Below are 55,913 nucleotides of genomic sequence, written 5' to 3' on the forward strand. Positions count from 1 at the left end.
GGCACCCGCGAAACGCTAGAAGGCGGTCCGGCAGCGGAACTTTCCGGCAAGGGGACTGCGGGTGAACTCGATGTGTCGGAACGGTGCATCCCGTGTACTTCCCGGTCTTCGGCGGGCCAGTTCGGCTCTCGGTGGGCTGTTGTTAACTTTTCGTTGATTCGCGGTTGGGCCGGACCTAGAAATTGCTTCCTAGCGTCGTTGTCGTGCCGCCAAGTACAACGAAGTCCCTTCGAATCGCCGTCCTCGCGGACTCCGACACCCGCTGGAAATGGGGTGCGCTGACCGCCGACCGCATCGCTCCGGGTCCGTCCATGGAAGCCGGACCGCGAGGCGGGGCGCAAGTCGGCCTCGCGCTGGACGGATTCCTGCTGCGCGGCCGGGCCACGCCCACCGCGCGCCAGCTCGAAGAGGTCGGCGTGCGCGCGGACTCCCTGCGGGAGGTCACCGCGGTCGAGTTCCTGCGCGCCATGGCCGAGACGTCGTACGACATCGTCGTGCTGGCCCTGGTCGGCGGCGGCGTCCAGGCGATGCTGCACGGCCTGGCGCGAGTCTGGGACGGCCTGGAGAAGCGGCCCGTGGTCGTCACCGGCTACGTCGGCGTCGTCTACGAGAAGCTCGCCGACGGCCTGCTCCTGCGGCACGGAGCCGACCTGGTCCTCGCCAACTCCCGTCAGGACGCCGAGCGTTTCCGCGCGGTGTACGAAGGAGTGGGCGCGGACGCCTCGTCGGTCACCGAGGTGGCGCTGCCGTTCCTCGGCGGGGCGGCCTACGAGGGCGAACACGACCCGTACACCGTGGTGTTCGCGGTCCAGCCCTCGGTGCCGGACAACCGCAGGGACCGCGTGTACCTGCTGAACCGGCTCATCCAGCACGCCCGGCTGCACCCCGAACGCGAGGTGCTGCTCAAGCTGCGCTCCCGGCCCGGCGAACACACCACGCACATCGAGGAGTTGCCGTACCAGAAGCTGATCCAGCGGCTCGATCCGCCGGCCAACTTCCGCCTGGTGTACGGGAACATGGGTGAGGTCCTCGACCGCACCGACCTGCTGGTCACGATCAGTTCCACGGCGGCGCTGGAGTCGCTGCACCGCCGTATCCCGACGGTGGTCCTGACCGACCTGGGCATCCGCGAGGTCCTGGGCAACCACCACTTCGTGGGCTCCGGCTGCCTCGTCTCCTGGGACCAGCTGGACGCCGGTCACCGGCCGGTGCCCGACGAGGAGTGGGTGGCCCGGCAGGGCGTCGTCGCCGACGGCTCGTACGCGCACGCCTTCGACGCGGCCCGCGAGCGCATCACCAAGCTGCTGGCCTCGCCCGAGCGGCCCCCGCTCACCCCGTACTACACACCCGTCACCGCCCCCGGCTACCTCCCCGGCATCCTCGCCCGCCACCACCTCGGCCCCGACGGCACACCGTTGCCGGGCGCCCCCGCCCACGACAAGGAGCCGGGCCCGGTGCGGCAGATCGTCCGCCGCGCGGCGAGGGGCGCATACCGCCACGGAGTACAGCGGGTGGCCCCGGTGATCAGACGGATGGGCGAGCTGTGAACACGGTCGCAGGTGAGCCACCTAAGGGGCGCGGGGCTGTATCGATCAGCGGCTCCGCCGCGGGGCGCGACCAGCCCCCACCGGCGCGCAGCCGACGTACCACCTCCACCTCCCGAATCTCTCCGCCCGCAGTCCAAGGAGCGCACCCCATGCCCCACCCGCAAGCCGGCCAACACGTCTCCGTGCGCCGCGTGCTCGCGGTGATCCCCGCGCGCGGCGGCTCCAAGGGCGTGCCCGCGAAGAACCTCGCCCCGGTCGGCGGCGTCCCGCTGGTGGCGCGAGCCGTGCGCGAGTGCCGGGCCTCCCGCCTGGTGACCGACGTCGTGGTCTCCACCGACGACCAGGCCATCGCCGCGGCGGCCCGCTCGGCCGGCGCCGAGGTCGTGCTGCGGCCGGCCGCCATCGCGGGCGACACCGCCACCTCCGAGGCCGCCGTCCTGCACGCCATGGACGCCCACGAGGCACTGCACGGCGCCACCGTCGACGTGGTGCTGCTCGTGCAGTGCACCAGCCCCTTCATCATCCGCGAGGACGTGGACGGCGTGGTCGGCGCCGTCGTCGACAACGGCGCGGACTCCGCGATGACCGTCGCCCCGTTCCACGGCTTCGTGTGGCGCGACGCCGACGACGAGGCCCGCGCGGGCACCGTGGGCGAGGCCGACGCGGCCGTCGGCGGCGGCTACGGCGTCAACCACGACAAGTCCTTCCGCCCGCGCCGCCAGGACCGCCCCCAGGACTTCCTGGAGACCGGCGCCGTCTACGGCATGGACGCGCCCGGCTTCCGCAAGCACCAGCACCGCTTCTTCGGCCGCACCGAACTGGTGCGCACCGACCCCGCGCGCGTGCTGGAGATCGACGACCACCACGAGCTGGCGCGGGCGCGGGCGCTCGCGCCGTTGTTCGACGCGGACCGGCCCGGTTCGCTGCCGACCGCCGACGACATCGACGCGGTCGTACTCGACTTCGACGGCACCCAGACCGACGACCGGGTGCTGATCGACGCCGATGGAAAGGAGTTCGTCTCCGTGCACCGCGGCGACGGACTCGGCATCGCCGCCCTGCGCAACTCGGGCCTGAAGATGCTGATCCTCTCCACGGAGCAGAACCCGGTCGTCGCCGCCCGCGCACGGAAGCTGAAGATCCCCGTGCTGCACGGCATCGACCGGAAGGACCTCGCACTGAAGCAGTGGTGCGAGGAGCAGGGCATCGCGCCCGAGCGCGTGCTCTACGTCGGCAACGACGTCAACGACCTCCCGTGCTTCGCCCTCGTGGGCTGGCCCGTGGCGGTCGCGAGCGCCCACGACGTGGTACGCGGCGCCGCCCGTGCGGTCACCACCGTCCCCGGTGGCGACGGCGCGATCCGAGAGATCGCCAGCTGGATCCTCGGCCCCTCTCTCGACTCCCTCGACAAGTAAGGAACGTTCCCGCCATGTCTGTTAACTCCCGCCTGCGCACCTTCGGCACCGAGCGCATCGCCGGTCCCGGTCAGCCCGTCTACATCTGCGGCGAGATCGGCATCAACCACAACGGCGAGCTGGAGAACGCCTTCAAGCTCATCGACGTGGCCGCCGAGGCCGGCTGTGACGCCGTGAAGTTCCAGAAGCGCACCCCCGAGATCTGCACCCCGCGCGACCAGTGGGACATCGAGCGCGACACCCCCTGGGGCCGGATGACCTACATCGACTACCGCCACCGCGTGGAGTTCGGCGAGGACGAGTACCGCCAGATCGACGAGTACTGCAAGAGCAAGAACATCGCCTGGTTCGCCTCCCCGTGGGACACCGAGGCCGTCGCCTTCCTGGAGAAGTTCGACGTCCCGGCCCACAAGGTGGCCTCCGCCTCCCTCACCGACGACGAGCTGCTGCGTGCCCTGCGCGCCACCGGTCGTACGATCATCCTGTCCTCCGGCATGTCGACCCCGAAGCAGATCCGCCACGCGGTCGAGGTCCTGGGCAGCGACAACATCCTTCTCTGCCACGCCACTTCGACCTACCCGGCGAAGGCCGAGGAGCTCAACCTGCGCGTGATCAACACCCTGCAGGAGGAGTACCCGAACGTTCCGATCGGCTACTCCGGCCACGAGACGGGCCTGCAGACCACCCTCGCGGCGGTCGCCCTCGGCGCCACCTTCGTCGAGCGCCACATCACCCTCGACCGCGCGATGTGGGGTTCCGACCAGGCCGCGTCGGTGGAGCCGCAGGGCCTCACGCGCCTGGTCCGCGACATCCGCACCATCGAGGCCTCCCTCGGTGACGGCGTCAAGAAGGTCTACGACTCCGAGCTCGGCCCCATGAAGAAGCTGCGCCGCGTCACCGGCGTGATCGCCGAGGCGGAGATCGCCGCGGCCGCGGGCGAGCCGGTCTCGGTCTGAGCCACCCAGGTACCGGGTCCCCGGCGGCCGGCCGCTCTCGGCGGTTGTCGTTCCGGGGGCCCGGTGTTCATCACCCGCGCCTCATGAGCGCCTTACGACGGGACGGTCGTACGACGATGAGCCCCCGCGCCGGGAACACCGGCCCCCACACTCTCGCGTTCGTCGAGAGCCCGGTCCAGCTGCTGAACGTGCTGGAGTGGGCGCACGGCCACGCGCCCGGCGCGGAGCTCACCCTCGTCGTGCTGTCCCCGACCGACCCCATGACCCGCGGCCAGCTGCGCCGGATGGCGGAACTCGCCCGCGAGGAGGGCCACGAGGTCCGCTGGGAGGAGGCGAGGGGCGGCCCCGCGGCCCCCTTCCAGACCATCGGCGGCCTCGCCGGCATGCTCCGCAAGGCGGACCGCGTGGTCCTGGGCGATCCGTTCTCCCGCTACGTACAACTCCTTCTCACCATCACCCGCGCCACCGAGCTGGTCGTGGTCGACGACGGCACGGCGACGATGGAGTTCGTGTCCCAACTGGCCCGCGGCGAACGCCTCGTGCGCTGGCACCGCAAGGGCGGCCGACCGAGCCCCCGCGACCTCGCCTTCGCCCCGATCTCGGCGGCGGCCCGCAAACGACTGACTCCGGGGGAGGGCCGGGGAGTCGAGATCTTCTCCTCGATGCCGATGGAGGAGACCCCGGCGGGCGTCACGGTCTCGTCCAACACCTTCGCCTGGACCCGCACCCGCTTCGGCCCGCCGCGCATCACCAAGGGCGCCGACATGGTGGGCACTTCGCTCGTCGAGACGGGCGTGGTGGACGTCGACCGCTACGTGGAGGCCGTGACCCGCCTGGCCAAGACCCACGGCGCGACCCGCTACTTCGCCCACCGCCGCGAGTCGACGGAGAAGCTCCACCGGCTGGCCGTGGAGACGGGCCTGGAGATCGTCCGCCCGGATCTCCCGCTGGAGCTGATCGCCCGCCGCGGCCCGATCGGCCGTACGATCCTGAGCTTCCCCTCGACAGTCGTCCACACCCTGCCGCTCGCGCTTGCCGGCACCGAGGTCCGCGTGGCCGTGTGCGACATCGACCCGGACTGGCTGACGGAGACGGCGTCGCCGCGGGCGCAGGGGTTCCTGTCGGGGGTCACGGGGACGGCGCGGGATGTGCACCGGCTGTCGGCGGTGACGGTGGTACCGGCTGTCTGAAACACCGAGGGCGGCTCTCAGCTGAATCGTCTAGCATCGTCGTTCACTTGTGCGATGTTCGATGAGGTCTACGACGGGGGCGGCCGGCGTGAGTGCGGAGACGTTGCGGGAACGGCGAGCGCAGATCGGGGAGTTCCGGCGCGGGGAGGTCCTGGTGCCGGTGGTCGACGGCTCGCTGCTGTCGGCGGAGGCGGGCGGCATTCGCTGGCTGTTTGCGTTCACGGACGTCCCCGCGCTGGAACGGTTCGCCGAGGCACGGGGCGAGGACGTCCCCGGCTGGGTGCCGGTGCACGGGGCGCGGTTGCTGGACCAGGTGGTCCCGTCCATTGAGGGCCCGGTCGGCATCGCGGTGGACGCGGGCAGCCCGACGGGCCTGGTCCTGCCCCCGGTGACGGGGATCGTGCCGGACGCGGTGGCCGTCGACGCCTCTCCGGAAGGAGCCGGGGCGGCGTGAGCGACGGCTACCAGGTCGATCCGGAGGCGATGGCACGCATCACGCGCGGCATCAACCAGGCGATGGCCGAGCTGAAGCAGTTCGGCTTCGACATCGAGGCGAACCTGGGCCGCGGCTTCGACGACCTGTCGATGACGGGCCTGGAGGTCGGCGACGACGGCCTCCAGCAGGTCTTCGGGGACTTCTGCGACCGCTGGGGCTGGGGTGTGCGCTCGCTGATGCAGGACGCCAACGAGTTCGCGGGCCGGCTGGGTCTTTCGGCGGGCCTGTACCACGAGCAGGAACAGTACGTGTCGGACACCCTGAAGTCGGTGTGGACGGCGGGGACGGGCAACCCGTACCTGTCGCCGGACGAGGTGAAGGAACGTTCCTGGTCGGAGACGCTGAAGGACAACCCGGTCTCCCAGGTGGCGAACGCGGACTACAGCGCGGAGTCCTTCACGTCCGGTCAGGACGAGGTGAAGGCGGCCTGGTCGCAGGCGGCGGAAGACGTTTCGACATCGACGGTGACGCCGGACGCGTTCTTCGACCCGCGCACGGACTGGCAGTGGAGCGGCCCGGAGTCCTCGGGCGAGGGTGAGGACTGATGGGCTTCGGGGACCTGGTCGGCGACTTCGGCGACGGCCTGGAGAGCGCGGCCGACGGCCTGAACAAGGGTGTCGGCGAGGCGGTGGGCTGGGGCGCGGACAAGACGGCCGGCCTGCTGTCGGACGTGGGCGCGGACGGGGCGGCCGAGAAGGTCCGCGACTTCGGCGAGAGCGTGAACAACCGCCTGGGCGGCACGGTCGCCGAACGCGCCCTGGGCGAGAGCGAGGACCCGAAGGAACTCGTACACGGCAGTGAGCCGGCGCTGCGTGAACGGGCAGGGCGTCTACGGAAGTTCGCGGCCGCCTTCGAGAACGTCGGCCAGGGCATGCGGTCGCTGGACCCGGGCGAGTGGCGGGGGCAGGCGGCGGACGCGTTCCGCGCGAAGTTCGACGTCCAGCCGAAGCAGTGGCTGACGGCGGCGGACGCCTGTACGTCGGCGGCCGCCGCGCTGGAGTCGTACGCGGACACGGTGACCTGGGCGCAGGAGCAGGCGCGGGTGGCGATCGAGAGGTACCGGGCCGCGCAGGACGCCTCCCGGCGGGCGGCGGACGCGTACGCCGCGCAGGTGAGGACGTACAACCAGGCGGCCGAGCGCTACGACGCGACCGCCGAGGCGGGCGGCGACCCGGGCGTGAAGCCGACGAAGCCCGGCGATCTGGTCGACCCGGGCACGGCAGGCCGTCAGGAGGCGCAGGAGATCCTTTCCGCGGCCCGCCGGCAGCGCACCGACGTGGCCGAGGACGCCCGCCGCAAGATCGCTGCCGCGCTGGAATCGGCCCCGCCGAAGCCGGAGTTCACCGACCGCATGGGCGCCGACGCGGCGGACTTGTTCGTCGGCACCCAGCTCAACTCGGTCCACTTCGCGGGCGGCCTGCTGCGCGGCGGCACGGACGTCCTGAAACTGGCCCGCACGGTCAATCCGCTGGACCCGTACAACCTCACGCACCCCGGCGACTGGTCGAAGAACTCACAGCTGCTGCTGGCGGGCCTGGTGGGGACGGCGGCGCATCCGGAGCGGTTGCCGATGTCGATCCTGGGGACGGGGTGGTCTAGTGACCCGGGGGACGCGGGCGGGTACTTCGTCTCGAACCTGATCGGCGGGAAGGGCGCGGGGGGTGTGGGGCGGGCCGCGCTGAAGGACGCCCTGCGTGGAGCTGCCAAGGACGCGGCGACGGGAGCCGCGCGCAGCGGCACGCGCCGGGGGCTCATGGACGTCGCCCGGGATCTGAAGTGCAAGCTGTTCGGCAGCGATCCGATCGACATGGCCACCGGCCGCATGTCGCTGCCCCAGACGGACGTGTCGCTCCCGGCCCGGCTCCCGCTGGTGTTTTCCCGCCAGTTCGAGTCGTCGTACCGGGCGGGCCGCTGGTTCGGTCCGTGCTGGACGTCCACGGCCGACCAGCGGTTGGAAATCGACGCCGAGGGGGTCGTCTTCGTCCGCGAGGACGGTTCGTTGCTGGCGTATCCGCATCCGGCCCCCGGTGTGCCGGTACTGCCGCTGGCGGGCGAGGGCCATCCGCTGACCGTCGACGCGTACGGCGACTACACCGTCACCGACCCGGAGACCGGCCGGGTCTGGGATTTCGCGGGCCCGGGCGGCGACGGCAACGGCATGGCCCTGCTGTCCCAGCTCATCGACCGCTCGGGCAGCCAGTGGCTGACGTTCGAGTACGACGACGAGGGTGCCCCCACCGGGATCGTGCACTCGGCCGGCTACGACCTGCGGATCGAGCGGTCCGAGAACCGGATCACGGCCCTGTACCTGGCCGATCCTGAGGGTGGCATCGAACTGGTCCGCTTCGGCTATGACGCCGCGGGCCATTTGTCGGAGGTGACGAAGTCCTCCGGCCTGCCGACCCGCTTCACCAACGACTCCCTCGGCCGGATCACGGCATGGACGGACACCAACGACTCCTCCTACCACTACGTCTACGACGACGAGGACCGCTGCACCTCCCAGGGCGGCGAGGCAGGCCACCTGAGCTACACCTACACCTACGGCGCCCCGGACCCGGCGACCGGCAACCGGACCGTCACGGCGGTCGACTCCCAGGGCCACAGCACGCTGTACGAGATCAACAGCGACGTCCAAGTGACGGCCGTGACCACCCCGGACGGCGCCACGACCCACACCACCCACGACCGCGCCCACCGCCCCCTCACGATCACCGACCCACTGGGCCGCACGGTGGGCTACGCCTACGACGAGGCGGGTCGCACGGTCCTGGCGATCCGTCCGGACGGCCACTACACCAGCGTCGCGTACGACGCCCAGGGCCTGCCGGTCACGGTGACCGGACCCGACGGCACGTATGTGGAGCAGCGGTTCGACGAGTACGGCAACCGCACGGCGGTGACCGACGCCTCGGGCACGACGACCCGCTTCACGTACGACGACGGCGGCCACCTGGCGGCCGTCACGAACGCCCTGGGACACACGACAAGGGTCCGCTGCGACGCGGCGGGCCTTCCTCTGGAGATCACCGACCCCTTGGGCGCGGTGACCCGCTACTCACGGGACGCCTTCGGCCGTCCGGTGAGGATCACGGACCCCACCGGTTCGGTGACCTGCCTGGAATGGACGGTGGAGGGCCGCCTGTCCCGCCGTACGGTGGCGGACGGCACAACCGAAACCTGGGCGTACGACGGCGAGGGCAACTGTGTCGCCCACACGGACGGGTCGGGCGCGGTCTCCCGCTTCGAGTACACCCACTTCGACCTGCTGGCCGCCCGCACGGGCCCGGACGGAGTGCGCTACGAATTCGCCCACGACACGGAACTGCGCCTGACGAAGGTCACGAACCCGCAGGGCCTGACGTGGAGTTACGAGTACGACCCGGCCGGCCGCCTGATCGCGGAGACGGACTTCGACGACCGCACGCTGACCTATGCGCACGACCCGGCAGGCCAACTGAGCGCCAGCACCACGGCATCCGGCGACCCGATCATCTTCTCCCGTGACGTCCTGGGCCGGGTGATCCGCAAAGAGGCGGCCGGGGCGGTCACGACCTACGCCTACGACCCGTCGGGCGCCCTGGCGGAGGCGACGGGCCCGGACGCCGTCCTGAGGCTGCGCCGGGACGAGGCGGGCCGAGTGCTGTCGGAGACGGTGAACGACCGCACGCTCACCTACACCTACGACGAGTTGGGCCGCAGAACGGGCCGCACCACCCCCACCGGCGCGACGACGACCTGGTCGTACGACGCGTCGGGCAACCGCACCGGCATGGTGGTGTCGGGCCGCACCCTCACCTTCGCCCACGACGAGGCAGGCCGCGAACTGACCCGCCGCATAGGCGAGTCGGTAACCCTGACCCAGTCCTTCGACCCACTGGGCCGCCTGACGAAACAGGACCTGGTCGGCCCCACGGGCCACCGCCTCCAACACCGCGCGTACACCTACCGGGCCGACGGCAACCTCACAGCCATCGACGACCACCTGAACGGCACGCGCCACTTCGACCTGGACGCGACGGGCCGCGTGACGGCGGTGCACGCGGCGAACTGGACGGAGACGTACGCCTACGACGAGGCAGGCAACCAGACGCAGGCGACGTGGCCGACCGAGCACCCGGGCAGCGAATCGGTCGGCGCCCGGGAGTACGTGGGCACCCGTATCACCCGCGCGGGAAAGGTCCGCTACGAACACGACGAAGCGGGCCGCATCACCCTCCGCCAGAAAACCCGCCTGTCCCGCAAGCCGGACATGTGGCGCTACGAATGGGACGCGGAGGACCGCCTGACGTCGGTGACGACCCCCGACGGCACCCGCTGGCGCTACCGCTACGACCCCCTGGGCCGCAGAATCGCGAAGCAACGCCTGGCCCCGGACGGCGAATCGGTCCAGGAACAGGTGGACTTCACCTGGGACGGCACAACCCTCTGCGAACAGACGACGTGGTCCCCGTCCCACCCCGACCCGGTCACCCTGACCTGGGACCACCAGGGCCTGCACCCGCTGTCCCAAACGGAGCGCATCACAGCGGCCGACGCCCCCCAGCACGAAATCGACTCGCGCTTCTTCGCCATAGTCACGGATTTGGTCGGCACCCCGACCGAGCTCATCGACGAGGCCGGCGACATAGCCTGGCGCACCCGCAGCACCCTCTGGGGCACGACAGCCTGGGCGTCAGACAGCACGGCCTACACTCCGCTGCGCTTCCCGGGCCAGTACTTCGACCCTGAAACCGGCCTGCACTACAACTACTTCCGGCATTACGACCCCGAGACCGCGCGGTTCACCAGCCCGGACCCTCTCGGGCTCACTCCTGCACCGAACGCCAGCACCTACGTCCATAACCCCCACACATGGAGCGACCCGCTGGGGCTGTCCCCCTGCCAGGAATTCCATACAGTGCAAAGCCGAGCGGACGCTGAACGTCTTCGCAACGGTGGAGAACCGTGGCCTGCGGAAGACACCAGAGGTCAATATGGGGAAGGCGTATACTCGTGGGGATCCGAGGAAGAAGCCGTGCGGTATGCAGAACGCCTTCGCGGTCGCGGACTTGATGTGGAGATTCTTAAATTCAGAGTATCGGGAAGCGACTTCGATGCGCTCAGCAAGGCTGATATTGTGGGTATGTCACCGAGCGAGGCCGAAGCCTTTGTGGATCGGCACAGCCGATTGTACGGTGCCGGTGAGCCCCATAATTATGACTACATACGCGGGCATACCGGTATGGGGCACGAGCATTTCTTCCACAAGAGAGTGTTCGATCGGCTGAATTTCCTGAACTGACGAGGTATCTCAGAGTGAAGACGTTTCGTTTCCGAAAGCGTAGCCCGATCGGCGGACTGGCCGTTGATATCGACGCAGAGGTTGATGTCTCCGGAGTCGCCCCCTCGAACGCTGTGCAAATCTACAGAAAGGTTTGGCTGGAACTTCCGCACTCTGCCCTGCATTGGCGTGACGCGGCCTGGCTAATGTTTGGAATCTCGGTGCACTCGGACGTCCTGAACGCACTGCACCCGCAGGGACTTACCATCAAAGTGGGTAGCCTTTCGTTCCCGGCCAGCGACTATGTTCCAGAAGCGGCGGCCTTCGCCATCGAGGGATGGCTGCGAGAGGAGTTCAAACTGCCGCCTGTCGATATTGGTGTGGAATTTGATTCCGTTAACTCGCGCTATGTCTTTTCCTGGGGGAATAGGATGCCATTCTCTGAGGGGTCCTCTGGTGTTCCCGCTCTGCACACTTGGCGCTGAGCACCCCTCGTGCGGCGTGAAACTTTGCTCGAATTTACAGGCGTAGAGCTCAGATCTGCTGCCGCGGAGGATGCTGTGGCACTCGTTGAAGAGCGGCTTGGGCAGTCTCTCCCACAGTCCCTCCGGTCCCTTCTCGAGGTGTCTGACGGTATCAGCGCCGACTACGGAGTGGAGATTGTCTGGTCGGCAGCCCGGATACTCGCCGAAAACATCTCGTTGCGTCACAATGAGCAGTTGTGCAGTCTGTATATGCCGTTCGATCCGCTCCTCTTCTTTGGCGACAATGGTGGCGGAGATCAGTTCGCGTTGGTCCGGACGCCCGAACGGGATGACGTCTTCGTTTGGGATCACGAGACAGATAGCAGAAACTGGATCTCCCCTTCCCTTGACAGCTTCTTGCGGAGTTCCCTTGGGGGTGGGAGTGACGACTGGTATCGCCGATAGGCTTCCAGGCGCTCGGCTCTTGGTAGGACGTGTCCTACGCGGGTTTCCTCGCCACGAGGTAGGCGCGGGACAGCTTTTCGTCGTCCAGGGGCTCTCGGAGTACGCGGGCGATTACCTGGAGGCCGGCCTCGGTGAGAGGCTCTGCCACCGCCTCCGGGGTGCGCAGCCAGTAATCGAGGGAGATCTTGTGGCCGAAGCGTTCGTCGAGGTGCATGTGGGTGCCGCCGGGCTCGTACTGGAAGCCGATCAGGGCGTGGGCGCCCGGGACGAGGACGCGGTGGAACTCTGCGAAGGCCGTGGGGAGGTGGTCGTCCGGGACGTGGATGATCGAGTAGAGGGCCGTGATGCCGCCCAACGTCTCGGACGGTAGGTCCAACGACGTCATCGAGCCCACGTGGAAGCGGAGGCCCGGGTGGGACCTGCGGGCCAGTTCGACCATCTTCGGGGAGACGTCCACGCCGAAGACCGGGACGCCGAGTTCGTGGAGCGCCGCGGTCACGTGTCCCGGGCCGCTGCCGATGTCGGCCACAGGGCCCTTGCCCTGCTCCCTCACCAACTCCGCGAAGCCCGTGATCTGGGCTCTGTCCAGCGTGGGGATGCCGGCCCAGTCGGAGAACTGCTCGGTGTAGGGCTCGGCGATCGTGTCGTACGCGGTTCGGGTGGCCCGTATGAAGTCGGGGATCTCGGCGTTCACGCGCTGCACCCTAGCGGGGCGGCTCGGGGCGGCGGGTGGGGAGTTGCGGAGCGCCGTGTGGAGTTTGCCTGGCGGTCATCGAGGGCTGGAGTGCGGTGACTTCAAGGCTTCGAGGAAGCTCGTGAAGGCGGCGGGCGGGAAGGTGAGGGTGGCCCTGGTCGGGGTCTTCGAGTCGCGGATCGCTATGTGGGCGCTTCGGTTCGCGATCTCCACGCAGGCATTTCCTTCGCCGCCGCCGGAGTAGCTCGACTTCTGCCAGATGTCGTGGGTGGCCATGGGGTGCCTCACAGCTCCTTGGTCAACTTGTTGATGAAGTCCCGCGACCGTTCGGGGTCGAGTGACACGCTCTCCAGCCTACGGAAGAGTGCTCGGAAGCGGGCCAGTTGGGCCTCGGCGTCGATGAAGGCTGTGCCGTGGGGGCCATCACGAACGACAGTGTCCAGTTTGGGAACAGGACCGCCCGCGTACACCATGGCGCTTCCCGCGCCGGGGAAATCGTCCAGATCGAAGGGGATCACGCGGACGGTCACGTGCTCGGCCTCGGAGAGTGCCTGGATGCGGGCGAGTTGAGCTCGGGTCGCGGAACGGTCGCCGACCCTGATGCGTAGCGCCGCTTCGTGGATCACAGCCTCGTACGGGGTCGGGTCGGGACCTTCGATGATCACCCGCCGCTTCATCCGGTGCTCCACCCGGAGGTCCACCTCGCTCTGTGGGAACTCCGAATTCACGTAGGAGAAGAGCGCTCGAGCGTAGTCCTCGGTCTGCAACAACCCGGGAACGTGGAGGAAGTCCGCGTCCCATCGATGACTGGCGTGGTATTCCAGCTCGGCGAGATCCAAGTACGGCGTGGGCAACCTCTCTTGGTACTCCTCCCACCAGCCGTGCGTCCGATCGATCGCCATGGTCACGAGTGCGTCGATCAGCGCGTTGTCCGAGCACGCGTAGTTGGCTGCCATGGCCCGCAGCCGCTTCTCACTCACACCCGCGAGGGCCTTCTCGATCTGGCTGATCTGCGCGGAACTCACCCCGAGCGCTGTCGCCGCCTCGCGCCCCGTGATGCCAGCCGCGTCGCGAAGCCTGCGCAGCTCGGTCGCCAGCCGCGTCTGACGTGCCGTCGGCTCGCTTCTCAGTGCCATTGAGGCTCCTCTCAACGCGCCTGTGGGCACGACTCGTTCGGGGTCAGATTACGCGACCTGCTTGCGTAACTTAGAAATCTATACCTACTGTCAGTGATGCAACGCACACTCTGCGGAAGTGCACCGCCCCGTCCTGTCGTGACGGCGGCGGCACCGCCACCGCATCCAACCTCTCGCCACAGAACTGGAGCTGACGCATGCCCGAAAACCAGCCCTGGGAGTACACCCTCCACATCCCGAACGACGTCCGAGCCGTCACCGTCGCCCGCCGCACCCTCCGCCTGATCCTCACCCTGCACGGCCTGATCCGCCTGACCGACACCGCGGAGCTTCTCGCGGCGGAGTTGGTCTCGAACGCTGTACGCCATACGAAAGGGCCCGCCGCTCTGCGGGTGCGCTGGTCGGCGGGGGTGTTGCGGATCGGGGTGTGGGATGCGGACCCCGGGCCTCCCGAGCCGCCCGGTGAGTTGGATCTGCTGGGGGAGGTGGAGGAGGGGAGGGGGCTGGCGTTGGTGAAGGCGTGTGCCGACCTGTGGGGGTGGCAGCCGTTGGCCAGGCACGGCAACCGGGGGAAGTTCGTGTGGTGCGAGCTCGCCGCCGCCTGATAGGGGCCCGTGGGGGGCGCCCGCTTCTCTTGCGGGCTCGCGCTTCCGCGAGGCGGGTCAAGGGCGCTTCGTCTCCGGCCCACCCCTGACACGGCTCACTCCAGCGCGGCGAGCGGGCGGCCTGGGGAGAGCGGGGCCAAGTGGCGGGGCGAGATCGGCAGCGTCGCGGGCCGGGGTGGCGGGACACGGCGGGTCTCACATGCACACCGGGTGAAATGGTCGCTGAGTCGGCAGCGGGTAGCGCGCAGGGGCCCACGGGCGCCCTAAGGGTGCAGTTCGCGCCGGTATGCCCGATTCGCGATGAGGTCTGATTGAGGTGTCCTGCTCGGCGGGGTGGGCTGGCGCTCCGGGGTGGGGCGGGGCGGGGCTGGGCGAAGAAGCCGACTCGGGCTCGGTGGGCGGTAGGCCACAGGGTCAGCCCGTGGGCATGCCGGTCTGGTCGCGTTCGAGCGCGGCGCGCAGCTTCGAGATGGCCTGTGCGACGGCCGGCGCCGAGGAATCGTCGAGCGTACCCCTGAGCAGCTCGACCACTCCGTCGGCGAAGGTCCTCTCCGCCGCGTCGACGAGTCGGGAGCCGTCGTCGGTCAGGGACAGGAGCGAGGAGCGGCGATCGGACGGATTCGGCTGCCGGACGGTCCAACCCTGCCTTTCCAGCCGGTCGACGACCTTGCTGGTCGCCCCGATGCCGATGGCGAACTCGGTGGCGAGGTCCGCCACGCGGGCTCCCGGGTGGTCGCGCAGGTAGCGCAGGGCCTCGAACTGCGAGGTGATGATCCCGTGCCGGTCGCGGAGGCGGCCGGTGAGGGCGTTGTACAGGCGCGTCTCGCATCGGACCAAGTCGGCGAAGAAGCCCGGGAGGTCGACGGTCTCGTCGCTTGTTTTGGATGCCACGGCATGTATCTTACTGTATATGCCGAGGCATATAGTGCCGTGGAAGGTACTTGCGACAGAGGGAGAAGCATGAGCAGGGAACAGCGTGCGCAGGTCGACGCGATGCTGCGGCAGCCGCGACCTCAGGGCTCCCGGCCGGTCGCAGAGATCCGAGCCGGATTCGAAGCGCTGATGGCCCGGATGATCGTGCCCGACGGCATCCGCATCGCGCGCGCGGAGCTCGGCAACCGGCCCGCACTGCACGTCGAGCCGGACGGGGACCGCTCACACGCTGGGACGATCCTCTACTTCCACGGGGGCGGCTGGGTGTACGGCTCTCCCGAGAGCGTGCTGTCGCTGACGGGACACCTCGTCGTCAAGACCGGCTTCGAGGCGTACTCGGTGGACTACCGACTCGCCCCCGAGCACCCGTTCCCAGCTGCGACAGAGGACACATTGAGCGCCTACCGCGCGCTCCTCGACAGCGGTCACGACCCTTCGGCCGTCGTGTTCGCCGGGGACTCGGCCGGAGGCGGACTCGCGGTGACGACCTGCCTGGCCGCCCGCGACGCGGGCCTCCCGCTGCCCGCCGCCATCGTGACGTTCTCCCCGGGCCTCGACGCCACGCGCACGGGCGAGAGCATGGTCACCAAAGAAGGCATCGACCCGATCCTCACCCGCAAGTCCGTGGAACACACCGGAGCCATGTACCTCGCCGGTGCCGACCCGCACCAGCCCCTGCTCAGCCCGGCCGTCCTCGCCGACCTGACCGGCTTCCCCCCGATGCTCATCCAGGTGGGCACCAACGAGATCCTGCTGGACGACTCCACGCGCCTGGCCGCGCGCGCGAAGGCCGCCGGAGTGGACGTCATCCTGGACGTCACCGCCGACGTGCCGCACGTGTTCCAGTCGTTCGCCGGCGCCCTGGACGAGGCCGACGAGGCACTGGACCGCGCGGCCTTCTTCATCGGTCAGCGCATCCGTGCCCGGCCGATCGCATCCGGAGGAAGGGCCGCAGCGACCCGGCCTGCCCCGTCCACCACCCGCGATCACTCAGCGTGACGTCCCCGCGCCCCACCGTGCCCGTCCCCATCATGTCCCAATGCCGTTTCGACAGATGAACAAGGCCGCCGACCGCAAGCCCAGCATGGTATGTGTGGGAAAGGAGGTTCTTACCCACCTCAAATAACGTCCATGCGTCGAGCGGCCAGATTTTCTTCCCACGGCGGGTTGAAGTTTTGTTGATCGCGGGTCGGTTGGTCGCCCCGGCGTCCTACCCTTTAGAGGGTGAAGCAACTGATGTCACTGGAGTCCGAGGTCGATCTGCCCGGGGAAGCCGCGCTTCCCGGCGTGCTGAGCGAGGAACTGCACGCCGAACTCGTACTGTTCCGACGCGACTTGCACATGCACCCGGAACTCGGCAACCAGGAGTTCCGCACCACCGCGGCGATCAAGGAACGGCTCGAGAGGGCCGGGCTGAAGCCGCGGGTGCTGGCCGTCGGGACCGGGCTGGTGTGTGACATCGGGGAGTGGGACGGCGGGCGGCCCATGCTCGCCCTGCGCGCCGACATCGACGGCCTGCCCATCCCGGACATGAAGACCGAGTGCTCGTACCGGTCGACCGTGCCCGATCGGGCGCATGCCTGCGGGCACGATGTGCACACCGCCGTGGTGCTCGGCGCCGGGCTCGTCCTCGCCGAGCTCGACAAGAAGGGCCTGCTGCCGCGGCCCGTGCGACTGATCTTCCAGCCCGCCGAGGAAGTGCTGCCCGGCGGTGCCGCCGACGCCATCGACGGCGGGGTGCTGGAAGGGGTCGGCAAGATGCTCGCCGTGCACTGCGACCCGCGGGTCGACGCCGGCAAGATCGGGCTGCGGAACGGGGCCATCACCTCCGCCTGCGACCGGCTGGAGATCTCGCTCGACGGCCCCGGTGGCCACACCGCCCGGCCGCACCTCACCACCGACCTCGTCACCGCCGCCGCCCGCGTCATCACCGACGTGCCCGCGATCGTCGGCCGGCGCGTCGACACCCGGGCCGGGCTCGCCGTGACCTGGGGGCGGATCGAGTCGGGGCACGCCCCCAACGTCATCCCGCAGCACGCCGAGCTCTCCGGGACCGTGCGCTGCCTGGACATCGACGCCTGGCGGCAGGCGCCGGACATCGTCGTGGCCGCGATCGACGAGGTCGCCAACCTGCACGGGGCCAAGTCCGAGATCAACTACGTACGGGGCGTGCCGCCCGTCGTCAACGACGCGGACGTCACCGAGCTGATGCGCGAGGCCATGGCCGTCCGGCGCGGTGACGACTCCGTCGAGAGCACCGAGCAGAGCCTCGGCGGCGAGGACTTCTCCTGGTACCTGCAGCGCATTCCCGGCGCCATGGCCCGCCTCGGGGTGCGGACACCGGGGGAGCGGACCGTGCGCGACCTCCACCAGGGCGACTTCGACGCCGACGAGTCCGCCATCACCGTAGGCGTGGAGCTGTTCACGGCCGCGGCCCTGCTGGACGCCGTTTAGGCCCGGCTGGACGAGGATGCCCGGCGCTCAGCCGGCAGCCTCGTCCAGAGCCGCCGAGTGCACGGTCACATGGGGTGAGTGCCCGATACCACGGCGATTTTCCAGGTCGCCGCACCCTTGCTGACGTGTACGGACAAGGCCTGTTCGACCAGGTCTGTGTACACCTGCCCAATCGTGATGGGTCCGTCGCAGTTGACACGGTTGGGGGCTTGGGTCGGGTGCTTGCGGTCGACGATGGTCACTGTGCCCGCTCCCGAGCAGCTGGCGTGCACGGTGTACACGTCCGTCAACGGCTTGAACACGGGAAGGTCCGTGTCCGCGGTGCCATCGGTCACGGGGACGAGGAATTGTGCCTTGGCCGGAAGGTCGAGCCCCGAGCCCTTGGCGGACTGGCCGGACTGGCCGGACTGAATGGGCTGTGGGGTGTGGGAGCTCTTGGTGTCGCGGGTTGCGGTGTCGTCGGTTGCCGTGCAGGCGGCCGTGAGCGACAGGACGAGCAGTGCGGGGGCGGCGATGGTACGGCGACCCATGAAATCTCCTTGATGGAATGGCGCGGCCCCGGTGCCGAGACCGGGGCCGCGCCTGTGGTCAGCCGAGATCAGTTGATCTCCCAGCCCTCTCGATAGGGCGCCCACACCGTCATGTTCTTCTTGTTGGTCACCGAGCAGTCGCCGTTGAGCGTGGCTGTGTACCCCTTGATGTTCTCCTTCATGATTCCGTAGTCGCCGGTGACGGTCGAGTGCGCCTTGACCTTTCCACTGGTTCCGACGTTCAGCGACGACGTCCAGCTCTTCGAGGCGTTGGCGTTTACCTCGGCCTTGATCTTCCCGAGCCACATCACCTTGAATTCCCCGCTGAGGGTGAGGGAGGCGCCTACGGTGGTGGTTCCCGACTTCTGCGAGGTGAAGCTGTAATCGATCGCGTAGGACTTGTTGTTCGTGACGTATGTCGAGTACTTCACAGACATCGTGTTCTTCACGTTGCTCGTGATGTGAACAAAAGGTCCTCCCTCGCTGCAGTGGCTGCCCGAGGAGGAGGCGGGCTCGCTCAACTTCGGGCCGTCGACCTCGCCTTGGATCGGGAGGTCCTCCTGCAGCGGTTCGTTGCTTTCCACGCCGGTCAGGACTTCCCCGGAGTCGGCGGTCGGCGGCTGCGCATCGAGGTCATCGGCGAGTGCCGGTGTCGCACCGGCCATGAGCAGCAGACCGGTCATGACTGCTGCAGCATGCATCTTCACGCTTTTACCCCCTGAATTTTCGGCGACCCGGTCGAGGTCGCCGTTGCGGGCTGATCACACCACGGGATGACATGGCAATGACAGTAGGTTGAGTGAATCTTGAGGCTTCACGGAAATGTTCGACCTGCCGAACGGCATTCTCGTTCAAATTCAGGTCTTCAAGCGCAGGTCAGGCCCGATTCGCCCTCGCTCAGGGTCGGCTCTGTAGGGGCTTGCCGGGCCGGGGCGCCAGTGGGTGGGGGAGGGGGGAGGGTAAGCGGCAGTGTCCATCCGCTCTGTCTGCGCGGATCTCGAAGGTCGCGCGGCGACGAGCCTTGACCACGGGACCCGCGTCCTGGGTTCGGTGTCACCGCGTCCGGCCGGTGCCGCCCGAGGTGATCTCACGGCACCTGGAGGGCGCGTCCCTGGGGCGTCGAGGAGGGATCGGGACCGGTGATCAGAAGCGACGATCAGGGCAGGCGTCGAGCGGGGTCACCGGATGGTGTGGCTGGATGGGTGCGTGATGGCACGCACCCTCGTGCCCCACCCCCATGTCGACCCTCACGTGCACCCTCGAAGGACGTTCCGCCGCCCGGCGCAACACGGTTGTAAGCCAATCGTGCACACTTCGAAACAGGGGCGTGTGAGGCCTCCAGACCTCAAGTTCAGAGGGTGTTTGCCTCGAATCGATAACAGCTTCGGAGTAGGTCTGTTTCCGACATCTACGCGCGTTACGATGCCGCGAAGCCAACGCCGCAGGGGCGTACAGGCCCGAGCACTGGCATGGTGCTCACATGAAGCGCCGACAAGGCGCTCAGGTCAGGTGAAGGAGCCTCCCGTGCGCCGGGTAGCCAAGCTTTCCGCTGCGTGTATCGCCACCGCAGCTCTCGCACTGACTGCCACCGCGTGTGGCAGCACCTCCTCGGAGAACGACAGCTCGTCCTCCTCCGCGTCGTCCTCGGGCAGCAGCAAGGGCGGCATCAAGATCGGTCTCGCCTACGACGTCGGCGGCCGTGGTGACCGCTCCTTCAACGACTCCGCCGCGCGCGGTGCCGACAAGGCGGAGAAGGAGTTCGGCGGTTCCATCAAGGAGCTCACCGCCAAGAGCTCCGACACCGAGGCCGACCGCGAGCAGCGCCTCAGTGACCTGGCTCAGGCCGGCTACAACCCGATCGTCGCCGTCGGTTACTCCTATGCCACCTCGATCGACAAGGTCGCCAAGGAGTTCCCGAAGGTCAGCTTCGGCCTCATCGACTCGGTCGCCACCGCGCCGAACGTCGACAGCATCACCTTCACCGAGGAGCAGGGCTCCTACCTCGCCGGTGTCGCCGCGGCCCTCAAGACCAAGAAGGACCACGTCGGCTTCATCGGCGGCGTCGACGTCCCGCTGATCAAGAAGTTCGCGGCGGGCTACGTCCAGGGCGTCAAGGACACCAACGCCAAGGTCAAGGTGGACGTCCAGTACCTGAGCCACGGCTCCGACACCTCCGGCTTCTCCAGCCCCGACAAGGGCAAGGAAGCCGCGTCCGGCCAGCTCGACAACGGCGCCGACGTGATCTACAGCGCGGCCGGCTCCTCCGGCAACGGCGCGATCGAGGCTGTCTCCGGCGTCAAGGGCGCCTGGGCCATCGGCGTGGACTCGGACCAGTACAACATCCCGGGTCTGAGCAAGTACAAGAACTCCATCCTGACCTCGATGGTCAAGAACGTCGACGTCGGCGTCTACGACTTCATCAAGTCTGTGCACGACGGCAAGCCGCTGACCGGCAACCAGGTGTACTCCCTCGCCAAGGGCGGTGTCGGCCTGTCCACCAGCGGTGGCTTCATCGACGACATCCAGCCCAAGCTGGACGAGGCGAAGAAGAAGATCGTCGACGGCACCGTCAAGGTCAAGACCAGCTGACCTGACGGTTCCCGCCGGAACCCGGGCTCGGCGAGGGGGCCTCGACAACCCCCTCGTCGAGCCATAACAATGTGTCAACTCTACGCGTGTAGCGCGGAGTTGCCGCGCTAGCGTCGCCGACGCCTGCCCTCCCCTACGCAGCCCCTTTTCCCCGAGGAGAGTGCGCCATCAACGCGTCCAGCCCTCCCGCTGCCGTCGAACTGCGCGGCATCACCAAGCGATTCCCAGGCGTCGTCGCCAACAAGGACATCGACATCACCGTCCGCACGGGCACCGTGCACGCCCTGTGCGGCGAGAACGGTGCCGGCAAGTCCACCCTGATGAAGATCCTCTACGGCATGCAGCAGCCGGACGAGGGCACCATCACGGTGAACGGCGAGACGGTCACCTTCCACACCCCCGCCGACGCCATCGCCCGTGGCATCGGCATGGTGCACCAGCACTTCATGCTCGCCGACAACCTCACCGTCCTGGAGAACGTCGTCCTGGGCGCGGAGAAGCTGTACGGCATCGGCGCCAAGGCCCGCGCGAAGATCAGGGAGATCTCCGACGCGTACAGCCTCAACGTCCGCCCCGACGTCCTCCTGGAGGAACTCGGCGTCGCCGACCGCCAGCGCGTGGAGATCCTCAAGGTCCTCTACCGCGGTGCCAAGACCCTGATCCTCGACGAGCCCACCGCCGTCCTCGTGCCGCAGGAGGTCGACGCCCTCTTCGACAACCTGCGGGAGCTGAAGGCGGAAGGTCTCACGGTCATCTTCATCTCGCACAAGCTGGGTGAAGTCCTCTCCGTGGCCGACGAGATCACCGTCATCCGCCGCGGCACCACCGTCGGCACGGTGAAGCCGGCCGGCACCAGCACCAAGCAGCTCGCCGAGCTGATGGTCGGCAGCGAACTGCCCACCCCGGAGACAGAGGAGTCCACGGTCACGGACGTCCCGCTGCTGAAGCTGGACGGACTGCGCCTGGCCCAGACCGACCTCGACGGCGTCGAGCGGATCATCCTCGACGACATCTCCTTCACCATCCACAAGGGAGAAGTTCTCGGCATCGCGGGCGTGGAGGGCAACGGCCAGTCCGAACTGGTCGAGGCCATCATGGGCATCCGTGCCCTGAACGCCGGCACGATCGCCCTCGACGGCACCGACATCTCCCACGTCCCCACCCGCCAACGCCGCGAGGCCGGCGTCGGCTACATCCCCGAGGACCGCCACCGCCACGGCCTGCTCCTCGAGGCCCCGCTCTGGGAGAACCGCATCCTCGGCCACGTCACCGAGAAGCCCAACTCCCGCGGCCAGCTCCTCGACATCAAGGCGGCCCGCACCGACACCGAGCGGATCATCCAGGCGTACGACGTCCGCACCCCCGGCATCGACGTCACCGCCGCCTCGCTGTCCGGCGGCAACCAGCAGAAGCTGATCGTCGGCCGGGAGATGAGCCACGCGCCCAAGCTGCTCATCGCCGCCCACCCCACCCGCGGTGTGGACGTCGGCGCGCAGGCGGCGATCTGGGACCACATCCGCGAGGCCCGCCGCGAGGGCCTGGCGGTGCTGCTGATCTCCGCCGACCTGGACGAGCTCATCGGCCTGTCCGACACCCTGCGGGTGATGTACCGCGGCCGACTGGTCGCCGACGCCGACCCCGCCACCATCACCCCCGAAGAGCTGGGCTCCGCCATGACGGGTGCGGCCACCGGCCACCTGGAGCACGCAGAGGACGACGCCCGATGAACAAGCTGACCCAACGCATCGACAAGGAGCGGCTGCTCCTCGGCGTCGCGGCCCCGCTGCTCGCGGTCGTCGCCGCGCTCGTCGTCACCACCCTGGTCATCCTCGCCACCGGCAAGAACCCGGGCGCCGCGTTCAGCGACATGCTGACCTACGGCTCCGCCAGCGACAGCCAGGTCTACATCCTCAACAAGGCGACGACGTACTACCTGGCGGGCGTCTCGGTGGCCATCGGCTTCCGGATGAACCTGTTCAACATCGGCGTCGACGGCCAGTACCGCATCGCCGCGTTCTTCGCCGCGGTCCTCGGTGGCGCGCTGACCACGCCGGGCTGGATCTCCATCCCGCTGATCATCCTGTGCGCCATGGCCACCGGCGCGGTGTGGGCGGCCATCGCGGGCATCCTCAAGGTGACCCGCGGCGTCAGCGAGGTCATCTCGACGATCATGCTGAACTCGATCGCCACCGCGATCATCGCCTACCTGCTCCAGCCCGGAAAGCTCGCGGAGCTCCAGGCCGGCGGCACGGTCGTCTCCACGAAGCCGCTGCCCGAGTCCTCGTACTTCTTCCAGATCGACACCGGCGCCGCGGGCGAGCTGTGGGGCTTCATCTTCATCGCCGTACTCGTCGGCGTCGCGTACTGGTTCGTCCTCGGCCGCACCCGGTTCGGCTTCGACCTGCGCACCGTCGGCCAGTCCGAGAGTGCCGCCACCGCGAGCGGTGTCTCGGTGAAGAAGATGGTCGCCACCAGCATGCTCATCTCGGGTGCGGTGGCCGGTCTGATCGGCATGCCGACCCTGCTCAACGACAGCCACCAGTTCAGCAACGACTTCCCCGTGGGCATCGGCTTCACCGGCATCGCCATCGCTCTGCTCGGCCGTAACAACCCGGTCGGCATCGCGCTCGGCGCCCTGCTGTGGGGCTTCCTGGAGCGCACCACCAACCACCTGGAGTTCGAGGGCTACGACAAGGAGATCCTCGGCGTCATCCAGGGCGTCATCGTCCTGTGCGTCGTCATCGCCTACGAGCTCGTACGCCGTTACGGACTCAAGCGCCAGCAGCAGCGGGTCGGCGCCGAGCTCGCCGCCCAGGCCGCAGCCCCGACCCAGAAGCAGGAGGTGGCGTGATGACTGCCACGATGACCGACACGCCGCCGCCCGCGGCACCCAAGGCGGACACCGCCACCCGGTCGGGCCGCTCGCTCGGCCAGATCCTCATGATCGTCGCAGGTGCGCTGCTCCTCGTCGCCGCGGTGCGCGTCATCTCCGGCTCCGACCAGCTCACCTCCGAGGGCCAGGTCTCCGCGGCCCTCAGCCTCGCCGTGCCGATCGGCCTCGCCGGTCTCGCCGGTCTGTGGTCCGAGCGGTCCGGTGTGGTCAACATCGGCCTCGAAGGCATGATGATCCTCGGCACCTTCGGCGCCGGCTGGATCGGCTGGCAGTCCAGCCCCTGGCTCGGCCTGCTGTGCGGCGTCGGCTTCGGTGTCCTCGGCGGCCTGCTGCACGCGGTCGCGACCGTCACCTTCGGCGTGGACCACATCGTCTCCGGTGTCGCGATCAACCTGCTCGCGCTCGGCACCACCCAGTACCTCGCCAAGCTGTTCTTCGTGGACGGCAAGGCGGCGGACGAGGGCGGCAACCCCAAGCAGTCCCCGCCCGTGGACTCGCTGCCCAACTTCGACGTGCCGGGCCTGTCCAGCGGCCTGCACTCCATCGAGAACCACCACTGGTTCCTGATCTCCGACATCGCCGGCATCCTCGGCGGTCTGGTCACCAACCTGTCCGTGGTGACGATCCTCGCGGTCGTGCTGTTCGTCGGCAGCTGGTGGCTGCTGTGGCGCACGTCGTTCGGTCTGCGCCTGCGCTCCTGCGGTGAGAACCCGATCGCCGCCGAGTCGCTCGGCGTCAACGTCTACAAGTACAAGTACATGGCCGTGGCCGTCTCCGGTGGCCTTGCCGGCCTCGGCGGCGCCTTCCTGGCCCTGGTCACCTCGCACACCTACCTCGAAGGCCAGACCGGCGGCCGCGGCTACATCGGTCTCGCCGCCATGATCTTCGGCAACTGGCGTCCGGGCGGCCTCGCCATGGGTGCGGGCCTGTTCGGCTACTCCGACGCGCTCCAGCTGCGCAACGGCGGCGAGACCGTCCACGCGCTGCTGCTCCTGCTGTTCGTGCTGCTCCTGGCGATGGGCGGCTGGAAGCTCTACAAGAAGGCGCACTGGCAGGGCGGCATCAGCCTCATGGTGGGCGCGGGCGTCCTGGTCTGGTACCTGGTCACCGACGAGGTCCCCAGCGACTTCGTGGGCGCCACCCCGTACGTCGTCACGCTGCTGGTGCTTTCGCTGTCCGCGCAGCGCCTGCGGATGCCCAAGGCGGACGGCATGCGCTACCGGAAGGGGCAGGGCAAGTGACGGACGTCGACTGGGGGGCACTGCGGGCGGCGGCCCGGGACGCCATGTCCCGGGCGTACGCCCCGTACTCCGGCTACCCAGTCGGCGTGGCCGCCCTGGTGGACGACGGCCGTACGATCACCGGCTGCAACGTCGAGAACGCCTCCTACGGCATCGGCCTGTGCGCCGAGTGCGGTCTGGTCTCGGAGCTGCAGAACACCGGGGGCGGCCGCCTCACGCACTTCACGTGCGTGGACGGCCAGGGCGAGGTCCTCGTGCCCTGCGGCCGCTGCCGGCAGCTGCTGTACGAGTTCGGCGGCCCCGACCTCGTCATGGAGACCCCGGCGGGGATCCTGCCGCTGTCCGAGATGCTCCCGCAGGCCTTCGGGCCGGGGCATCTCACCAAGTAATTCTCGGAAGGAAAGCCCTGCATGGCCATGGACGTCATCTCCGTCATCCGCACCAAGCGGGACCGCGGTGAACTCAGCGACGAGCAGATCGACTGGGTCATCGACGCGTACACCCGCGGGGAGGTCGCCGACGAGCAGATGTCCGCGCTCGCGATGGCGATCCTGCTCAACGGCATGAACCGCCGCGAGATCGCCCGCTGGACCGCCGCGATGATCGCCTCCGGCGAGCGCATGGACTTCGCGTCCCTGTCCCGCCCGACGGCCGACAAGCACTCCACGGGCGGCGTCGGCGACAAGATCACGCTGCCGCTGGCTCCGCTGGTGGCCGCGTGCGGCGCGGCCGTCCCCCAGCTCTCGGGCCGCGGCCTCGGCCACACCGGCGGCACGCTGGACAAGCTGGAGTCGATCCCGGGCTGGCGCGCGCTGCTCTCCAACGAGGAGATGCTGTCGGTGCTCGACACCACCGGCGCGGTGATCTGCGCGGCGGGCGACGGCCTGGCCCCGGCGGACAAGAAGCTGTACGCCCTCCGTGACGTCACCGGCACCGTCGAGGCGATCCCCCTGATCGCCTCCTCGATCATGTCGAAGAAGATCGCGGAGGGCACGGGTTCGCTGGTCCTGGACGTGAAGGTGGGCACCGGCGCCTTCATGAAGACCATCGAGGACGCGCGGGAGCTGGCGTCCACGATGGTGGGCCTGGGCACGGACCACGGCGTCAGGACGGTCGCGCTCCTGACGGACATGTCGACCCCGCTCGGCCTCACGGCGGGCAACGCCCTCGAAGTCCGCGAGTCGGTGGAGGTCCTGGCGGGCGGCGGCCCCTCGGACGTCGTGGAGCTCACCCTCGCGCTGGCCCACGAGATGCTGGCGGCGGCGGGCATCCGCGATGCCGACCCGGCGAAGGCGCTGGCCGACGGCTCGGCGATGGACGTCTGGCGCCGGATGATCGCGGCGCAGGGTGGCGACCCGGACGCGGAGCTGCCGGTGGCCCGCGAGCAGCACGTGATCAAGGCGGGTGCCTCCGGCGTCCTGACCCGCCTCGACGCCTACGGCATCGGCGTCGCCGCCTGGCGCCTCGGCGCGGGCCGTGCCCGCAAGGAGGACCCGGTGCAGGCGGGCGCGGGCGTGGAGATGCACGCCAAGCCCGGCGACCCGGTGACCGAGGGCCAGCCCCTGCTGACCCTGCACACGGACACGCCGGAACGCTTCGCGTACGCGTTGGAGTCGATCGAGGGCTCCTACGACATCGAGGCGGCGGGTACGGGCTTCACGGCGTCGCCGGTGGTGCTGGAGCGTATTGCCTGACCTGGGGTTTCCTCATTCGGGTGAACGGGATCGGTGGACCACCGCCGGTCCCGTTCGGCATGCTGGGATCGGTGACGCAACCGAAGGAGACCGCCATGAGCGCACTCAACGTGGGCCACGACCCCGAGCAGAGCTGGGACGACCTCGTCCGGTTCTGGGAGGAGATGGACTGGCCCGAGGGCAGCAAGGTGGAGATCATCGAGGGGATCATCACCGTGTCACCTGCTCCCGCACCCCGTCACAACGTGATCGCGGAACGCATCCAGCGTCGCCTGTACTCCGTGATCCCTGACGACTGGGGGGTCTATCAGACACAGGCCATCGCCGTCCCCTCGCGGCTCGGCATGTTCATCCCGGACATCCTGGTCGCCCCGGTCCAGGAGTGCACTGAGGCGGACACCTATCTGCCGGCCGCCGTGGCTGAGCTCGTCGTTGAGGTCACCTCCAGGAAGAACGCCCGCCACGACCGTGTGAACAAGCCCGCCGCCTACGCCTCAGCTGGCATCCACCTTTACCTCCTCGTCGACCGCTGGGCACCCGAAGGCCCCACCGCGACCCTCTACGGAGAGCCCCAGGGAGACGTCTACCGTCCTCTGGCCGTCGCCAAGTTCGGTGAACTGCTCACCCTCCCCGCGCCCTTCGACCTCGTCATCGACACCGGCGAGTTCCCCGAGACGTGACTCACCCCAACAAAGCCGCCACAACCACCAGCACCGGCACCGACAGCACCGTCGACACCAGGATCGAGTCCCGGGCCAGCCGCTCGCCCACGCCGTAGGTCGAGGCGTAGGTGTAGAGGTTCTGGGCGGCCGGCAGGGCCGAGGTCACCACCACGTCGAGCAGCTGGGCTCCGTGCAGGCCGAAGACGCCGGCCGCCAGTGCCCAGGCCGCCGTCGGCTGCCCCACCGACTTCAGTACGACCGAGAGCAGGACGAGCTGCCGGTCCGGGCCCCGCCCGGGCAGTGTGCTGCCGCACAGGGAGATGCCGAAGGCGAGCAGGACCGCCGGGACCGACATGCCGCCGATGAGGGTCAGGGGGTCCATGACGGGGGCGGGGACCTTCAGGCCGGACGCCGAGACCGCCACCCCGGCCAGCGAGCCGACCGCGATCGGGTTGCGCAGGGGCGTGAGCAGCCGTAGCCACAGCGGGCGCTTCCCACCCGCGCCCGACGCCAGGTCCAGGACCGTCAGCGCGACCGGGGTCACCCCCACCAGCTGGAACAACAGCACCGGCGCCACGAGCGAGGCGTCGCCCAGGACGTACACCGCGATCGGGATGCCGAGGTTGCCGGAGTTGACGTAGGACGAGCACAGCGCGCCGATCGTCGTACGGCCCAGGCCCCAGCCGCGTACGACACCCACCGCCACGAAGACGCCAGCCGCCGCTGCCGTGCTGAGCGCGGTCACCAGCAGGCGGCTGGAGAAGATCACCGACAGGTCGGCCCGGGCCAGCGTGGTGAACAGCAGGGCGGGGGAGGCGACATGGAAGGCCAGCTTGGTCAGGACCTCCCGGCCCTGGTCGCCGAGGTAACCGCGCAGACCGATGAGATAGCCGATCGCGATGACCACCGCGATCACCGCGAAGCCGGTCAGCACTCCCTGCACGGAGGCTCCTCAAGGGTGAGGAGGGCGTGGCGTATCCAGGGAGGTGCTGATGGGTGGCGCATACAGGTAACCCTCGGGGGCAGGTGCCACCCAGGTCAACGTGATCCTTCCCGCGCGGTCGAGGCGTCGGCCGATGAATTGTGTCCGCCCGCCAGGTCTACCGATCGTGGACGCCATGACACCCGCTGTACTCGTGCTGGCCGGCCCCGTCACCCGGGACGAGGTGACGGGGCTGAGCGACGAGGTCCGGGCGCTGTTGGGGACGACCCGGGCCGGGGTCGTGGTGTGCGATGTCGCCGGGCTCGGGCCGCCGGGCCTCGGCACCGTCGACCTGCTCGCCCGGCTCCAGCTCGCGGCCCGGCGCGCGGGGGGCCGGATCAGGCTGCGTGACCCCGATCCCGGACTACACGCCCTCCTCGACCTCGTCGGCCTCCGCTTCGAGGTGGAGGGGCAGGCCGAACAGGGGGAACCAGCGCTGGGTGTCGAGGAAGAAGTGGAACCCGGTGAGCCGGCCCTCTGAGATCTCCAGCACCTGCACCGCCCACGGGGTGTGACCGCCCTTGTCCGGGTCCGGCTTGTACTGGGCGAACCCTGGCATGCCGTTGACCTGGACCGGGATCAGGCGGGAGCCCTCGCAGGCCGAGCCCAGGGTCGTCATGAAGCCCGTGATGTCGTCGTGGCCCGTCAGCCACAGGTCGAACGGCGGCATCGTCATGATGGCGTCCTCGTGGAGGAGGGCCGTCAGCGCCGTCATGTCGTACCCCTCGAACGCCTTCACATAGCGGTCCAGGAGTTTCTGCTGCTCCTCGTCCAGCGGGTCGGAGACGGCCGCGTCGGCGCCGTGCTCCTCCCGCTCGGCGAGGGTGGCGCGGGCCCGCTGGAGGGCGCTGTTGACCGAGGCGACGGAGGTGTCGAGCAGTTCGGCCACCTCGCTCGCCTTCCAGGCCAGCACCTCGCGCAGGATCAGCACCGCGCGCTGCTTGGGCGGCAGTTGCTGGAGGGCGGCCATGAAGGCGAGCCGCACGGTCTCCTTGGCGACCGCGGCCTCCGCCGGGTCCTCGACCGTCGGCAGGATGCGGTTGTCCGGCATCGGCTCCAGCCAGGTGTGGTCGGGGCGGGGGGAGAGGGCGGCCTGGGAGAGGGGGGTCGACTCCGTGAGGTCCATGGGGCGGGCGCGCTTGTTGCCCGCCGTCAGCATGTCCAGGCAGACGTTGGTCGCGATGCGGTACAGCCAGGAGCGGAGGCTGGAACGGCCCTCGAACTTCTCGTAGCTCCGCCAGGCCCGCACCATCGTGTCCTGCACCGCGTCCTCGGCCTCGAAGGAGGAGCCGAGCATGCGGTAGCAGTACCCCGTCAGCTCCGTGCGGTGTTTCTCGAGCCTGACGTCGAGGTCCGTCGTCGTAGCCGTAACGTCCATCATCGTCCACCCACCCCTGTGGCCGTGCTGTGTCGCGCCTTTGCGCCCAGTACTTGGAAGCTACCGCAGGGGTCTGACAATGGCGTGCCGAGTGAGGAAACGTGCAGGTCAGATGCGTTTCTCGCCCCCGCCGCCCCTACCCGCCCCGTCCTCCAGGGGGCGCTGCCCCCTTCGACCCCCGCTCCTCAAACGCCGGAGGGGCTGATTTCAGCCCGTCCGGCGTTTGAGGACGAGGCCCCTTCAGGGCCGATGGGGGGTCTGGGGGCGCAGCCCCCATGCGGGGTCCAGGGGCGGCACGCCCCTGGGGACGGGCAGAGGCGGCGGGGGCGAAAAAACATCCCCTGACCAACCGACCTTGGCCAGGGGAAGTAGAACGTGCGGCTCAGGCCGTCGCGAGCCGCTGCTGGGCCCGGGCCGCACGTGTTCCGAGGGCGGTGATCGACACCACGCCGAGCACCGCGAGCAGTCCGACCCCGACCGTTCCGGCCCAGCCGCCGGCGTGGAAGGCGATGGCGCCGACCGTGCTGCCCGCGCTGGAGCCGATGTAGTAGGCGGACTGGTAGAGGGCCGAGGCCTGGGCGCGGCCGTGGGTGGCCGTCTTGCTGACCGCCGAGGACGCCACCGCGTGGCCCGCGAAGAAGCCGCCGGTGATCAGCACCAGGCCCAGCAGGACCAGCCACAAGGAACCGGAGAGAGAGACCAGCAGGCCCGTCGCCGTCGTACCGCCCGCCGCGTACAGCGCGCCCCTGCGGCCGAGGCGGCCGACCAGCCGGCCCGCCGTCGACGCGGACACCGTGCCCACCAGGTAGACCAGGAAGATCGAGCCGATGATGCCCTGGGGCAGCGAGAAGGGCGCCTCGGTCAGCCGGTAGCCGATCACCGTGTAGACGCCGCCGAAGACCGTCATGAACAGCGCGCCGATGGCGTAGAGGCGGCGCAGCAGCGGGTCGGCCAGGTGTCCACGGACCGTGCCGAGCAGCACGCCCGGCCGCAGTGATCCCGCCACGAAGTGCTTCGGCGCCGGGAGCAGCAGGCGGAACGCCACCGCACAGGCCACCGCGATCGCGCCGATGACCCCCACGGCCACCCGCCAGCCCCACTCCTGCGCGACCCAGCCGGTGATGACCCGGCCGCTCATCCCGCCGACGCTGTTGCCGGCCACGAAGAGGCCGATCGCCGTGACCAGTGCCTTCGGGCGGACCTCCTCGGCGAGGTACGCCGTCGCGGAGGCGGGCAGCCCGGCCAGCGCCGCACCCTGCACCGCCCGCAGCACGACCAGCGCGGGCAGCGAGGGCGCGAAGGGGACCAGGATCCCGACCGTCACCGCGACCGCGAGCGAGGCCGTCATGACCGTACGGCGTCCGAAGCGCTCGGAGAGGGCGCTCATCGGCAGCACGAACAGCGCCAGCCCACCGGTCGCGGCCGCCACCGTCCAGCTCGCCTCGCTCGCCGCGACCCCGAACTCGCCCGAGATCAGCGGCAGGAGGGCCTGTGTGGAGTACAGCAGCGCGAAGGTCGCGACACCGGCGAGGAAGAGGGCGAAGCTCATCCGGCGGTAACCGGGGCCGCCCGGGGTCAGACGGGAGTCGACGGCGGCGGGGACGGTGGATGCGGCGCCCACGCGGGTGGACGCCTCGGTACTGGCAGGCATGCCTCGAAGTTACGTACGACTTCGCTCATCCGTCCAATGCATGGATTCGCCATAATCGTTCCCATGGAGCATCAGCAAAGGTCACAGCCACGCCTGTCACCGTCCAGTGACACAGAAGACATGGTGACGGCGCTGGCGCCGCGGCTCGCCTACTTCGCCGGCGTGGCCCGTACCGAGCACGTCACCCGGGCCGCCCAGGAGATGGACGTACCCCAGTCGACGCTCTCGCGGGCCATGGTCCGCCTCGAACAGGACCTCGGCGTCGACCTCTTCGCCCGCATCGGCCGCACGGTCTCGCTCACCCCCGCCGGCCGCACCTTCCTCGCCTCCGTCGAACGCGCCCTCGCGGAGATCCGGCGGGCCGCCGACGAGGTTCGTGCCGACGCCGACCCGGCCACCGGCAAGGTCGCTTTCGGGTTTCTCCATACGATGGGTTCGGAGACGGTGCCCGGCCTCATCCGGGCCTTTCGCGCCGACCATCCCCGCGTCCGCTTCAGCCTGGTCCAGAACTACGGCGAGGCGATGATCGAGCGGCTGCGGGCCGGAGAACTGGACCTGTGCCTGACCTCCCCGGTCCCGGACGCCCCCGACCTCGTCGCGCGCCGCCTCGACGAGCAGAAGCTGCGGCTCGTGGTCCCCGCCGACCACCCCCTCGCGGCCCGCAAGCGGGTTCGCCTCGCCGAGGCCGCCGAGGAGCCCTTCGTCACCCTGGAACCCGGCTACGGCCTGCGCCGCATCACCGACGACCTCTGCCAGGAGGCCGGCTTCAAGCCCAGGATCGCCTTCGAGGGCGAGGAGGCGGAGACCTTGCGGGGGCTGGTGGCGGCAGGACTGGGCGTCGCCCTGCTGCCGCCACCGGCCTTTCCCCGCCCGGGAGTCGTGGAACTGACGGTCACAGCGCCACGGGCGGCCCGCGAGATCGGCGTCGCCTGGCTCGACGGCCACCCGGACACACCCCCGGTGGCCGCCTTCAAGAAGTTCCTGCTGTCGAGAAGGGGCAACCTGCTTCCGTGACCCAAACCCGCCCTGACCTACCGCCGGCGCCCGAACCCGGAAGCGAGCGGCATCCGCAGCCCCAGCGGCGGAGGCGCGGCCAGCGCGTCCTGCACCGGCCGGGACAGCGCCCGTCCGAACAGCGCCCCCATCACGAAGTCCTCGGTGAGAGCCTGTACTTCGGCCCGGTACTGGTGCAGTCCGTGCCCGTCGGAGTGCACCTCGAACCGGCACACCTCGCGGTTCGCCTTCTTCGCCCGGGACGCCAGCCGGAACGACAGCTCGGGGTCCGCCTGCTCGTCGTTGGTCCCGTGCACGATCAACACCCGTCGCCCCACGAGCTGCTTGACCGGTTCGGGGGTGGCCGCCACATCCTCCTCGGGCAGCCAAGGAGCGACCGCGACAACGGAGTTGACGGCCTCGTGACCGCCCGCGCGCAGTGCGGCCCGTGCGCCCATGTCGACGCCGACCAGGGACACGGGGACGTCGCCGTAGCGCCGTACGACCTCGTCGGCGGCCCAGGTCGCGTCGTGCGCGAGATGTGCTTCGCTGCCGTTCCACCCGCGATAGCGGTAGTGCACCAGGTGTGCCGCGAGCCCGTCGGCGTGTCCCGCACGGGCGAGTCGTCGTCCCAACGCCCTTATGGCGGAGGGGAGTCGCGTCGAGGCGGGTCTGCGCAGAGAGGTTTCGTCGCCGCCCGGGAGGAGCAGCACCACCCCGCTCACCGCCGCCGGCTCCGGGCCGATCGTCCTGCCCAGTCGGGCGCTGCGAACCGGCGTCGCTTGCTGTGCCATGACAGAACAGTGTCAGAAGCCCGGGTGTACGACACGGGGCGGGGCGGTCACCGTTACGTATCGGCGGATTCGTACAGCGGGCGCTCTACGCGCGTAGGCGTTAGAGTGCCAGGATGACGAGCCAGACTGACCGGATGGGGAGCGCCCCGAGCTCGGACCAGATCCGCCGGGCGCCCAAGGTTCTGCTGCACGATCACCTCGACGGCGGGCTGCGCCCCGGCACGATCGTCGACCTCGCCCGGGACACCGGGTACACCCAGCTCCCCGAGACCGACGCGGACCGGCTGGGCGACTGGTTCCGCGAGGCCGCCGACTCCGGTTCGCTGGAGCGGTACTTGGAGACCTTCTCGCACACCGTCGGCGTCATGCAGACCCGTGAGGCCCTCACCCGCGTCGCCGCCGAGTGCGCCGAGGACCTCGCCGAGGACGGCGTCGTCTACGCCGAGGTGCGGTACGCCCCCGAGCAGCACCTGGAGAAGGGGCTGACCCTCGAAGAGGTCGTCGAGGCCGTCAACGAGGGCTTCCGGGAAGGCGAGCGCAGGGCCAGGGCGAACGGTCACCGCATCCGCGTCGGCGCCCTGCTCACCGCCATGCGGCACGCGGCCCGCGCCCTGGAGATCGCCGAACTCGCCAACCGCTACCGCGACCTGGGTGTCGTCGGCTTCGACATCGCGGGCGCGGAGGCCGGTTACCCGCCCACCCGGCACCTCGACGCCTTCGAGTACCTGAAGCGCGAGAACAACCACTTCACCATCCACGCCGGCGAGGCCTTCGGGCTGCCGTCCATCTGGCAGGCCCTGCAGTGGTGCGGCGCCGACCGGCTCGGGCACGGCGTGCGCATCATCGACGACATCCAGGTCCACGAGGACGGCACGGTCAAGCTCGGGAGGCTCGCCTCCTACGTCCGGGACAAGCGGATCCCGCTGGAGCTGTGCCCCAGCTCCAATCTGCAGACCGGGGCCGCGTCGTCCTACGCCGAGCACCCGATCGGGCTGCTGCGGCGGCTGCACTTCCGGGCGACGGTGAACACCGACAACCGGCTGATGTCCGGGACCAGCATGAGCCGGGAATTCGAGCATCTTGTCGACGCGTTCGGTTATTCGCTCGACGACATGCAGTGGTTCTCCGTCAATGCGATGAAATCAGCGTTCATTCCTTTCGATGAACGACTCGCGATGATCAGTGACGTCATCAAGCCCGGATATGCCGAGCTGAAGTCCGAATGGCTGTTCCAGCAGACCGCCTCCACCAGCGGTTCTGTGACGGAAGAGGGCTGACAGTCGGCGTTCTCGGATACGGAACGCGGGCGGGTGTTCACAATCCGTCCGCATTTCGATGTTTGCGGCGGGCGGGTTCCCGTGTTTACGGTCATGGACCGCTGACATCCCGCAAACCCATTTCGAGGACGCATTTCATGAAGCAGTCTGCTGCCAAGACCCTCGGTGTCGCCGCCCTCGGTGCCGCCTTCGCCGCTGCCGGCGCGGGTGCCGCGAACGCCGCTCCGGCGGTCCCGGACGCCACCCAGGCGCTCGGCTCCGTCTCCCAGGGGCTCCCCACCGAGAACGTCACCAAGGCGCTGCCGGGTGCCGGTGAGGCGCTGTCGCAGGCCCAGCCGACGGTCGGCACCGGCCTCTCGGCCGCGCAGCCCGCCGCCGAGAAGGTCCTCGCCCACGGTCCGACCGGGCCCGTCGCCGGTCTGCTCGGCGGCCTGCCGATCGGCTGAGTCCCGCCGCTCCTCGCACGCGCCGGTGGGGCGCACCCCGAGATCACGGGGTGCGCCCCACCGGCGTACGCGCAGGGGTGTTCACCAGGCGGTCTGCGCCTTGTCTTCCGAGGGGAACAGGATCCACAGCGCGATGTAGAGCAGGAACTGCGGGCCCGGCAGCAGACAGGAGACCAGGAAGATCACGCGCATCGTGGTCGCGGAGGTGCCGAAGCGCCGTGCCAGCGCGGCACACACTCCGCCGATCATGCGGCCGTTGGTGGGGCGGGCGAGGCGGGACATTGCGGCTCCTTCGTGAGCGTCGGGTGGTCGGGTCCGAGTGACCCGTTCCAGCTGTCTTCAACGCTACGGAGACGAACACCCCAAAACGTCGCTCTACGGTGCGACCCCGACCCTGGGAATCGTCGGGGTCCTACCCTGAGCCGACTCCTCCTGGCGGACGGTGGTGCGCCGGTGGCGGTCGGTCCTGCGGCGGAGCGAGGCGCGTACCGCCGGCACGACCACGAGGTGTGCCAGGGCGACGCCCGAGGTGTTCAGGAACAGCGAGTCGATGTCGACGACCTGGCCGGGGACACCGGTCTGGAGCAGCTCTATGCCCAGGGAGATCAACGCCCCCGCGGCACAGGTGCGGATCAGGGAACCGACGGGGGACGCCCACAGGCGGCCGTGCACCATCGGGAGCAGGAAGCCGAGCGGGGCCAGGAGTGCGAGCCCCTCACCGATCCGGCGGGCCGCCTCCCGCCCGCCGAGGGCGAGGTCGGCGCGGATGCCGGCGAACGGGTGCAGGTTGGCGGGGACGACCCAGGGCACGTCCAGCGGACGCAGCGTGAACCAGGCGACGAACGCGAGGTGTGCGACCAGGAGGGCACCTCCTGCCACACGGACGCGAAGGGCGGCATTGCCGCCGACGAAGCCTTGACGCTGCACGCCCCCGTAGACGCCGCGCTCGGCACGATCGGTTCCGGAACACCAGGAGGTACCTGGGTGAGGTCTGCGCCACACGTGGTGGCCGGCCTCGCGTCAGCCGCCCGTCACCTCGGTCGACGGGGGCTGCCGGCTGCCCGGCCGGGTGCGGACCTCATCCGTGCAGTCGTAGCGGCGCGGGGGCGTGGTCGTGGGGCCGCCGAGGATGACGGAGCCGTCCCCCTCGGCCGCGGCCGAGTCGGAGAAGGTGCACACGACCTGGGCGAGGGCGTAGGCGGAGAGCTCGGTGGGCGGGGTGCTCAGCCGGAGCGTGTCCTCGGGGTCCTTGGCGCGCGGGCCGCCGACGGTCATGCCCCCGCGCACATACGTCTGGTACCCGGCGTCCCGCTCGGCCGCCGACGGTGTCTCGGCGAGCTGGTCGAGGAGTCCCTGCGCGACCAGTACCCGGTGCTCGGAGTCCGCGGTCCCGTCCGGGACCGTGAGGCTCCGGTCAACGGCCACCAGCGACGCCCCGCACAGCAGGAACACCTGGACGGCCAGCCCGTGCGAGGCCGGCTCCGCGGCGTTCGGCTCGGACAGCGAGCACCGCACCCGTGAGGGCGCCGGACCGAAGTCGGTGGGCACCTCGGTGGGCCGGATCCCGCACCCGGCGACCAGCAGGCCGAGCAGAAGGAGCGCCGGCAGCCGCCGCGTGTTCCGCCCGGCGCGCGGCGAGACCGCTCCCCGGGTTCGTCCCCGTGTGGGCTTCACGCCTCCCCCTTCTTCGCCCCGCTGTCGTCCTTCTTGGCCTCCATGAGCTGTTCCGCCAGCGCCGAGGCGTCCCGGGGAAGCCGCAGAGTGAAGACGGCACCTCCGTCGGGGGAGTTCGCCGCGGTGATCTCGCCGCCGTGGATGTGGGCGTTCTCCAGGGCGATCGACAGGCCGAGGCCGCTGCCCTCGGAGCGGGGGCGGGAGGCGCTGGCCTTGTAGAAGCGGTCGAAGACATGCGGGAGCACGTCCTCCGGGATGCCGGGGCCGTGGTCGCGCACCCCGATGACGATCTCGTCGGCCGCTGTCCGCACCGAGACCCGCACCGGTGAGCCGCCGTGCTTCAGCGCGTTGCCGATCAGGTTCGCCAGGATCACGTCGAGGCGCCGCGGGTCGAGACGGGCGTGGATGCCGCGCTCGGCGTCCAGGTCCACCGCGTCCAGCCACGCCCGCGCGTCGATGCACGCGGTGATCTGGTCGGCCAGGTCCACGTCGTCCAGCACCAGCCGGGCCGTGCCCGCGTCGAAGCGGGTGACCTCCATGAGGTTCTCGACCAGGTCGTTCAGCCGGCGCGTCTCGCTGACCACCAGCCGCACGGCGGGCTCGATCATCGGGTCCATGGAGCCGGACTCCGCCTCCAGCTCCTCCTCCAGGATCTCCGTCACGGCGGTGATCGCGGTGAGCGGCGTCCGCAGTTCATGGCTCATGTCCGCCACGAACCGCCGTGACGCGTCGTCGCGGGCGGACATGTCCTCGACCCGCTTCTCCAGCGCCTCCGCCGCGTAGTTGAACGTCCTCGACAGGTCGGCGAGTTCGTCGGTGCCCGACACCCTGAGCCGGGTGTCCAGCCGGCCCTCACCGAGCCGCCGGGCGGCGACTCCCAGCCGGTGCACCGGCTTGAGTACGGTCGTCGCGGCGGCCTGCGCGAGCAGCGCGGAGCCGATCAGGGCGAGCCCGGTGGCGATACCCAGCGACCAGGCAAGGGAGTTGAGGTCCTTGGCCTCCGGCTCGAGGGACTTGAGCATGTACCCGGTGGGGCCACCGCCGATCACCCGTGTACCGGCGACCAGATACGGCGTGTCGTGGTCGACGGTGCGCTGCCAGTACAGGTGGTAGGCGTACTTGTTGGCGGAGTCGACCCGCTGCTTCTCGTTCACCGCCTCGCGCAGCGACACGGGCACGTCCTGGAGCGTGAAGCCGTCCAGGGCGCCCGAATTGCCGTACAGCGTCCTGCCGTCGGCGCCGGACGAGACGAGCAGCACGCTGAAGCGCTGGCTGCTGCCCGCCATCTGTGCGGCCGCCTGCTGGAGTTCGTCCTGCGTGGGGTCCTCCGGCAGCGCGCCCGCGCGGTTCTGCATCTCCTGCTGGAAGTCCCGCAGGACCGCGTCCTGGGCGCGGGTGAGGACCGCCTCGCGGTTGAGCCAGTAGGCGATCCCGGACGCGGACACGGCGGCGGTCAGCGCCACCAGGCCGAAGACGACGACGAGACGCAGCCGCAGACTGGTGAAACGCAGCCGTGACCACACACCCTTGCGAGCCGCGAACCAGTCGCGGATCCCCCCTTGCGCTTCGGTCACTGAGGCGAGTCCAGCCGGTAGCCCACGCCCCGCACGGTACGGATCAGGGTCGGGGACGAGGGCACGTCCTCGACCTTGGCGCGCAGCCGCTGCACACAGGCGTCCACCAGGCGTGAGTCACCGAGGTAGTCGTGCTCCCACACGAGCCGCAGCAACTGCTGGCGGGACAGCGCCTGGCCGGGCCGCCGGCTCAGCTCCAGGAGCAGCCTGAGCTCGGTCGGGGTGAGCTGGAGGTCCTCGCCGTTCTTCGTCACGGTCATGGCCGCGCGGTCGATGACCAGGGAGCCGAAGCTCGCCGCGTCGGTCGACTCGCGTTCACCGCGCCGCAGCACGGCCCGGATCCGGGCGTCCAGGACCCGCCCCTGGATCGGCTTGACGACATAGTCGTCGGCGCCGGACTCCAGTCCGACGACCACGTCGATGTCGTCGTTGCGCGCGGTCAGCAGGATGATCGGCAGCTGGTCCGTGCGCCGGATGCGCCGGCACACCTCGAACCCGTCGATGCCGGGCAGCATCACGTCCAGCACGATCAGGTCCGGCCGCTGCTCACGCAGCAGTTTGAGGCCGTCCTCACCGGTGGCAGCGGTGGCAACCCGGTGGCCCTGGCGCGTGAGGCTCAGCTCCAGGGCCGTACGGATGGCGTCGTCGTCCTCGATCAGCAACAGGGAAGGCACGGGCTCATTCTGGCCCATGGAGGGGGTGAGGTTCGACCTGTGGGCACACCGGAGTCCGTACGGCACTCATCCGTGGGTCCGCTGTGCAATTCCTGGGACGGGCCCCTGTGACAGGTCTGTGACAGTCGGCGGACACGGCCATGAAGGTGCGAGGGCAAGCTTCTCGGCATCGGGCAACGCGGCACCGCCCGAGCAGACCGAACACCGGAAGTCCACGACGGGGGGCGCGAGATGAACACGCTGCACAGCATCAGCACCAGCGCAGTGGTCACGCGGCTGCACGACGTGACCCGGGGTTCCGAGAAGTCCGGTGCCGTGAGCGGGCGGGGGTGCGCTCGCGGCACCGGGCGTCAGCACACCGGGTACATGTCGGTGGTTGACACCAGCACGGGGGAAGCGCACGGGGGATCGTCGTACAGGGAGGACACGGGGGAACGGCACTCGCTGTCGGAGGCGGAGTTCACCGCCTACGTCCAGGAGCGCCGCGCCTCCCTGTACGCCACCGCCTACCACCTGACCGGTGACCGCTTCGAGGCCGAGGACCTGCTGCAGAGCGCGCTGTTCTCGACGTACAAGGCCTGGGACCGGATCAGCGACAAGGCAGCGGTCGGGGGCTACCTCCGCCGCACCATGACCAACCTGCACATCAGCGCGTGGCGCCGCCGCAAGCTGAACGAATACCCGACCGAGGAACTGCCGGAGACGCCCGGCGACACGGACGCGATGCGCGGCACCGAACTGCGCGCGGTCCTGTGGCAGGCGCTCGCCCGGCTCCCCGAACTCCAGCGCACGATGCTGGTCCTCCGTTACTACGAGGGCCGCACCGACCCGGAGATCGCGGAGATCCTCGACATCAGTGTCGGCACGGTGAAGTCCAGCATCTGGCGGTCCCTGCGCCGCCTGCGTGAGGACGAGGTCCTCAGCTTCGGCCGTGACGAGGAGAACGCCTTCGGGGAGCTCGTCGCCTGAGGGTGGGGGGAAAGCAAGGAAACGGGGGACCAGGGGTACCGGCTGGGGGGCCGGTATCCGTGGGGGGGACCACGGGGGTCACGGGGGACCGACGGGGAAGCACCACCCACGGGGGGGGAGTGCACGGGGGAAGCACCGAGAAGCGGGACTGGAGGGCCGGGGGGTCCGTCCAGTCCCGCTTTTCGCGTGCGCGGTCAGCCCACCTTCATGAGCCTCGCCCCGGTCGGCGTGTCCCCGACGGCGATGGCCTCGGCGGGCTCCTGTCCCTCGACGGCGTACGCGCCGGTCGTGCCCTCGCGGATGGTGGCCCCGGGATCGCTCGGGGTGTCGTCGCACTCCAGGATCTCGGCGGTTCCCAGGCGCTCACCCACGGTGAAGCCGACCTCCTGGGCGGGCAGATACTCGCGGTTCCCGTACCGCACGGAGCCCGCACACGAGGACGCCGTCTCGCCGCCCGACGTGCAGCCGGCGACGGCCGCGAACAGCGTGACCGCGAGGAACCGTAGGGCAGTTGTCATGGGCTTCCTTTCCGAGGGACCGTCTTCCGGTCCTACGACGGAGAAGGCGCCGTGCGCGTTCAGGCCGCCGGAGTCGCCGCCGGCCGGGCCCCCGCGGCCGCCGAGGCGAGACGGCCCAGAGCCTCGTCCTTGTCGCAGCGGTGGGCGCCCAGCGCGGTCTGGCGGGCGACGATCGAGCGCTCCAGGCGCATCAGCCGCCAGCCCCGACGCAGCAGGAACGGCACGGACTTGCGGCCCTCTCGCAGATCCCGCAGGAACCGGCGCCGGAACGTACGCACCGGACCCCGGCTCAGGCACAGCGCGTCGGCCAGCACACCGAGTTCCCGGCAGCGGGTGACGATCTCGGCGGCGAAGATGCCCTCCGCGATGAACAGCGGGGTCCGGCCCATCTCGACCGCCTCCTCGCCGGTGCGGGCGCTCAGCGAGATGTCGTAGACCGGGATCTTCGTACGGCCCGTGCGGCACAGCTCGACGATCGCGGTCACCGCGGTGTCCGCGTCCCACGACGAGGGGTGGTCCCAGTCGATGTCGGAGCTCCCCGCCACCAGCGGCAGCGTCGGGTCGTCGCCCTCCTTGTAGAAGTCGTCGAGCCTGAGGACCGGAAGGCCGGACCGGGCCGAGAGAAGGGACTTGCCGGAGCCGGAGGGGCCGCAGAGCAGCACGACTCGCATCGGTATGGGCGGTTGGGGACTCACGGGACACCAGTGTGAGGCATTCACCTGCCGTTCATCGACCCCGCGGGTTGGCTTTGAAGCGCGCGTCACACCTCAACTACCCTTCGTGTCGACACGCTTACCCAGTGCACGGAAAAGGTGGCAGAAACGATGGCCCGACACGCGAACCGGACCGTCCAGCGCACGCTCACCGCCCTCGCGACCGCGGGCGTCGCACTCGGCGCAGGCGCCGGGGCGGCCGCCGCGGACTCCGAGCCGGTCGTCGGCATGGTGGGAGTCCCGACCTCGCTGGGCAACATCGACCCGCAGGCCGGGGCGCAGGCGCTCACCGGCTCGGTCGGCTACGTCACCGGCCCGGTCGCCGGCCTCAAGCCGAACCCGCTGGCGGGGACGGGGGTGGACCCCCTGGACAACGGCGTCGGTACCCAGCTGGCCGACTTCCAGCCGCTGACCTCGCAGACGCTGACCGGGCCGGTCGCGCAGGCGCAGTCGATCGGCAACATGCCGGTGGTGGGGCAGGTGGCCGGGCTGTTGAACCACTGAACCGGACACACGGCCGCTTCGGCACGGAGCCGCGTCTTCCCCGGACGGAGGGAAGACGCGGCTCCGCGGTGTCGCGGCCCCGGGTCAGTACGCGGAGCCCGACGCTCCCAGCGACCCCGTCGGGTGCCACACCGTCTTCGTCTCCAGGAACGCCGTCAGGCGGTCGAGGCCCGGGGTGGCCGCCCAGTCGTCCACAGGCTGTGGACGCAGGACCCGCTTCAGGTTGTCCGCCGCCGCGATCTCCAGCTCCTTCGCGAGGACCTCGTCCGCGCCCGCCAGGTCGATCGCGTTGACGTCCTGGTGGGAGGCGAGGGGGGTCGCGATCTCCGCCGTGCGGCCGGAGAGGACGTTGACCACGCCTCCGGGGACGTCGGAGGTGGCCAGGACCTCGCCGAGCGACAGCGCGGGCAGCGGGGACCTCTCGCTCGCCACCACGACCGCCGTGTTGCCCGTCGCGATGACCGGGGCCAGCACCGAGACCAGGCCCAGGAACGACGACTCCTGCGGGGCCAGGACGGCCACCACGCCCGTCGGCTCGGGGGAGGACAGGTTGAAGTACGGCCCCGCCACCGGGTTGCCGCCGCCGACCACCTGGGCGATCTTGTCGGTCCAGCCCGCGTACCAGACCCAGCGGTCGATCGTGGCCTCGACCTGCTCGGCCGCCTTGGACTTCGACAGGCCCTCGGCGTCGGCCACCTCGTGGACGAACTGCGCCCGGCGGCCCTCCAGCATCTCCGCGACGCGGTAGAGGACCTGGCCGCGGTTGTACGCCGTCGCGCCCGCCCAACCGCCGAACGCCTTGCGCGCGGCCACGACCGCGTCACGGGCGTCCTTACGGCTCGACTGCGGCGCGTTCGCCAGCCACTTGCCCTTTGCGTCGGTCACCTCGTACACCCGGCCGCTCTCGGAACGCGGGAACTTCCCGCCGACGTACAGCTTGTAGGTCTTGAAGACAGACAGACGCTGCTGCTCGGACTTATCGGACATCGAGGTACGCCTCCAGGCCGTGGCGGCCGCCCTCGCGGCCGAAGCCCGACTCCTTGTAACCGCCGAACGGCGAGGTCGGGTCGAACTTGTTGAACGTGTTGGACCAGACGACCCCGGCCCGGAGTTTGTTGGCCACCGCCAGGATCCGCGAACCCTTCTCGGTCCAGATGCCCGCCGAGAGGCCGTACTGGGTGTTGTTGGCCTTGGCGACGGCCTCGTCCGGGGTGCGGAAGGTGAGGACCGACAGGACCGGGCCGAAGATCTCGTCGCGGGCGATGGTGTGCGCCTGGGTGACGTTCGTGAAGAGCGTCGGGGCGAACCAGTAGCCGGAGGACGGGAGTTCGCACTCCGGCGACCAGGGCTCGGCGCCCTCGGCAGCGCCCTTCTCGACGAGCGTGGTGATCCGCGAGAGCTGTTCCGCGGAGTTGATCGCGCCGATGTCGGTGTTCTTGTCGAGCGGGTCGCCGAGGCGCAGCGTGGACAGGCGGCGCTTGAGGGAGTCCAGCAGCTCGTCCTGGATCGACTCCTGGACGAGCAGGCGGGAGCCCGCGCAGCAGACCTGGCCCTGGTTGAAGAAGATGCCGTTGACGATCCCCTCGACGGCCTGGTCGATCGGGGCGTCGTCGAAGACGATGTTGGCACCCTTGCCGCCCAGTTCGAGGGTCAGCTTCTTGCGGGTGCCGGCGACCGTGCGCGCGATCTCCTTGCCGACCGCGGTGGAGCCGGTGAAGGCCACCTTGTTGACGTCCGGGTGCGCGACGAGCGCGGCCCCCGTGTCGCCGTAGCCCGGAAGGATGTTGACGACCCCCCTGGGCAGGCCCGCCTGGCGGCAGACGTCCGCGAAGAACAGGGCGGACAGAGGGGTGGTCTCGGCGGGCTTGAGCACGACCGTGTTGCCGGTCGCCAGCGCCGGGGCGATCTTCCACGCCAGCATCAGGAGCGGGAAGTTCCAGGGGATGACCTGGCCGGCGACGCCGAGGGGCTTCGGGTTCGCTCCGTAGCCCGCGTGCTCCAGCTTGTCGGCCCAGCCCGCGTAGTAGAAGAAGTGCGCGGCGACCAGGGGGAGGTCCGCGTCGCGGGTCTCCTTGATGGGCTTGCCGTTGTCCAGGGTCTCCAGGACGGCGAGCTCGCGGCTGCGCTCCTGGATGATCCGGGCGATCCGGAACAGGTACTTGGCGCGCTCCGAGCCGGGCAGCGCCGACCACTTCTCGAAGGCCCTGCGGGCGGCGGCGACCGCGCGGTCGACGTCCTCGGAACCGGCCTGGGCGACCTCGGAGAGGACCTCCTCGGTGGACGGCGAGACGGTCTTGAAGACCTTGCCGTCGGCCGAGTCCACGAACTCGCCGTCGATGAACAGCCCGTAGGAGGGCGCGATGTCGACGACCGAGCGGGACTCGGGTGCGGGTGCGTACTCGAATGCGGATGCAGGTGCCATGGTGATCAGTCCACCGTCACGTAGTCGGGGCCGGAGTAGCGGCCGGTGGCCAGCTTCTGACGCTGCATCAGCAGGTCGTTCAGGAGCGAGGAGGCGCCGAAGCGGAACCAGTGGTTGTCCAGCCAGTCCTCGCCGACGGTCTCGTTGACCAGGACGAGAAACTTGATCGCGTCCTTGGACGTACGGATGCCACCGGCCGGCTTCACGCCCACCTGGACGCCGGTCTGGACGCGGAAGTCGCGCACCGCCTCCAGCATGAGGAGGGTGTTCGCGGGAGTGGCGTTGACCGCGACCTTGCCGGTGGACGTCTTGATGAAGTCCGCGCCCGCCAGCATGCCGAGCCAGCTCGCGCGGCGGATGTTGTCGTACGTCGACAGCTCGCCGGTCTCGAAGATGACCTTGAGCCGGGCGTCCGTGCCGCAGACCTCACGCACGGCGACGATCTCGTCGTACACCTTCATGTACCGGCCCGCGAGGAACGCCCCGCGGTCGATGACCATGTCGACCTCGTCGGCGCCGGCGGCCACGGCGTCGCGCACGTCGGCCAGCTTCACGTCGAGGGCGGCGCGGCCGGCCGGGAACGCGGTGGCCACCGAGGCGACCTTCACGCCGGAACCGGCGACGGCCTCCTTGGCGACGGCCACCATGTCGGGATAGACGCAGACCGCGGCCGCGGCGGGGGTCGTCCGGTCGGTCGGGTCGGGGCGGACCGCCTTGGCGCCGAGCGCCCGGACCTTGCCCGGGGTGTCCGCGCCTTCCAGCGTCGTCAGGTCGACCATCGAGATGGCGAGGTCGATGGCGTACGCCTTCGCGGTGGTCTTGATGGAACGGGTACCGAGAGAGGCGGCACGCGCCTCCAGGCCGACCGCGTCCACGCCGGGCAGCCCGTGAAGGAACCGGCGCAGCGTGCTGTCGGACGCGGTCACGTCCGTGAGCGGGTGTGCGGCTGATGCAGTGGTGGGCATGGTCACCAGACGAGCATATCTACGCGCGTAGCGGCTGTACACCCCGGGCAGCGGGTTCCGAGGCACTCGCCCGCACACGAGCACCGACCCGGAGGGCGCTTAGGATCGGCCCCATGACGACCGCACCCCCCGAGTCGAGGGACCACATCTACCGCTCGCCCATGGCACTGATCGGCGGGTCCCTCCTCCTCGTCATCGTCGGCTGGCTGGGCATCGACGCCGTCGTCTCCGGCGCCGGCCGCACGCCGTGGCTCGCGCTCGCCGCCCTGATCCTCGCCGCACCGCTGGTGATCGCGTTCACCCTGCGCCCGGCCGTCTTTGCGAACAACGACCGGCTGCGCATCCGCAACCCCTTCCGCGTGATCGTCGTGCCGTGGGGGGAGGTCGAGATGCTCCGCTCCGGCTACTCGAACGAGCTGTTCGTCAAGTCCGGCAGCAAGTACCAGCTGTGGGCCATCCCGGTCTCCCTGCGCGGCCGCAAGAAGGCGGCCCGTCAGTCGGCCCGGCAGGCGGCCGCGGCGTCCGGCGGCCGCGGCTCCGGCAGGGGCCTGGGCCTGTTCGGCGGCGGAATGCGGGCGGACGGCTTCGGCGGCTCTGCGCCCGTCCCGGAGGGTCCGACCCGGGCCGAGACCGACAAGATCATCGACGACTTGCGCGAGATGCTGGAGGCCCGCGGGAAGGCGAAAACCTCCCAGGGCGAGGTTTCCGTGCGGTGGGCGTACGAGATCGTGGGGCCTGCGGTGGCCGGGGCGGTGCTGCTGGCGATTCTGGTGGCGGTGGGGTGATGCGTTTCGGGTGCCGCGCGGGTGTTGCGTGGCGTCGGCTGCGCGGTGAGGGCTGGTCGCGCAGTTCCCGCGCGCCTGAGGGGCGTCGAGGGTGCTGACTGCGGGCCTGTTGCCGCTCGATCGTGGTTGGGGATCGGTGGAGCCCGCGGGCCTGGTTACTGGTGGGTCACATAGTTTTGTAAGATCCACTCCGACCACTGCAAGCCCAATATGGGGGAACATCTCATGACCAAGCGCTTTTCCGCTCTGGCCGTCTCCGCGGCCGTCCTCGGAGGCTTCTTCATCACGTCGGTGCCCGCTCACGCCGCCACGTCGGCGGACCGGGGCGTGGTGTCCGTCAAGGCCGCCGTCACCTGCAACACGAGCCAGCTGCGCCAGCAGATCGCCAACCTCAAGACCAAGGCGGCGAAGCTGAAGCAGCTGGGGGAGACCGCGGCGGCCAGGAAGGCGCTCAGCGACGCGGCCGCCCTCCAGAAGAAGCTCGACGCGTGCATCAAGGCTGACGACGACGCGAGCAAGCCGTTCCCCGGATAAGTTTCCGGTCTCTGTATGTGGCGCTGCCCGTCCCCTTCCACGGATGAGCGGCGCCACACGCATGCTCGGGCCGCGCTCGGGAGCGGTTCGCCGTTGACTGGTTCAGCTGCCGGTTCGTCGCCGACGGGTTCAGGTGCAGGGCGGTTGCCGACCGGTTGGGATGTCGGGTCGCTGCTGACAGGCTCAGCTGCCGCCCCCCGTCGGCTGGTTCGGCCGCCGCTCAGTGCCGACGCGCAGCTGCTCGCCGCCGGCGGCGGGTGCGGGCGGTCGCAGGGCGGTTCGGGTGTCGGTCGGTGCCGGGGCCAGGGTGCTGGTTGCCGGGGGCGTGGGCGGATGCTGGGTGGTGGCTGAAGCGGTTTGATCCGGCTGCTGTCGACAGGGGGCGGCTGTCGGTCGGCGCCGGCGGGTTCAGCTGATGGCCGCCGACGGCTGGTTCGGATGTCGTCGGTGCCGGGGCCCGGGTGCCGGGGGCGGGGGCGGATGCTGGGTGGTGGCTGACCCGTTCTGATCCTTGGCGCTGCCGACAGCTGCCGGCCGGCGCTGACAGGCTCAGTGGTCGGTCAGCGCCGGGGCCAGGTGCTGTGGCCGTCGGTGGGCAGGACGGTACCGCTGGCCGGTTCGGCTGCGGGGTCAGATGCCGGCCGCCTCCGACAGGTCCCGCTTGATGGTGGTCAGGAGGGCGGTCGCCCTGGTGCGGGCGGCTGGGAGCTCGGCGTGGGTGGCGACCGGGACGACCACTTCCAGGTAGCACTTGAGCTTGGGCTCGGTGCCGCTCGGGCGGACGATGACCCGGGCGCCGTCCAGCGTGTAGCGCAGGCCGTCGGTGGGCGGGAGCCTGTCCGTGCCCTGGGTGAGGTCCTCGGCCCGGGTGATGGCCAGGCCCGCGAGCTCGGTCGGCGGGTGCTCGCGGAGCTGCTCCATCGCGCGGCCGATGACCGACAGGTCCTCCACGCGCACGGAGAGCTGATCCGTGGCGTGCAGGCCGTGTGTCACGGCGAGGTCGTCGAGGAGGTCCGGGAGCGTACGGTTCTGTTCCTTCAGCTCGGAGGCGAGCTCCGTGATGAGGAGGGCCGCGGTGATGCCGTCCTTGTCCCGTACGCCCTCGGGGTCCACGCAGTAGCCGAGGGCCTCCTCGTAGCCGTAGCGCAGGCCCTCCACGCGGGCGATCCACTTGAAGCCGGTGAGGGTCTCCTCGTAGGGAAGGCCCGCCCTCTCGGCGATCCTGCCCAGGAGGGAGGAGGAGACGATCGACTCGGCGAAGGTGCCCTGCGCTCCGCGGGCCACCAGGTGGGCGGCGAGCAGTGCGCCCACCTCGTCGCCCCTGAGCATGCGCCAGGCGCCGTCCTCCTTGACCGCCACCGCGCAGCGGTCCGCGTCGGGGTCGTTGGCGATGATCAGGTCCGGGTCCGTCTCCCCGGCCTTCGCGAAGGCGAGATCCATCGCGCCGGGCTCTTCCGGGTTGGGGAAGGCGACGGTCGGGAAGTCCGGGTCGGGGTCGGCCTGTTCGGCGACGAGTTCCGGGGCGGGGAAGCCGGCGCGGGCGAAGGCGGCGAGGAGGGTGTCCTTGCCGACTCCGTGCATCGCCGTGTAGAGGGTGCGGGCGGTGCGGGGGGAGCCCGCGGCGAGTACGGCGTCCGTGCGGGCGAGGTAGGCGTCGAGGACGCTGTCGTCGAGGGTCTCCCAGCCGGTGTCGGGGCGCGGGACGTCGTTCAGGGAGGTGATCGCGTCGATCTCCGCGGCGATGTCCGCGTCGGCCGGCGGGACGATCTGGGAGCCGTCGCCGAGGTAGACCTTGTAGCCGTTGTCGCGGGGCGGGTTGTGGCTGGCCGTGACCTCCACACCGGCCACCGCGCCGAGGTGCCTTATCGCGTACGCGAGGACGGGGGTGGGCAGGGGGCGGGGCAGGACCGCGGCCCTGAGGCCCGCGCCGGTCATCACGGCCGCGGTGTCCCGTGCGAAGTCGGCGGACTTGTGGCGGGCGTCGTAGCCGATGACCACGAGGCCGTCGGTGCTGCCGTGCCTCTTGAGGTACGCGGCGAGACCGGCGGCGGCTCGGATCACGACCGCGCGGTTCATCCGCATCGGCCCCGCGCCGAGTTCACCGCGGAGACCGGCGGTGCCGAACTGGAGGGTGCCGCTGAAGCGGGCGGCGAGTTCGGTGACGTCTCCGGCCTCGATGAGCTTGGCGAGCTCGTCGCGGGTGTCCGGGTCGGGGTCCTCGGCGAGCCAGGTCCTGGCCCGGGCGATGAGATCGTCGTGCACGGTTGCCTCCGGCGGTTGGGCGGTTCTTGTGCGGCTTGGTGGGGCCTGCGGCGGGCTGGGTGGGGCTGGGCTGTCGGGTGTGTGCGGGCCGGTGGGGGTGGGCGTTTTGCGCAATTCCCCGCGCCCCTGGTGCCTGCGTGGGCCTGCGGCGGGCTGGGTGGTGGGGTGGTCGGGTGTCTGCGGGTTCGGTGGGGGTGGGCGTTGTTGCGCAGTTCCCCGCGCCCCTGGATGCCTGCGGCGCAGCTGTGGGCCCGGTGGGGGCGGGTGTAGCGCGTGCGGGTGTGTTGTGGGTCGGTGCCGGGGTGGGGGGGGTATCCGTCCTCGGTCCGGCGGCTCGGGCCACTTGAGCAGGGCCCGGTGCCGGACGCCGGCCGCTGCGGGCGGACACCCCCCACCCCGTCCCCTTCCCGCCGTACGCGGCCGACGGCCCATCGGGGTGCTGGTGGCTGCAACCCCCCCAGGGGCGCGGGGAACTGCGCGACCAGCCGCAACGCACCCGCAGCCGCTCTGCGACATCCCGTGGCACCCCTGGTCGCGACTCTCAGATGCGGCCGAGAACCTGCGCAAGCAGCGACCCCATCCGGGTCGCACTGTCACGGCCCGCCTGAAGAACCTCCTCGTGGTTCAGCGGCTCACCCGTCATCCCCGCGGCGAGGTTCGTCACCAGCGAGATACCCAGAACCTCCGCCCCCGCCTCGCGCGCGGCGATCGCCTCGAGGACCGTCGACATGCCCACCAGGTCCGCGCCGATCACGCGGGCCATGCGGATCTCGGCCGGGGTCTCGTAGTGCGGGCCGGGGAACTGGGCGTAGACGCCCTCCTCCAGGGTGGGGTCGATCTCCTTGCACAGGGCGCGCAGGCGGGGCGAGTAGAGGTCGGTCAGGTCGACGAAGTTCGCGCCGATGATCGGGGACGTCGCCGTGAGGTTGATGTGGTCGCTGATCAGGACCGGCTGGCCGGGGCGCATGCCCTCGCGGAGGCCGCCGCAGCCGTTGGTGAGGACGATCGTCTTGCAGCCGGCCGCGACCGCGGTGCGCACGCCGTGGGCCACGGCCGCCACGCCGCGGCCCTCGTAGTAGTGGGTGCGGCCGAGGAAGACCAGGGTCCGCTTCTCACCGATCTTGTACGAGCGGATCTTGCCGCCGTGTCCCTCCACCGCCGGGGGCGGGAAGCCGGGCAGCTCGGTGACCAGGAACTCGGCGTCGGGGGCACCGAGGGCGTCCACGGCCGGTGCCCAGCCGGAGCCCATCACGAGGGCGACGTCGTGGGTCTCGGCGCCGGTCAGTTCGCGCAGGCGCGCGGCGGCGGCGTCGGCGGCGGCGTGCGGATCGCCCTGGATGTCGTCCGGAAGAAGAGATGCGTTCACGCCGATGAGGGTAGCTGGTCCGGGCCTACGCGCGTAGATGACAGAGCTGACGGGATGGCGATCGTTGTCTTGTCGTTTCCAACCAACCGGGTGACGCGGGTGCCGTGACGTGTCCGCTCAGCAGGGTCGCTTGCGGAGTTCCATGACGTAGTCGTGCGGCGCGCCCGCGGACTCCGCCGCGTCGGCGATCTCGCCCAGGTAGCGGGCGGAGGGCAGGCCGCCCTCGTAGCCGTTCAGGACGTACGTCCAGGCATGTTCCTCACCCTCCAGGGTGTGGACCCGCATGCGTGTGCGGCGGTAGATGTCCAGGCCCACGCCCTCCCAGCGGTCCATCGACTCGTCGTCGGCCGGGGCGATCTCGTAGAGCGCCACGAACACCTGGGAGAGGGGGTCCTCGACGATCGTCGCGAGTGCGCCCTCCCAGCCCATGTGCTCGCCCCCGAAGGTCAGCCGCCACCCGTTCAGCCACCCCGTGGCGCGCATCGGCGAGTGCGGGGCGCGGCGGGTCATCAGCCGCGCGTCGAGGTTGCCGGCGTAGGCGGCGTAGAGCGACATGGGTCGAGGGTACGGCAGCCTTCCCGGGTGTCTCTCCCGTAACAGTGGCATCTCGGGGAGCCCCCTGGGCCGTGGCACCCCGGGGCGTGCGGGACAATGGAGTACGTGACTCGGATCGTGATCATCGGTGGCGGACCCGGCGGATACGAGGCGGCCCTGGTGGCCGCCCAGCTCGGCGCGGAGGTGACCGTCGTCGACTGCGACGGTCTGGGCGGGGCGTCGGTGCTGACCGACTGCGTGCCGTCGAAGACCCTTATCGCTACGGCCGAGGTCATGACGACCTTCGATTCGTCGTACGAAGAGCTCGGCATCATCGTCGCCGACGACACCCCACCGCTGGAGCAGGCGGCGCGGGTGGTGGGCGTGGACCTGGGGAAGGTCAACCGGCGTGTGAAGCGGCTCGCCCTCGCCCAGTCGCACGACATCACGGCGTCGGTGACGCGTGCGGGTGCCCGGGTGCTGCGCGGGCGTGGCCGTCTCGAGGGCATGCAGGCGCTCGACGGGTCGCGGAAGGTCGTCGTGCGGGCCGTCGACGGGAGCGAGGAGACGCTCGTCGCGGACGCCGTGCTGATCGCCACGGGTGGTCATCCCCGTGAGCTGCCCGATGCCCAGCCCGACGGCGAGCGCATTCTCAACTGGACCCAGGTCTACGACCTCGACGAGCTGCCGGACGAGCTCATCGTGGTCGGGTCCGGTGTCACCGGCGCCGAGTTCGCCGGTGCCTACCAGGCGCTCGGCTCCAAGGTGACGCTCGTGTCGTCCCGTGACCGCGTGCTGCCGGGTGAGGACCCGGACGCCGCCGCCGTACTGGAGGACGTGTTCCGCCGTCGCGGCATGAACGTCATGGCGCGCTCCCGTGCCCAGTCCGCCAAGCGGGTCGGGGACCGGGTCGAGGTCACGCTGGCGGACGGGCGGGTCATCACCGGGTCGCACTGTCTGATGGCCGTGGGTGCCATTCCGAACAGCGCCGGGATGGGGCTGGAGGAGGCGGGCGTCAAGCTGCGCGAGTCCGGGCACATCTGGACCGACAAGGTGTCCAGGACCACGGCTCCCGGTGTGTACGCCGCCGGTGACGTGACCGGGGTGTTCGCGCTGGCCTCCGTCGCCGCCATGCAGGGGCGTATCGCCATGTACCACTTCCTCGGCGACGCGGTGGCCCCGCTGAACCTGAAGACGGTCTCGTCGAACGTCTTCACCGACCCGGAGATCGCCACCGTCGGCTATTCGCAGGCCGACGTGGACGGCGGCAAGATCGACGCCCGGGTCGTGAAGCTCCCGCTGCTGCGCAACCCGCGCGCCAAGATGCAGGGCATCCGCGACGGCTTCGTCAAGATCTTCTGCCGGCCCGGTACCGGGATCGTCGTCGGCGGGGTCGTCGTGGCGCCCCGCGCCTCGGAACTGATCCATCCCATCTCGATCGCGGTCGACAACAATCTGACGGTCGAACAGATCGCGAACGCGTTCACCGTTTACCCCTCCCTTTCGGGCTCGATCGCCGAGGTGGCACGGCAGTTGCACACCCGCAAGGAGACCGGCGGGGCCTGACGGCCGAAAGCGATTCCTGCCTGGTCACAGGGAGTTGTCGACCATTCGCGCGGCATAGGCGGGGGGATTAGGCCCTATACCACTTCCCACCCTGCCGTGCGAACATCTTCTGCTATTCGGCGCAAACAGCTGAAAGCAGACGGTCGTTGGCGTTACTGTCAGTTTCGTGTTCGCTGCAGAACGTCGCCAATTGATCCTCGAAATGGTGCGAGCCAATGGAGCCGTGTCGCTCCGTGAGCTCGCCCGCGTCGTCCAGACCTCCGAAGTGACCGTACGGCGGGACGTGCGCGCACTGGAGGCAGAAGGACTCCTCGACCGCCGGCATGGCGGTGCGGTATTGCCGGGCGGGTTCACGCGGGAGTCCGGCTTTCCGCAGAAATCACATCTCGCGACCGCCGAGAAGACGGCCATCGCCGATCTCGCCGCGGGTCTCGTCGAAGAAGGCGAGGCCATTGTGGTGGGGGCGGGAACCACCACACAGGAGCTCGCGCGCCGTCTCGCCCGGGTTCCCGGGCTGACCGTCGTGACCAATTCACTGCTGGTGGCCCAGGCGCTCGCCCATGCCAACCGGGTGGAGGTCGTGATGACCGGCGGCACCCTGCGCGGTTCCAACTACGCCCTGGTGGGTTCGGGGGCGGAACAGTCGCTCCAGGGGCTCCGGGTCTCGCGCGCTTTCCTCTCCGGGAGCGGGCTCACCGCCGAGCGCGGTCTTTCCACGTCCAACATGCTGTCGGCGTCCGTGGACCGGGCGCTGGTGCAGGCCGCCGCGGAGGTCGTGGTCCTCGCCGACCACACCAAGCTCGGCACCGACACGATGTTCCAGACCGTGCCCACGGACGTCATCACCCGCCTGGTCACGGACGAGCCTCCGGCCCACGACGACCGGGCCGGCACGGAACTCCAGGCGCTCGCCGACCAGGGGGTGCAGATCGCCGTGGCCGGCGCGTCGGGAGCGCCGGGGGGTGATCACGTCCCGGCGCGGCAGCAACAGCGCCGGGACGTGCCCGTGCCGGGCCCCCGCCGCAGCCAGCTCCCTTCGGGGGGCCCGTCTCTCCGGACGGCCACGGCCCTCGGCGACCCGGCTCAGGGTGCGGAGCGGGCACGGGTGGCGGACCTGCGTCGCCGCTGAAGCGATGCGCGGGGCGATGTCTCCGGGCGCCGGCTTGAGGGACGGGGCCGGGGGAGAAAGGGCTGCTTCGAGAGCGCGGGTGCTTTGAGGCGGCGCCGGTTGGCGGGGCGGGTCTGTCGTGCGGTTCGCCCGCAGGGGAATGGGTGCGAGCGCTCGGCCCGCGCTGGAGGGAACTGTTCGTCCGGCTGTGGAGGGTGGGCGCCGTGCTGTGCCTGCCCGGCGTGGTCGGCGTGTCCCGTTCCGCGGGGCCGGGCCTGTAGGGCGCGGTCCTCTCGGGCACCGGCCGACCGCGATCAACGCCATCCCGAACCTCGGCACCGTCGCGCTCGGAGCCTTCGAGAAGGGCACGGCCAGGACTCCCTGCTGCGGGCGGCCGCGGGGTCGGCGTGGTCCCGGCCAGGGCCGCCTGGCTGCTGATCCTGTCCATGCCGCTCGACGTCGCCGGATGAGCGAACGCCATGGTGCCCCTGACCGCGCTGTCCTTTTTCACGTCCCGACCTCGTCCACGGCACCGGCTGGGGGTGGACCGCGTGAGACCGCAGACCACCTGAGACCGCCGTCTCGGGGGACGGGGAAGCGAGGCGCCCCGCGGACCGACTGCTTCGGTCCGCGGGGCGCCTCGACATGCGTACTGCTGCTCAGTCCTTGATCTCGCAGATCGCCGCGCCCGAGGTGATGGACGCGCCGACCTCCGCGGCCAGGCCCTTGATGGTGCCGGAGCGGTGGGCGTTCAGGGGCTGTTCCATCTTCATGGCTTCGAGGACAACGACGAGGTCGCCCTCCTTGACCTCCTGGCCCTCCTCGACCGCGATCTTGACGATCGTGCCCTGCATGGGGGAGGCGAGGGTGTCACCGGAGGCGACGGGGCCGGACTTCTTGGCGGCCCGGCGCTTGGGCTTGGCGCCCGCGGCCAGTCCGGTGCGGGCCAGGGACATGCCCAGGGAGGAGGGCAGGGAGACCTCAAGGCGCTTGCCGCCGACCTCGACGACGATCGTCTCGCGGTCCGTCTCGTCCTCGGCCTCGGTGTCGGCGGGGGCGGTGAAGGCCGGGATGTCGTTGACGAACTCGGTCTCGATCCAGCGGGTGTGGACCGTGAACGGGTCGCTGGAGCCGGTGAGTTCGGGGGCGAAGGCCGGGTCGGTGACCACCTTGCGGTGGAAGGGGATCGCGGTGGCCATGCCCTCGACCTGGAACTCGGCCAGGGCACGGGCGGCGCGCTGCAGGGCCTGTTCGCGGGTGGCGCCGGTGACGATCAGCTTGGCCAGCAGGGAGTCCCAGGCCGGGCCGATGACCGAGCCGGCCTCGACGCCGGCGTCCAGGCGGACGCCGGGGCCAGAGGGCGCCTCGAACTTGGTGACGGTGCCGGGGGCGGGCAGGAAGCCGCGGCCCGGGTCCTCGCCGTTGATGCGGAACTCGAAGGAGTGGCCGCGCAGTTCGGGGTCGCCGTAGCCCAGTTCCTCGCCGTCGGCGATGCGGAACATCTCGCGCACCAGGTCGATGCCGGCGACTTCCTCGGTGACCGGGTGTTCGACCTGGAGGCGGGTGTTGACCTCGAGGAAGGAGATGGTGCCGTCCTGGCCGACGAGGAACTCGCAGGTGCCGGCGCCCTCGTAGGAGGCTTCCTTGAGGATCGCCTTGGACGCCCGGTACAGCTCGGCGACCTGCTCGTCGGAGAGGAAGGGCGCGGGGGCCTCCTCGACCAGCTTCTGGTGGCGGCGCTGCAGAGAGCAGTCACGGGTGGAGACGACGACCACGTTGCCGTGCTTGTCGGCCAGGCACTGGGTCTCCACGTGCCGGGGGCGGTCCAGGTAGCGCTCGACGAAGCACTCGCCGCGACCGAAGGCGGCCACCGCCTCGCGCACCGCCGAGTCGTACAGCTCGGGGACCTCTTCGAGGGTGCGGGCGACCTTCAGGCCGCGGCCGCCACCGCCGAAGGCGGCCTTGATGGCGATCGGGAGCCCGTGCTCCTTGGCGAAGGCCACCACCTCGTCGGCACCGGAGACCGGGTCGGGGGTGCCCGCCACCAGGGGGGCACCGGCGCGCTGGGCGATGTGCCGGGCGGCGACCTTGTCACCCAGGTCGCGGATGGCCTGCGGGGGCGGGCCGATCCAGATCAGGCCCGCGTCCAGGACGGCCTGCGCGAACTCGGCGTTCTCCGAGAGGAAGCCGTATCCGGGATGGATGGCGTCCGCGCCCGACTCACGCGCGGCGCCCAGGACCTTGTCGATGTCCAGGTAACTGGTGGCCGGGGTGTCACCGCCCAGGGCGAACGCCTCATCCGACGCGCGGACATGCGACGCGTCCCGGTCCGGGTCGGCATACACGGCCACGCTCGCGATACCGGCATCCCGGCAGGCCCGGGCAACGCGGACAGCGATTTCGCCACGGTTGGCGATGAGCACCTTGCGCACGATTGAGGCTCCCTCCATGAAACAAGCCGAGTTTAGGGACTGCCGACACGGCTCTTCGACCCGTCCCCTGTGGTGACCTTCCCCACACGGAGCGTGATACGAGCTTGCACGACTCGCGAAATCCCTTGTCGCACCTCGGTACGCAGGGCTCCTCCCGGAAACCCTAGCCCTCCTCTGTGGCCAAGGTCTCTGTGAGAGCGTGCTGCGGACCACTCCGATTCTTTGTGGAGTCCCTACGAATGGCCCAATGATTCTTTGCCCCCGGCCGAACCCTTGTCCCGAGGTTTACCCGTTAGTAGCGTTCGCGCTGTATTGAACGTACGTCGGCTGACAAGAGCACGGCTCGAAAGTGGGTGGGGACCGGTGATACGCAGGCCGGTGGCGTGGGTCGTGGCGGTCGTCCTCTTCGTCGAGGCGTTCGGCGTGGCGGTGCTGAACTGGATCATGGGCAGTCTCGTCGACGCGCAGAACATGTCGCTGGCCGGTCTGGACCCGGACGCGATGTCGATGTCCTCGAAGATCGGCGGGGTCGTCTTCGGTCTCTACTTCATGCTGTGCGCGCTGG

General features: G+C 70.0%; 55 protein-coding genes (2 of these 55 cut by a window edge). 30 read left to right on the forward strand and 25 right to left on the reverse strand.

Features of this window, described 5'->3' with window-relative positions; genetic code table 11:
• A protein-coding gene (locus ABZT06_RS19795) for a glycosyltransferase family 2 protein (RefSeq protein WP_355742015.1) crosses the window boundary here: on the reverse strand, window positions 1-5 show its beginning. 982 nt of this gene lie to the left of the window's left edge; only the first 5 of its 987 coding nucleotides appear in the window; its start codon is at window positions 3-5; its stop codon lies beyond the left edge, outside the window.
• A gap of 198 nt (window positions 6-203) precedes the next feature.
• On the opposite strand from ABZT06_RS19795, the gene ABZT06_RS19800 reads away from it, so the two are divergent.
• The 9 genes from ABZT06_RS19800 (at window position 204) to ABZT06_RS19840 (ending at window position 11,796) form a co-directional block, all read left to right on the forward strand.
• Entirely contained in the window at window positions 204-1,547 is a 1,344-nt protein-coding gene (locus ABZT06_RS19800) for a DUF6716 putative glycosyltransferase (protein WP_355742018.1), read from the forward strand.
• A 149-nt stretch (window positions 1,548-1,696) separates the two neighbouring features.
• Complete coding sequence (locus tag ABZT06_RS19805; RefSeq protein WP_355742021.1) at window positions 1,697-2,962, forward strand: N-acylneuraminate cytidylyltransferase; 1,266 nt, start codon at window positions 1,697-1,699, stop codon at window positions 2,960-2,962.
• 14 nt (window positions 2,963-2,976) lie between these two features.
• A complete protein-coding gene (locus ABZT06_RS19810) occupies window positions 2,977-3,918 on the forward strand; it encodes an N-acetylneuraminate synthase family protein (protein WP_355742024.1) in 942 nt (313 codons plus the stop codon).
• 116 nt (window positions 3,919-4,034) lie between these two features.
• Entirely contained in the window at window positions 4,035-5,108 is a 1,074-nt protein-coding gene (locus ABZT06_RS19815) for a hypothetical protein (RefSeq protein WP_355742252.1), read from the forward strand.
• Window positions 5,109-5,196: 88 nt separating this feature from the next.
• Complete coding sequence (locus ABZT06_RS19820) at window positions 5,197-5,562, forward strand: SseB family protein (RefSeq protein WP_355742027.1); 366 nt, start codon at window positions 5,197-5,199, stop codon at window positions 5,560-5,562.
• Complete coding sequence (locus ABZT06_RS19825; protein WP_355742030.1) at window positions 5,559-6,149, forward strand: hypothetical protein; 591 nt, start codon at window positions 5,559-5,561, stop codon at window positions 6,147-6,149. Before ABZT06_RS19820 ends, ABZT06_RS19825 begins: the two co-directional genes overlap by 4 nt.
• Window positions 6,149-10,888 carry a putative T7SS-secreted protein gene (locus ABZT06_RS19830; protein ID WP_355742033.1) on the forward strand — a complete coding sequence of 1,580 codons (4,740 nt, stop codon included), beginning with the start codon at window positions 6,149-6,151 and terminating at the stop codon, window positions 10,886-10,888. Before ABZT06_RS19825 ends, ABZT06_RS19830 begins: the two co-directional genes overlap by 1 nt.
• Window positions 10,889-10,902: 14 nt before the next feature.
• Window positions 10,903-11,352, forward strand: coding sequence for a hypothetical protein (locus tag ABZT06_RS19835; RefSeq protein ID WP_355742036.1), 450 nt, complete (start codon window positions 10,903-10,905; stop codon window positions 11,350-11,352).
• 9 nt (window positions 11,353-11,361) lie between these two features.
• Window positions 11,362-11,796 carry an SMI1/KNR4 family protein gene (locus tag ABZT06_RS19840; protein WP_355742039.1) on the forward strand — a complete coding sequence of 145 codons (435 nt, stop codon included), beginning with the start codon at window positions 11,362-11,364 and terminating at the stop codon, window positions 11,794-11,796.
• Between the two features lie 34 nt (window positions 11,797-11,830).
• Here the strand turns inward: ABZT06_RS19840 and ABZT06_RS19845 are convergent, their stop codons facing one another.
• The 3 genes from ABZT06_RS19845 to ABZT06_RS19855 form a co-directional block, all read right to left on the reverse strand.
• Entirely contained in the window at window positions 11,831-12,490 is a 660-nt protein-coding gene (locus tag ABZT06_RS19845; RefSeq protein WP_355742042.1) for a class I SAM-dependent methyltransferase, read from the reverse strand.
• 75 nt (window positions 12,491-12,565) lie between these two features.
• Window positions 12,566-12,766 carry a DUF397 domain-containing protein gene (locus ABZT06_RS19850; protein WP_355742045.1) on the reverse strand — a complete coding sequence of 67 codons (201 nt, stop codon included), beginning with the start codon at window positions 12,764-12,766 and terminating at the stop codon, window positions 12,566-12,568.
• A gap of 8 nt (window positions 12,767-12,774) precedes the next feature.
• Entirely contained in the window at window positions 12,775-13,626 is an 852-nt protein-coding gene (locus ABZT06_RS19855) for a helix-turn-helix transcriptional regulator (protein WP_355742255.1), read from the reverse strand.
• A 197-nt stretch (window positions 13,627-13,823) separates the two neighbouring features.
• Here ABZT06_RS19855 and ABZT06_RS19860 point away from each other — a divergent pair, with 197 nt between their 5' ends.
• On the forward strand, window positions 13,824-14,231 hold the full coding sequence (locus ABZT06_RS19860; RefSeq protein WP_355742048.1) for an ATP-binding protein: 408 nt from the start codon (window positions 13,824-13,826) through the stop codon (window positions 14,229-14,231).
• Window positions 14,232-14,645: 414 nt separating this feature from the next.
• Here the strand turns inward: ABZT06_RS19860 and ABZT06_RS19865 are convergent, their stop codons facing one another.
• Window positions 14,646-15,122, reverse strand: a complete 477-nt coding sequence (locus tag ABZT06_RS19865) for a MarR family transcriptional regulator (RefSeq protein WP_355742052.1) — start codon at window positions 15,120-15,122, stop codon at window positions 14,646-14,648.
• Between the two features lie 69 nt (window positions 15,123-15,191).
• On the opposite strand from ABZT06_RS19865, the gene ABZT06_RS19870 reads away from it, so the two are divergent.
• Window positions 15,192-16,163: an alpha/beta hydrolase gene (locus ABZT06_RS19870; protein ID WP_355742055.1), complete on the forward strand. Its 972-nt coding sequence runs from the start codon at window positions 15,192-15,194 to the stop codon at window positions 16,161-16,163.
• 237 nt (window positions 16,164-16,400) lie between these two features.
• Window positions 16,401-17,618 carry a M20 family metallopeptidase gene (locus ABZT06_RS19875; RefSeq protein ID WP_355742258.1) on the forward strand — a complete coding sequence of 406 codons (1,218 nt, stop codon included), beginning with the start codon at window positions 16,401-16,403 and terminating at the stop codon, window positions 17,616-17,618.
• Window positions 17,619-17,683: 65 nt separating this feature from the next.
• Here the strand turns inward: ABZT06_RS19875 and ABZT06_RS19880 are convergent, their stop codons facing one another.
• Both ABZT06_RS19880 and ABZT06_RS19885 read right to left on the reverse strand, forming a co-directional pair.
• Window positions 17,684-18,148 (reverse strand): hypothetical protein, encoded by a 465-nt coding sequence (locus ABZT06_RS19880; protein ID WP_355742058.1) that lies wholly within the window; start codon window positions 18,146-18,148, stop codon window positions 17,684-17,686.
• A 68-nt stretch (window positions 18,149-18,216) separates the two neighbouring features.
• Entirely contained in the window at window positions 18,217-18,849 is a 633-nt protein-coding gene (locus ABZT06_RS19885; protein ID WP_355742060.1) for a hypothetical protein, read from the reverse strand.
• An 823-nt stretch (window positions 18,850-19,672) separates the two neighbouring features.
• Here ABZT06_RS19885 and ABZT06_RS19890 point away from each other — a divergent pair.
• The 7 genes from ABZT06_RS19890 (at window position 19,673) to ABZT06_RS19920 (ending at window position 27,245) form a co-directional block, all read left to right on the forward strand.
• A complete protein-coding gene (locus tag ABZT06_RS19890; protein ID WP_355742063.1) occupies window positions 19,673-20,737 on the forward strand; it encodes a BMP family ABC transporter substrate-binding protein in 1,065 nt (354 codons plus the stop codon).
• A 275-nt stretch (window positions 20,738-21,012) separates the two neighbouring features.
• Window positions 21,013-22,464, forward strand: a complete 1,452-nt coding sequence (locus tag ABZT06_RS19895) for an ABC transporter ATP-binding protein (RefSeq protein WP_355742066.1) — start codon at window positions 21,013-21,015, stop codon at window positions 22,462-22,464.
• Window positions 22,461-23,588, forward strand: coding sequence for an ABC transporter permease (locus ABZT06_RS19900; protein WP_355742068.1), 1,128 nt, complete (start codon window positions 22,461-22,463; stop codon window positions 23,586-23,588). The genes ABZT06_RS19895 and ABZT06_RS19900 overlap by 4 nt, the downstream gene beginning before the upstream one ends.
• Complete coding sequence (locus ABZT06_RS19905) at window positions 23,588-24,871, forward strand: ABC transporter permease (RefSeq protein ID WP_355742071.1); 1,284 nt, start codon at window positions 23,588-23,590, stop codon at window positions 24,869-24,871. Before ABZT06_RS19900 ends, ABZT06_RS19905 begins: the two co-directional genes overlap by 1 nt.
• Window positions 24,868-25,260: a cytidine deaminase gene (locus ABZT06_RS19910; protein WP_355742074.1), complete on the forward strand. Its 393-nt coding sequence runs from the start codon at window positions 24,868-24,870 to the stop codon at window positions 25,258-25,260. The genes ABZT06_RS19905 and ABZT06_RS19910 overlap by 4 nt, the downstream gene beginning before the upstream one ends.
• Window positions 25,261-25,281: 21 nt before the next feature.
• Window positions 25,282-26,565: a thymidine phosphorylase gene (locus ABZT06_RS19915; RefSeq protein ID WP_355742077.1), complete on the forward strand. Its 1,284-nt coding sequence runs from the start codon at window positions 25,282-25,284 to the stop codon at window positions 26,563-26,565.
• Between the two features lie 95 nt (window positions 26,566-26,660).
• On the forward strand, window positions 26,661-27,245 hold the full coding sequence (locus ABZT06_RS19920; protein WP_355742080.1) for a Uma2 family endonuclease: 585 nt from the start codon (window positions 26,661-26,663) through the stop codon (window positions 27,243-27,245).
• Between the two features lies 1 nt (window position 27,246).
• Here the strand turns inward: ABZT06_RS19920 and ABZT06_RS19925 are convergent, their stop codons facing one another.
• Window positions 27,247-28,170, reverse strand: a complete 924-nt coding sequence (locus tag ABZT06_RS19925; protein ID WP_355742083.1) for an AEC family transporter — start codon at window positions 28,168-28,170, stop codon at window positions 27,247-27,249.
• 175 nt (window positions 28,171-28,345) lie between these two features.
• Here ABZT06_RS19925 and ABZT06_RS19930 point away from each other — a divergent pair, with 175 nt between their 5' ends.
• Window positions 28,346-28,690: an STAS domain-containing protein gene (locus ABZT06_RS19930; protein WP_355742086.1), complete on the forward strand. Its 345-nt coding sequence runs from the start codon at window positions 28,346-28,348 to the stop codon at window positions 28,688-28,690.
• Here ABZT06_RS19930 and ABZT06_RS19935 read toward each other — a convergent pair.
• Together ABZT06_RS19935 and ABZT06_RS19940 are read right to left on the reverse strand one after the other, a co-directional pair.
• Window positions 28,574-29,590, reverse strand: a complete 1,017-nt coding sequence (locus ABZT06_RS19935) for a sigma-70 family RNA polymerase sigma factor (protein ID WP_355742089.1) — start codon at window positions 29,588-29,590, stop codon at window positions 28,574-28,576. The two genes, ABZT06_RS19930 and ABZT06_RS19935, sit on opposite strands and share 117 nt — an antisense overlap.
• Window positions 29,591-29,969: 379 nt before the next feature.
• Window positions 29,970-31,238, reverse strand: a complete 1,269-nt coding sequence (locus tag ABZT06_RS19940; protein WP_355742091.1) for an MFS transporter — start codon at window positions 31,236-31,238, stop codon at window positions 29,970-29,972.
• Between the two features lie 63 nt (window positions 31,239-31,301).
• Here ABZT06_RS19940 and ABZT06_RS19945 point away from each other — a divergent pair, with 63 nt between their 5' ends.
• Window positions 31,302-32,252 carry a LysR family transcriptional regulator gene (locus ABZT06_RS19945; protein ID WP_355742094.1) on the forward strand — a complete coding sequence of 317 codons (951 nt, stop codon included), beginning with the start codon at window positions 31,302-31,304 and terminating at the stop codon, window positions 32,250-32,252.
• 17 nt (window positions 32,253-32,269) lie between these two features.
• Here ABZT06_RS19945 and ABZT06_RS19950 read toward each other — a convergent pair whose 3' ends face one another.
• Complete coding sequence (locus ABZT06_RS19950) at window positions 32,270-33,025, reverse strand: alpha/beta hydrolase (RefSeq protein WP_355742096.1); 756 nt, start codon at window positions 33,023-33,025, stop codon at window positions 32,270-32,272.
• A 113-nt stretch (window positions 33,026-33,138) separates the two neighbouring features.
• On the opposite strand from ABZT06_RS19950, the gene ABZT06_RS19955 reads away from it, so the two are divergent.
• Both ABZT06_RS19955 and ABZT06_RS19960 read left to right on the forward strand, forming a co-directional pair.
• A complete protein-coding gene (locus ABZT06_RS19955) occupies window positions 33,139-34,302 on the forward strand; it encodes an adenosine deaminase (RefSeq protein ID WP_355742099.1) in 1,164 nt (387 codons plus the stop codon).
• Window positions 34,303-34,439: 137 nt separating this feature from the next.
• On the forward strand, window positions 34,440-34,748 hold the full coding sequence (locus ABZT06_RS19960) for an ATP-binding protein (RefSeq protein WP_355742101.1): 309 nt from the start codon (window positions 34,440-34,442) through the stop codon (window positions 34,746-34,748).
• Window positions 34,749-34,829: 81 nt separating this feature from the next.
• Here the strand turns inward: ABZT06_RS19960 and ABZT06_RS19965 are convergent, their stop codons facing one another.
• From ABZT06_RS19965 to afsQ1, 5 genes are all read right to left on the reverse strand, one after another.
• Window positions 34,830-35,030 (reverse strand): PspC domain-containing protein, encoded by a 201-nt coding sequence (locus tag ABZT06_RS19965; protein WP_123762707.1) that lies wholly within the window; start codon window positions 35,028-35,030, stop codon window positions 34,830-34,832.
• Window positions 35,031-35,123: 93 nt separating this feature from the next.
• Entirely contained in the window at window positions 35,124-35,675 is a 552-nt protein-coding gene (locus ABZT06_RS19970; RefSeq protein WP_355742104.1) for a VanZ family protein, read from the reverse strand.
• Window positions 35,676-35,768: 93 nt separating this feature from the next.
• A complete protein-coding gene (locus ABZT06_RS19975) occupies window positions 35,769-36,356 on the reverse strand; it encodes a hypothetical protein (RefSeq protein ID WP_355742261.1) in 588 nt (195 codons plus the stop codon).
• 62 nt (window positions 36,357-36,418) lie between these two features.
• Window positions 36,419-37,996, reverse strand: a complete 1,578-nt coding sequence (locus tag ABZT06_RS19980; RefSeq protein WP_355742107.1) for a HAMP domain-containing sensor histidine kinase — start codon at window positions 37,994-37,996, stop codon at window positions 36,419-36,421.
• Window positions 37,993-38,670: a two-component system response regulator AfsQ1 gene (gene afsQ1 / locus ABZT06_RS19985; RefSeq protein ID WP_355742109.1), complete on the reverse strand. Its 678-nt coding sequence runs from the start codon at window positions 38,668-38,670 to the stop codon at window positions 37,993-37,995. Before afsQ1 ends, ABZT06_RS19980 begins: the two co-directional genes overlap by 4 nt.
• A gap of 231 nt (window positions 38,671-38,901) precedes the next feature.
• Between afsQ1 and ABZT06_RS19990 the strand changes: the two genes are divergently transcribed.
• Window positions 38,902-39,639 (forward strand): SigE family RNA polymerase sigma factor, encoded by a 738-nt coding sequence (locus ABZT06_RS19990; protein ID WP_355742112.1) that lies wholly within the window; start codon window positions 38,902-38,904, stop codon window positions 39,637-39,639.
• Window positions 39,640-39,833: 194 nt separating this feature from the next.
• Here ABZT06_RS19990 and ABZT06_RS19995 read toward each other — a convergent pair whose 3' ends face one another.
• On the reverse strand, window positions 39,834-40,157 hold the full coding sequence (locus ABZT06_RS19995; protein WP_355742115.1) for a DUF6281 family protein: 324 nt from the start codon (window positions 40,155-40,157) through the stop codon (window positions 39,834-39,836).
• A 59-nt stretch (window positions 40,158-40,216) separates the two neighbouring features.
• The gene (locus tag ABZT06_RS20000; RefSeq protein ID WP_355742118.1) at window positions 40,217-40,921 is read right to left on the reverse strand and encodes a uridine kinase; all 705 of its coding nucleotides are present in this window, start codon (window positions 40,919-40,921) and stop codon (window positions 40,217-40,219) included.
• 60 nt (window positions 40,922-40,981) lie between these two features.
• On the opposite strand from ABZT06_RS20000, the gene ABZT06_RS20005 reads away from it, so the two are divergent.
• A complete protein-coding gene (locus tag ABZT06_RS20005) occupies window positions 40,982-41,374 on the forward strand; it encodes a hypothetical protein (protein ID WP_355742121.1) in 393 nt (130 codons plus the stop codon).
• A gap of 84 nt (window positions 41,375-41,458) precedes the next feature.
• On the opposite strand, the gene ABZT06_RS20010 is transcribed toward ABZT06_RS20005, so the two are convergent.
• Genes ABZT06_RS20010 through deoC form a run of 3 tightly spaced genes read right to left on the reverse strand, consistent with a single transcriptional unit; the run spans window position 41,459 to window position 44,761 of the window.
• On the reverse strand, window positions 41,459-42,361 hold the full coding sequence (locus tag ABZT06_RS20010; RefSeq protein WP_355742124.1) for an aldehyde dehydrogenase family protein: 903 nt from the start codon (window positions 42,359-42,361) through the stop codon (window positions 41,459-41,461).
• Window positions 42,351-43,796: an aldehyde dehydrogenase family protein gene (locus ABZT06_RS20015; RefSeq protein WP_355742127.1), complete on the reverse strand. Its 1,446-nt coding sequence runs from the start codon at window positions 43,794-43,796 to the stop codon at window positions 42,351-42,353. The genes ABZT06_RS20010 and ABZT06_RS20015 overlap by 11 nt, the downstream gene beginning before the upstream one ends.
• 5 nt (window positions 43,797-43,801) lie before the next feature.
• Window positions 43,802-44,761 carry a deoxyribose-phosphate aldolase gene (deoC, locus tag ABZT06_RS20020; protein ID WP_355742264.1) on the reverse strand — a complete coding sequence of 320 codons (960 nt, stop codon included), beginning with the start codon at window positions 44,759-44,761 and terminating at the stop codon, window positions 43,802-43,804.
• 113 nt (window positions 44,762-44,874) lie between these two features.
• Between deoC and ABZT06_RS20025 the strand changes: the two genes are divergently transcribed.
• Both ABZT06_RS20025 and ABZT06_RS20030 read left to right on the forward strand, forming a co-directional pair.
• Complete coding sequence (locus ABZT06_RS20025; protein WP_355742129.1) at window positions 44,875-45,546, forward strand: PH domain-containing protein; 672 nt, start codon at window positions 44,875-44,877, stop codon at window positions 45,544-45,546.
• Between the two features lie 225 nt (window positions 45,547-45,771).
• Window positions 45,772-46,080 carry a hypothetical protein gene (locus ABZT06_RS20030; RefSeq protein WP_355742132.1) on the forward strand — a complete coding sequence of 103 codons (309 nt, stop codon included), beginning with the start codon at window positions 45,772-45,774 and terminating at the stop codon, window positions 46,078-46,080.
• Between the two features lie 630 nt (window positions 46,081-46,710).
• Here ABZT06_RS20030 and ABZT06_RS20035 read toward each other — a convergent pair.
• The 3 genes from ABZT06_RS20035 to ABZT06_RS20045 form a co-directional block, all read right to left on the reverse strand.
• Window positions 46,711-48,342 carry a phospho-sugar mutase gene (locus ABZT06_RS20035; RefSeq protein ID WP_355742134.1) on the reverse strand — a complete coding sequence of 544 codons (1,632 nt, stop codon included), beginning with the start codon at window positions 48,340-48,342 and terminating at the stop codon, window positions 46,711-46,713.
• A gap of 541 nt (window positions 48,343-48,883) precedes the next feature.
• A complete protein-coding gene (locus ABZT06_RS20040; RefSeq protein WP_355742136.1) occupies window positions 48,884-49,708 on the reverse strand; it encodes a purine-nucleoside phosphorylase in 825 nt (274 codons plus the stop codon).
• A gap of 117 nt (window positions 49,709-49,825) precedes the next feature.
• Window positions 49,826-50,263 (reverse strand): gamma-glutamylcyclotransferase, encoded by a 438-nt coding sequence (locus ABZT06_RS20045; RefSeq protein WP_007384315.1) that lies wholly within the window; start codon window positions 50,261-50,263, stop codon window positions 49,826-49,828.
• Window positions 50,264-50,359: 96 nt separating this feature from the next.
• Between ABZT06_RS20045 and ABZT06_RS20050 the strand changes: the two genes are divergently transcribed.
• Both ABZT06_RS20050 and ABZT06_RS20055 read left to right on the forward strand, forming a co-directional pair.
• Window positions 50,360-51,808: an NAD(P)H-quinone dehydrogenase gene (locus tag ABZT06_RS20050; RefSeq protein ID WP_355742140.1), complete on the forward strand. Its 1,449-nt coding sequence runs from the start codon at window positions 50,360-50,362 to the stop codon at window positions 51,806-51,808.
• Window positions 51,809-51,974: 166 nt separating this feature from the next.
• Entirely contained in the window at window positions 51,975-52,937 is a 963-nt protein-coding gene (locus ABZT06_RS20055; protein ID WP_355742143.1) for a DeoR/GlpR family DNA-binding transcription regulator, read from the forward strand.
• Window positions 52,938-53,575: 638 nt separating this feature from the next.
• Here the strand turns inward: ABZT06_RS20055 and ABZT06_RS20060 are convergent.
• Window positions 53,576-55,348, reverse strand: a complete 1,773-nt coding sequence (locus ABZT06_RS20060) for a biotin carboxylase N-terminal domain-containing protein (protein ID WP_355742146.1) — start codon at window positions 55,346-55,348, stop codon at window positions 53,576-53,578.
• A 363-nt stretch (window positions 55,349-55,711) separates the two neighbouring features.
• Between ABZT06_RS20060 and ABZT06_RS20065 the strand changes: the two genes are divergently transcribed.
• Window positions 55,712-55,913 carry the 5' end (the start) of a hypothetical protein gene (locus ABZT06_RS20065; protein ID WP_355742149.1) on the forward strand. Its footprint extends 323 nt past the window's final position, so only the first 202 of its 525 coding nucleotides appear in the window; its start codon is at window positions 55,712-55,714; its stop codon lies off the right edge, out of view.

The organism is Streptomyces sp. NPDC005483 (assembly GCF_040606035.1).
Classification (GTDB): Bacteria; Actinomycetota; Actinomycetes; order Streptomycetales; family Streptomycetaceae; genus Streptomyces.

What these genes read in the sequence shown, in the direction of transcription:
- ABZT06_RS19880 (WP_355742058.1), bottom strand. Translation starts at nt 18,148, where the DNA reads ATGGGTCGCCGTACCATCGCCGCCCCCGCACTGCTCGTCCTGTCGCTC.
- ABZT06_RS19850 (WP_355742045.1), bottom strand. Translation starts at nt 12,766, where the DNA reads ATGGCCACCCACGACATCTGGCAGAAGTCGAGCTACTCCGGCGGCGGC.
- ABZT06_RS19830 (WP_355742033.1), top strand. Translation starts at nt 6,149, where the DNA reads ATGGGCTTCGGGGACCTGGTCGGCGACTTCGGCGACGGCCTGGAGAGC.
- ABZT06_RS19875 (WP_355742258.1), top strand. Translation starts at nt 16,401, where the DNA reads ATGTCACTGGAGTCCGAGGTCGATCTGCCCGGGGAAGCCGCGCTTCCC.
- ABZT06_RS19990 (WP_355742112.1), top strand. Translation starts at nt 38,902, where the DNA reads ATGAACACGCTGCACAGCATCAGCACCAGCGCAGTGGTCACGCGGCTG.
- ABZT06_RS19995 (WP_355742115.1), bottom strand. Translation starts at nt 40,157, where the DNA reads ATGACAACTGCCCTACGGTTCCTCGCGGTCACGCTGTTCGCGGCCGTC.
- ABZT06_RS19810 (WP_355742024.1), top strand. Translation starts at nt 2,977, where the DNA reads ATGTCTGTTAACTCCCGCCTGCGCACCTTCGGCACCGAGCGCATCGCC.
- ABZT06_RS19955 (WP_355742099.1), top strand. Translation starts at nt 33,139, where the DNA reads ATGACGAGCCAGACTGACCGGATGGGGAGCGCCCCGAGCTCGGACCAG.
- ABZT06_RS20010 (WP_355742124.1), bottom strand. Translation starts at nt 42,361, where the DNA reads ATGTCCGATAAGTCCGAGCAGCAGCGTCTGTCTGTCTTCAAGACCTAC.
- ABZT06_RS19855 (WP_355742255.1), bottom strand. Translation starts at nt 13,626, where the DNA reads ATGGCACTGAGAAGCGAGCCGACGGCACGTCAGACGCGGCTGGCGACC.
- ABZT06_RS20005 (WP_355742121.1), top strand. Translation starts at nt 40,982, where the DNA reads ATGGCCCGACACGCGAACCGGACCGTCCAGCGCACGCTCACCGCCCTC.
- ABZT06_RS19870 (WP_355742055.1), top strand. Translation starts at nt 15,192, where the DNA reads ATGAGCAGGGAACAGCGTGCGCAGGTCGACGCGATGCTGCGGCAGCCG.
- ABZT06_RS19930 (WP_355742086.1), top strand. Translation starts at nt 28,346, where the DNA reads ATGACACCCGCTGTACTCGTGCTGGCCGGCCCCGTCACCCGGGACGAG.
- ABZT06_RS20025 (WP_355742129.1), top strand. Translation starts at nt 44,875, where the DNA reads ATGACGACCGCACCCCCCGAGTCGAGGGACCACATCTACCGCTCGCCC.
- ABZT06_RS19900 (WP_355742068.1), top strand. Translation starts at nt 22,461, where the DNA reads ATGAACAAGCTGACCCAACGCATCGACAAGGAGCGGCTGCTCCTCGGC.
- ABZT06_RS19945 (WP_355742094.1), top strand. Translation starts at nt 31,302, where the DNA reads ATGGAGCATCAGCAAAGGTCACAGCCACGCCTGTCACCGTCCAGTGAC.
- ABZT06_RS19950 (WP_355742096.1), bottom strand. Translation starts at nt 33,025, where the DNA reads ATGGCACAGCAAGCGACGCCGGTTCGCAGCGCCCGACTGGGCAGGACG.
- ABZT06_RS19915 (WP_355742077.1), top strand. Translation starts at nt 25,282, where the DNA reads ATGGCCATGGACGTCATCTCCGTCATCCGCACCAAGCGGGACCGCGGT.
- ABZT06_RS19920 (WP_355742080.1), top strand. Translation starts at nt 26,661, where the DNA reads ATGAGCGCACTCAACGTGGGCCACGACCCCGAGCAGAGCTGGGACGAC.
- ABZT06_RS19860 (WP_355742048.1), top strand. Translation starts at nt 13,824, where the DNA reads ATGCCCGAAAACCAGCCCTGGGAGTACACCCTCCACATCCCGAACGAC.
- ABZT06_RS19805 (WP_355742021.1), top strand. Translation starts at nt 1,697, where the DNA reads ATGCCCCACCCGCAAGCCGGCCAACACGTCTCCGTGCGCCGCGTGCTC.
- ABZT06_RS20015 (WP_355742127.1), bottom strand. Translation starts at nt 43,796, where the DNA reads ATGGCACCTGCATCCGCATTCGAGTACGCACCCGCACCCGAGTCCCGC.
- ABZT06_RS20050 (WP_355742140.1), top strand. Translation starts at nt 50,360, where the DNA reads ATGGAGTACGTGACTCGGATCGTGATCATCGGTGGCGGACCCGGCGGA.
- deoC (WP_355742264.1), bottom strand. Translation starts at nt 44,761, where the DNA reads ATGCCCACCACTGCATCAGCCGCACACCCGCTCACGGACGTGACCGCG.
- ABZT06_RS19885 (WP_355742060.1), bottom strand. Translation starts at nt 18,849, where the DNA reads ATGCATGCTGCAGCAGTCATGACCGGTCTGCTGCTCATGGCCGGTGCG.
- ABZT06_RS19940 (WP_355742091.1), bottom strand. Translation starts at nt 31,238, where the DNA reads ATGCCTGCCAGTACCGAGGCGTCCACCCGCGTGGGCGCCGCATCCACC.
- ABZT06_RS20045 (WP_007384315.1), bottom strand. Translation starts at nt 50,263, where the DNA reads ATGTCGCTCTACGCCGCCTACGCCGGCAACCTCGACGCGCGGCTGATG.
- ABZT06_RS19815 (WP_355742252.1), top strand. Translation starts at nt 4,035, where the DNA reads ATGAGCCCCCGCGCCGGGAACACCGGCCCCCACACTCTCGCGTTCGTC.
- ABZT06_RS19965 (WP_123762707.1), bottom strand. Translation starts at nt 35,030, where the DNA reads ATGTCCCGCCTCGCCCGCCCCACCAACGGCCGCATGATCGGCGGAGTG.
- ABZT06_RS19960 (WP_355742101.1), top strand. Translation starts at nt 34,440, where the DNA reads ATGAAGCAGTCTGCTGCCAAGACCCTCGGTGTCGCCGCCCTCGGTGCC.
- ABZT06_RS19935 (WP_355742089.1), bottom strand. Translation starts at nt 29,590, where the DNA reads ATGATGGACGTTACGGCTACGACGACGGACCTCGACGTCAGGCTCGAG.
- ABZT06_RS19905 (WP_355742071.1), top strand. Translation starts at nt 23,588, where the DNA reads ATGACTGCCACGATGACCGACACGCCGCCGCCCGCGGCACCCAAGGCG.
- ABZT06_RS20030 (WP_355742132.1), top strand. Translation starts at nt 45,772, where the DNA reads ATGACCAAGCGCTTTTCCGCTCTGGCCGTCTCCGCGGCCGTCCTCGGA.